A 57135-nucleotide genomic window follows, 5' to 3' on the forward strand; every position below is an offset into this window, starting at 1 on the left:
GCTGGACGCTGTAATCGAATCCGTCACTGGCGCTCTCAAGGCTGGCGACTCCGTTGTTCTGGTTGGTTTCGGTACGTTCTCCGTGACTGATCGTCCAGCTCGCGTTGGTCGTAACCCACAGACCGGCAAGACGCTGCAAATCGCTGCTGCTAAAAAACCAGGCTTCAAAGCCGGCAAAGCACTGAAAGAAGCGGTTAACTAAGTTCGTTACAAGTTTTTACCCATCCGGGTCGGGGTCATCCCTGACTTGGCAGCGGAGCGGTAGAGCAGGTCGCTGAAACAGGCGCCTGTAACGCCGGGATCGAGGGTTCGAGCCCTGTCCGCTCCGCCAGTTACGAGAAGGCGCATCCTCGGATGCGCCTTTCTTCTATCCGGATTCTACCCACGCTCCACGGTTGCCTAATTTGAAGTTCAACCGTTTCTGGGGGACGCATGCTGCAGAATATCAGGGACAATTCACAAGGCTGGATTGCCAAGACCATTATCGGGGCCATCATTTTGCTGATGGCTTTGACCGGTTTCGACGCCATTTTCCAGGCCACGACTCACAAGAACGAGGCGGCCCAGGTCAATGGTGAAGAGATTAGCCAGAACGAGCTAAGCCAGGCGGTTGATATGCAACGCCGTCAGCTGATGCAACAGCTGGGCAAAGATTTCGACGCTTCGCTGCTCGATGAAAAAATGCTTCGCGAATCGGCCCTCAAGGGTTTGATTGATCGCAAGCTGCTGCTGCAGGGCGCAGAACAATCGAAGTTCGCTTTCTCCGAAGGCGCTCTGGATCAGGTGATCCTGCAAACCCCTGAATTCCAGGTGGACGGCAAGTTCAGCTCCGATCGTTTCGACCAGGTGATCCGTCAACTGGGCTATAGCCGTATGCAATTCCGCCAGATGCTGGCTCAGGAAATGCTGATCGGCCAACTGCGTGCCGGTATCGGCGGCAGCGGTTTCGTCACCGACGCTGAAGTGTTGGCCTTTGCCCGTCTGGAAAAACAGACCCGCGATTTCGCCACCCTGAGCGTCAAAGCCGACCCAGCCTCGGTCAAGCTGACTGACGATGAGGTCAAGGCTTACTACGACGAACACGCCAAAGAGTTCATGACTCCGGATCAGGTGATCGTCGATTACGTTGAGCTGAAGAAGGCTTCGTTCTTCGACCAGGTCACCGTGAAAGACGAAGACCTGCAGGCGGCGTATCAGAAAGATATCGCCAACCTGTCGGAACAGCGTCGTGCCGCGCACATCCTGATCGAAGTGAACGACAAGACCACTGAAGCTCAGGCTAAAGCGAAGATCGAAGACGTCCAGGCGCGTTTGGCCAAGGGCGAGAAATTCGAAGCGCTGGCCAAGGAGTTCTCGCAGGATCCGGGTTCGGCTAACAATGGCGGTGACCTCGGTTTCGCAGGCCCTGGCGTCTACGACCCAGCCTTCGAAAAAGCCCTGTACTCGCTGAACAAGGATCAAGTGTCCGAGCCGGTTCGCACCGATTTCGGCTACCACCTGATCAAGCTGCTGGGTGTTGAAGCGCCAGAAGTGCCAACCCTGGCCAGCCTGAAAGACAAGCTGACCCGCGATCTGAAAGCCGCGCAGGTTGAGCAGCGTTTCGTTGAGGCGACCAAGCAACTGGAAGACTCCGCGTTCGAAGCTTCCGACCTGGCCCAGCCAGCGGCGGATCTGAAACTGACCGTGCACACCTCCAAGCCGTTTGGCCGTGAAGGTGGCGAAGGTCTGGCGGCCAACCGTGCCGTGGTGACTGCTGCATTCAGCACTGAAGTGATTGATGAAGGCGCCAACAGCACCGCTATCGAGCTGGATCCGGATACCGTGGTTGTGTTGCGTGCCAAGGAACACCTGAAGCCTGCGCAATTGCCTCTGGAAAGCGTGAACGTGGCGATCCGCGCTCAGTTGACCAAAGAGCACGCCAGCGCGGCTGCCAAGACTCAGGCCGAGAAGCTGATTGCTGATCTGCGTGAAGGCAAGGCAGTTGATGCGCAGAACTGGAAAGTCACCCAAGCGGCCACTCGTGCGCAGGAAGGTGTTGATCCGGCGGTTCTGCAGGCGTTGTTCCGTATGCCGAAGCCGGCTGCCAAGGACAAGCCTACGTTTAGCAGTGTGACGCTGCCGGACGGTAGTTTGATGATTGTGCGTCTGAATGGCGTGAATGAGGCGGCTGCACCGACGGATGAAGAGAAGGCGCAGTACCGTCGCTTCCTGGCGTCGCGTGAAGGTCAGCAGGACTTTGCGGCGTATCGTAAGCAGTTGGAAGCTCAGGCTGAGATCAAGCGGTTTTGATCGTTGACTGAGTTTTAGAGAAAGCCCTGACGTGAGTTGGGGCTTTTTTTTTGGTTGGGGGGTTGGGTGTATATCCGTTTTATGTGGGGCTGCCGCTTATGGTTCCGCCCTTACGGCGGGTCACTTTTGGCAAACGCCCCAAAAGTAACCAAAAGGTCTGTGCCCTGACGTCCGGCCCTCGCTAAGGCTCGGGTTCCTTCGCTCCGGGTTCATCCGGGGGCATCGCCTACGGTTTGCTTCGCTGCACCTCCTCTCGATGCTTTCCCCGTATGAATCCCTCCACTCAGCCTCCCGACGGGCTCTAAGATCAAGATCAAAAGCAGGCGAGCTGACACTCGGCCTAATGGTTGGCGTGGGTGCGCCGCGATTTTATGTAGGAGCTGCCGAAGGCTGCGATCTTTTGATCTTGATTTTGTAGGAGCAGAGCTTGCTCGCGAAGGCGGCCGACCAGACAACTATTATCTAAGGGCATTAACCCAGTCCCACTGTGGGAGCTAGCCTGCTAGCGAAGGCGACCTATCAGCCAACCAAAGTCTAAATGCCTCAATCACCGTTACTTTGTTCGCGGAAACCCATGGGTTCTCGCTGTAACCGTCGCATACAGACTCAAAACCAACAACACGCCCACAATCCACGGAAATACCCCAACCCCCAAATTATCCAGCAACAACCCTCCCGCCAATCCACCCCCCGCAATCCCGACATTCCACAACGTCACCAACATCGATTGCGCAGTATCCGCAGCATCCTTCGCCGTTTTCGCCGAGGCTGTTTGCAGCAGCGAAGGCATCGCACCAAATGCGAGGCCCCAAACTGCCGTAGCGATATAGATCACGCCGGCGGACTCGCGCCACAAACCCAACGCAATCGCCGACAGCATGAACAGTGCTGCGCTGATCAGTACCAATTCGCGTAGCCAGCGATCAATCAGGCTGCCGACGATCCACAAGCTCAGCACCGACGCCAGGCCGAACACCAGCAGCACGCGGTCAACGGAGGCATCGAGTCCGGACGGTTTCAGGAACGGGGCGATGTAGGTGTAGAGCAGATTGTGTGCGACGACGTAGGTCAAGGTCACGAACAGCACCGGTCGTACGCCCGGGAGGGTAAATACCTTACGCAATGGCAGACGTTTTCCTTCTGGTTCTCCGGCGAAGTCGGGGACTTGCCAGCGTACCCAGATCACTAGCAGCACGGTCAGGGCGGTCATGATGGCGAAGCTCAGGCGCCAGCCGATCAAGGTGCCGAGCAGGGTGCCGGCCGGGATGCCTAGGGACAGCGCGATGGGAGCGCCAAGCATGGCGACGGTGATGGCGCGGCCTTGCAGGTGGGGGGCGACCATGCGGCTGGCGTAGCCGGCGAGTAGTGCCCAGAGCAGGCCGGCGAATATGCCGGCAATCAGGCGTGCGATCAGGGTTAGCCAGTACAGCTCCGAAAGGGCGGTGATGCTGTTGGCGATGGCGAAGCCGCCGATGGCGGACAGTAGAAGAGGGCGTCGGCGCCAGCTGCGGGTGGCGAGGGTTAGTGGAATGGCGGCGAGTATTGAGCCGATGGCGTACATCGTCACCAATTGCCCGATCAGTGCCTGGGAGACGTTCAAGCCGCTGCTCATTTGCGGCAGCAGGCCGGCGGGCAGGGCTTCGGTCATGACGGTGATAAACCCGGCGGTGGCCAGGGCCAGCAGGGCGCCGAGGGGTAAGCGTTCGCGTTGTTGGAGCGAAGCTTCAAGTGTGCGGCAGGTGAGTTGTGCGTCGTTCATGAGCATTCATCCGTGGGCAAAGGTCAACGAGTGCACAGGGTAGGGCGCTGCGACTTGGCGAAAAACAGGTTAAGGTTCCGAACATATCGGACACGGATGTCTTGAATCGGGAGGGTGTATGGATCGCCTTGGCAATATTGCGGTGTTTATTCAGGTCGCGGAGACGCGAAGTTTTACTGAGGCGGGGCGGTTGACGGGTGTGTCTTCGTCGGCGGTTGGTAAAAGCATTGCGCGTCTGGAGGCGCGGCTGGGGGTGCGCTTGTTTCATCGCACCACGCGCAGTATCACGCTGACCAGCGAGGGAGCATTGTTCCTACAGCGTTGCCGTAAAATTCTGGCGGATGTTGAGGCTGCAGAGTTCGAACTGTGTGATGCCGCTGCGCAACCGCAGGGAAAATTGCGTATCAGCGTGCCGCAGGTGTTGGGTTTGGTGATGCCGGTGATGACTGAGTTCATGACGCTGTACCCGCAGATTGAACTGGATCTGGATTTGACCGATCGGATGGTCGACGTGGTTGAAGAGGGTTTCGATGCCGTGATCCGTACCGGCAAACCGCGTGACTCGCGGTTGATGGCGCGGCCGTTGGGCGAATTTCGGATGGTGTTGGTCGCCAGTCCCGCTTATCTGCAGCAGCGGGGTACGCCGCAACGGCCCGCCGAGCTGGCCGATCACGCCTGTTTGCGTCACATCTTTCACACCACTGGCAAACTCGAGCCGTGGCCGCTACGGCGTGAGGAGGGTGCGGATGAGCCGAAATTGCCGACCCGGCTGGTGAGTACGTCTATTGAGGCGGTGAGCCACGCGGCGCTGGCGGGGATGGGCATTGCCTGTCTGCCGGATTTCATGACCCGCGACGCGGAATCACAACGTTTGCTGCATCGGGTGCTGGATACGCATCTGCAACATGTCGGGCAGTTCTGGGTGTTGTGGCCGTCGAGTCGCCACGCCACCGCGAAGTTGCGGGTTTTCATCGATCATTTGGCGTTGCGACTTTTTCCGGTAAATGAAGGTCGGATAGAGTTGTAACTGTTTCAAGACACTAATCCATACGGCGCGGGTCAGCGTTCTGTTGCACAATACGCCCCGGACTGTTTTCCCCCAGGATGTTTAATGTTGATTTCCACTCCCTTGCGTGTTGTCGGTTTGGCGTTGTTGGTGGCTGCTGTCGCCGGCTGTTCGAAAGACAAGCCGATGTATGAGCATGAGAATTTCGACGATTCCGGCATGTTTTCGCGTAATTACCCGGTCGCCGACACCGCCAGTTGCGAAGCCGCACGGCGTGCGTTGCTCAGCCAGGGTTACATCATCACCAGCAGCGACCCGAAACTGGTCAGTGGCCACAAGAGCTTCCAGCAGACCGGCGATACGCACTTGGAGATCAGCTTCAACGTGGTCTGCGCCGAAGACAGCAGCGGCAAGCATCACGCGACAATGTTCGCCAACGCCCTGCAGGATCGCTATGCGCTGAAGAAGACCAACAACTCGGCCAGCCTCGGTGTTGGCGTGTTGGGCTCGGTGTCGATGCCGATCGGCTCGTCGGACGACTCGATGGTGAAAGTCGCCAGCGAGACAGTGATTTCGCAGAAGTTCTATGAGCGCTTCTTCACGTTGGTTGAGCAGTTCCTGCCGGCGGATGCGAAGAAAGCGGCGCACATCGAAGAGAAGCCGAAGGCTGATCTGGGCGTACCTGAGCCGAAACCTGTGGCTGCGCCATTGGCACCGGTGCCGGCGGCAGAAACCGCTCCAGCCCCGACGCCTGCCCCGGCTGCGACGCCTGCACCTGCTGCAGAACCGGCGCCGGCGCCAGCCGAAGTTGCCCCGGTCAGCTCTGAACCTGTTGCCCCACCTGCGGAGTCCGCGCCAATCACCCCGGCTCCAGTCGCAGAACCCGCGCCAACACCGGAAGTGATCACGCCACCGGCCAATCCAACAGACATCCCGCCACCGTCCGAACCAATCCCGGCGATGCCAGCCTCCGGCCAGTAATCCAGCGTCGAGCCATATCCCCTGTGGGAGCGGGCTTGCTCGCGAACGCGGTGTATCAGTCGATAGCTTTATCAACTGACACGGCCCTTTCGCGAGCAAGCCCGCTCCCACAGTGGTTTTTGGTGTGGCCAAAGGTTGCGTAATATTCCGCTGACCGCCGGCATCCGAACCAATCCCGGCGATGCCAGCCTCCGGCCCGTAATCCAAAGCCGAGCCATATCCCCTGTGGGAGCGGGCTTGCTCGCGAAGGCGGCGTATCAGTCGATATATTCATTACTGACACGGCCCCTTCGCGAGCAAGCCCGCTCCCACAGGGGTTTTTGGTGTGGCATAAGAATTCGTTACATTCCGCTGACAATAATCCCGCGATAAATTCCTGACCTGCTGCTACGTTTTATCCATGAAGGACGCGTTTCATTTTTCCTTCACACGGGCACTTTATGCTCGGGGCATGGGTCGATTGATCAGGCCATTTTTCAGAGAGCAGTAGGGGGATTACGCAATGGATGACTATCAAGAAGAGCTGCTCGAATTTCACGCCTACGAACTGGATCAGCCTGAACCTGCTGAAGACGCTACCGAGCTGTAAGCGTCACGCGGTTTTACGGTGACTGCGGCGGAATTCGCCCGGTGTCTGGCCGCTCCAGCGTTTGAATGCACGCTGAAAAGCCTCGGCTGAGGCAAACCCCAGCAGGTAGGCGATCTCACCGAACGCCAGTTCCGTGTCGCGGATGTAGGTCATTGCCAGATCACGGCGAGTGTCGTTGAGGATCGCGCGAAACTGCGTGCCTTCCTCGGTCAGTTTGCGCCGCAATGTCCAGGTCGGCAGTTTCAGGCGCGCCGCCACTTCTTCCAGATCCGGTTCCCGGCCACCATTTAACAGCGGCCCCAACAACTGCGTGATGCGTTCACGCAGGCTGCGGGTGCGGGTCAGTTGTTCCAGTTCTCGCTCACACAATTGCAGCAAGTGCCGCCAGGTGCTCGGGCAGTGTTCGGGGTTACGTTGGGCGAGGCTGGTCAGGCTCAGGCGCAATTGATTGCGCTCGGTACCGAACTGGATCGGGCATTCACCCAGCACGCTGTAAGCGTCGCGGTAATCCGGCGCGTCGAACTCGATCTCGATGCGCTCGGCGCGCAGCGGTTCACGGCTGACACTGGCGAGCTGATGTAGCCATCCAGCGATAATCGAATCCACCACAAAACGGTTGTAGGCGTTGTACGGGCTGATCGAATAGAAACGCAGCCACGCGCCATTCGCGTCTTCGTGAAAACTCGATTGGCCACGATAGTTGGAGCCGTACAGCGGTTCGAAACGAATCAGGCAACGCGCCGCTTCACGCACGGTCGGCGCTTGTGCGGCGGTGACGCCAGCCAATCCGGCCTGACTCAGGCGACTGAGCTGGCCCATACGCAAACCCAGCGCCGCATCACCGGTCAGTTGAATCGCCGCATGGCCCAAACGCATGTAGCGCGGAATCGATAACCGCGCGCCAGCCTCGGCCAATCGCGCAGCATCCAGACCGTATTGCTCGAGCAAGGGCAGCGGATCGGCGTCATGACTGCGCACGGCATCGGCGAGGCTGTGCACGAAACCCACCGATAAATCGCCCAGACGCATCGGCTGCGGTTTCATGGCTTACAACCAGACGTTCAGCAAACGTGCGCCACGGGCCTCGCCGTCGGCGAACTGTTGGCCGTTGCTGCTGAGGAAGCTCTGCCCCGAACTCAACTTGTCCCAGAACTGCCCGCGCAGGAATACGCTCATGCCGGCCAGCGCGTTGTTGGCGGGCGGTTGCGCGGTGAGGGTCAGGCGATGCCAGGCCTGACCTTCGCTGACTTCGCCGGGTTTGAGGCTGACCGAACTCGGTGTACTCGAACCCTTGTAGCCGCCCCACGGTTGATCCCACACGTTGTGCCCGACGACAAACGCCGGCACCGCCACCAGTTGCGCGCCTTGCGCGTCGAGCTTGCGGTAGTTGTCCGGATACCAGCTGTCGCTGCCGATCAGGATGCCGAGGCGCCCGGCCGGGGTGTCGACGACGTTGATGGCGTGTTGATCTTCGCCTTCAAGCACGTCGCGTTGATCGAAGATCGGGTGCATCTGCCGTTGTGGCTGGCCGAGCGGCACGCCGTCACGGCCAAACACCACGCTGCTGTTGAACAGGGCGCCGCTGCCGGATTTGAGTTGACCGTCACGAATACTCGGCTCGGGCAGCACGATGGAACCGGCCACCAGCGTCACATGAAATTCCTTGGCCAGACCGCCGAACAGCGCCTGGTAATCCTTGGCCATCGACTTGGACTTCATGCGCAGATGCGCGTCGTTCAGTCGGTTGCTGCCCTTGGCTGTCAGCCACGCACGGGCAAACAACAACGGATTGCTCGCCGCCAGCCAGTTCATCGCTTCGGTGAGCGTGGGCGCCTGATACAGCTCGTCTTTTTCGCCGCTGATCATCAGCCAGGTGCCGACGTGCTCGGGCAATACGACGATTGTCTTGTCATTCAACAAGCCTTGATCCTGCGCTTGCTGCAGATACGCCGCGAGCTTGCGGTGCAGGCGCTCGGGGCTTTGATAGTCGGTGGGGTAGAGTTCGGGCTGGATGCCCAAGAGATTGCCACGGTCGGCGGGTGTGCCTTGATCGACCGCGAGTTTGATTCGCAGATCCGACAGGTAATGTCCCGCCGGGCGGTCTGCCGCCCACATGGCGTAGGAAGCAAGGACGGCCACGAGGGCCATGGAAAATGTCAGGTACAGAAGTTTGCGCATGAATTCCAACAGAACCGGGTGCATGGTGTGACGCGGGTCGATGATACCTCAATAGTGCCGGGCGAGGGCGCAGGCACTGGGCCACGCCAGTGCCGAACGTTCATTGCAGAGCGCCGACGGCGTGGTGCGAACAGGCCGCCAGGTCTTCCAGAAACGCTTCGAGAATGGGCGGCGGCGCGATGCCGCGCCGGGTGATCACGTCGAACGGCGAGACCAGTTGCAGGCTGTCCGGGGCCAATTGGTGCATCTCGCCGGTCTTGACCCATTGTCGGGCAAAATGGGCCGGCAGGAAGCCCAAGTAGGCACCGGAGATCAGCAGGATCGCCAGCGCCTCGATGTTATCCACCGTGGCTGCCGCTTTGCTCACGCCCAGATGCTCAAGATCGTATTGCTGCATGTAACCGCGCACGACAATGCGACTCTCGGTAATCGCCTCGAGCAGTTCAGCCCCTTCGGCCTGGCTGCCATACAGCGGATGGCGGCGCCCGCAATACAAGCCCAGCGCTTCCTGATACAGCGGCGTGTGCAGCAGGCCCGGCACATGGATCGGGAAATGGCCGATGGCCAAATGCAGTCTGCCGTCGAGCACGCGTTCTTCGAGTTCGGCGGGGGTGCCGACGTACACATTGAGATGCACGTCATGGCCGCGAGAAACGAAACGCTGAGTCGTACGTGGCAGCGGCGAGTCGGGGTCGGTGATGGTGGTGTCGATGATGCCGAGGTTGAGCTTGCCGCTGATGTGCTGCTTGAGCACGTCAGCGTCCATGCAGAAATTCTCCACTGCCGACAACAGGCGCTGGGTCGCTTCGTGGATCGCCACGCCTTGCTCGGTCAGGCGAAAACCGCCGCGCCCGCGCTGACAGAGCTTTACGCCGAGGCGGGTTTCCAGGTGCGACATCTGTTCGCTGATGGTCGACTGGCCGGCATTCAATGCTGCCTGTGCTGCGGAAAAGCCGCCGCAACGAACAATCGTGGCAAACACCCTGAGCAACTTCAAATCGACATCGTGCAGCTGAATCACCTGGAACCTCCCGCGTGTGGATGCATCGGCAATGCCGATATGAGTATCTGATGTTTGGCATTTTTTCTACGAAAACCTGCGCCCATAGTCACTGCAACGACGGTCGCCTTGCAGTCCGCCGAGCCGATAACAACAAGTGGAGAGGCTTGAAATGTCCAATAACGGTTATGAATCCGGGCGCCTGAACTTGCCTTTCGTGGGGCATTGCACCTTCGGCAAATCACCGGTGTGCACCGACTGGGACGCGCTCGATGCCGATGTCGCAGTACTCGGCGTGCCCAACGATATGGGCACGCAATGGCGCTCCGGCGCACGTTTCGGGCCGCGGGGTATTCGCGAGGCATCGACGCTGTTCTCCTTCGGTCACGCCGGTGCCTACGATCACGAAGATGACGTGATGTACCTGACCGCCGCCGATGTGCGCATGGTCGACGTCGGTGATGCCGACATCGTCCACACCGATATGGTCACCAGCAATCTCAACACCGAATACGCGGTGCGCAAGATCCTCGATGCCGGTGTCATGCCGGTGGTGCTTGGTGGCGATCACTCGGTGCACGCGCCGGTGATCAAGGCATTCGAGGGACGCGGGCCGATTCACATCATTCACTTCGATGCGCACCTGGACTTCGTCGATGAGCGCCACGGCGTTCGTTACGGCCATGGCAACCCGCTGCGCCGCGCCTCGGAAATGAACCACATTGTCGGTATGACCCAAATGGGCATCCGCAACGTGTCCTCGTCCAATCGTGATGACTACGAAGCGGCCCATGCGGCGGGTTCGAAGATCCTATCGGTGCGCGACGTACGCCGCCTCGGGGTGGAAGGCGTGTTGGCGCTGATCCCGCAGAACATCAACTACTACATCACCATCGACATCGACGGTTTCGACCCGTCCATCGCCCCCGGCACCGGCACGCCGAGCCACGGCGGTTTCCTCTATTACGAAGTGCTGGAAATCATTCAGGCGCTGGCCAAACGCAGCCAGGGCAACATCGTCGGCATGGATCTGGTGGAAGTGGCGCCGGTGTATGACCCGACCGGCATGACCTCGATTCTGGCCGCGCAACTGTTGCTGAACAGCATCGGTTTCATCTTCCACGAACGGGCCAAAGTGCGCGCCGCCGACAACGTCGCTACACCCGCCTGAGCCGTCCGGCAGAGAGAATAAACATGGACACGATCGTCAAGCAGTACCTGCAGAAATTCGGTGTATCCGAAGCAACGCAAACCTTCCTTGGCAAGGCGCAGAAGTTGTTTATCGGTGGCGCGTTTGTCGATGCCAGCGACGGGCAAACCGCTGATGTCATCGAACCGTCGACCGCCGGCCTGATCACGCGGATTCCGATGGGCACCGTCGAAGATCTCGATCGCGCAGTGCAAGCGGCGCGCGCGCAGTTCGACGGCGGTGCGTGGCGCCAGGCAAAACCGGCAGAACGCGAACGCTTGATCCAGCGTCTGGCAGATCTGATTGAGCAGAACGCCGACGAACTGGCAGAAATCGAATCGATCGACATGGGCAAGTCCGTGGCCTTCGCCAAGGACGTCGATATTCAGGGCACCGTCGACACCCTGCGCTACTTCGCCGGGTGGGCGACCAAACTTCACGGGCGTACGGTCGAGCCTTCGCTGCCCGGCAACTATCTGGCGTATACGCGCAAAGAAGCCGTGGGCGTGGTCGGCGCAATCGTGCCGTGGAATTTCCCGCTGCAAACCATGGCCTGGAAACTCGGCGCGGCGCTGGCCACCGGTTGCACGGTGGTGGTCAAACCGGCCGAATTGACGTCGCTGTCGGCGTTGCGTTTTGCCGAACTGGTGAAGGAAGCCGGGATCCCCGACGGCGTCATTAACATCGTCTGCGGGCGCGGCACCGTGGTCGGCGCGGCGATGGCCACACACCCGGGCATCGACAAATTGACCTTCACCGGCTCGACGCCGGTCGGCCGTACGGTCGGGCGCGCCGCCGTCGACGAAATGAAGCGACTGACGCTGGAACTCGGCGGAAAATCTCCAGTAATCGTCTTCGCCGATGCGGACATTCCGGCGGCGGCACAAGCGGTCGCCAATGGCGTGTTTTTCAACTCGGGACAGGTCTGCGATGCCGGCACCCGCGCTTATGTGCATCGCAGCGTCTACGAACAATTCCTCGGTGAACTGATTGCCTACACGCGCACATTGAAGATCGCCCCGGGGCTGGATCCCGACTGTTTTATCGGCCCGTTGGTCTCGGCCGTGCAACAGCAGCGCGTGCGCGATTACATCGAGACCGGCAAGCAGGAGGGCGCCGAACTGGTCTATGGCGGCCAACCGATTGAAGGCCCTGGCTTCTTTGTAGAACCGACGATTTTTGCCCATTGCCGCAACGACATGCGCATTGTTCAGGAGGAGATTTTCGGCCCGGTGCTGGTGACCGCGCCGTTCGACGATGACGAAGAAGCGCTGGCGCTGGCCAATGACTCGGCGTTCGGCCTCGCGGCGGCGCTGTATTCCAATGATCTGGGCAAGGTGCACAGCCTGATTCCGCGTTTGCGGGCCGGTTCGGTTTACGTCAACGCCCACGGCACTCTCGACCCGTCGATGCCGTTCGGTGGCTATAAACAGTCCGGTTTCGGCAAGGATCTCGGCGCCGAGCAACTCGACTATCTGCTCGAAACCAAAGCGGTCTGGATCACGCTGCCCTGACCCGGCAGGCCTCAAGGAGAAAGCACTGAATAACCCCTCTCCACGGGGGAGGGGCAACCCGAAAGGATGCCGTTACTTCGTCATGATCTTCCAACAATAAGAGCCCATCATGAACATAGAAGCCAAAGCCGCTCCTGGTGTGTCACTCCTCGGCGACAAACCTGTCGTCGAGGGTCATTCGATCGATTTCATTCCGGAAAACGAACGCACCGACAAGTTATCCAGTCAGGGGCCGTTCTGGTTTCTGGGCAACTTCACTTTCTTCACCATGACCATCGGTTTCGTTGGCCCGAGTGTCGGGCTGACCGCGCTCTGGACGACGCTCGCCGGCACGCTGGGCATCATGTTCGGCACACTGTTCATGGCGTTTCATGGCTCGCAAGGCCCGCACCTTGGGTTGCCGCAAATGATCCAGTCGCGGGCGCAGTTCGGTTATCGCGGGGTGATTCTGGTGCTGCTGGCGACGCTGTTTGTGTTCGCCGGTTTCAACATCGTCAATCTGGTGTTGATGATGCAGGGCATGCACACGCTGTTCGGTTTCGAGCCATGGGTGGTTGCCGTGGCAGTGACGATCCCGGCGGCGATTCTGGCGATCCTCGGCCATGACTGGATGCACCGCAGTTTCAAATGGGCGTTGTGCCTGTCGATTCCGTTGTACGGTCTGGTGACGTTGGCCGTGCTGATGGGCTGGGTGCCGGATGCGCCGCTGCCCGTGCTCGCCGCCGGGGACATCGCGCCACCGCCACTGGGGTTTAACTGGACCGGTTTCATCGCGCAGTTTGCCGCCGCCGCCAGCTACAACATCGCCTACGCGCCTTATGTCTCGGACTATTCACGGTATCTGCCGAAGAACACCTCCAGCGGCAAGCTGATTGCCGTGGTGTTTGTCGGCGCCTCGTTGTCCGGCGCGTGGATGATTTCCGTGGGCGGCTGGCTCGCCGATCACCTGCATTCCACCGACGTGCTGGTAGCGCTCGGACAGGTCGGCAATGTGATGTCGCCACTGGTTGGCACGGCTGTGGTGGTGATCACGATTCTGGCGATCCTGCCGGTGATTGCGATGAACATCTACAGCGCCAAACTGACCACGCTGACGTGCGTCGACTCGATCAAAAAAATCCAACCCACACGCAAGGCACGGGTGCTGGCGATCACCTTCGTGATCCTCCTGCAATTGGGCGTGGCGCTGAGTATTCAAAGCACGGGCAAAGGTTTGTCGGTGCTGGGGATTTACCTGGTGGTGATGCTGTACTTCCTGGTGCCCTGGACGTCGGTCAACCTCACTGACTACTTCTTCGTGCGCAAGGGCCGCTACGCGATCCCGCACTTCTTCATGCCCAAGGGCAACATCTACGGCAGCTGGGGCCTGCGTGGCATTGCCGCGTACGCCATCGGGTTTGTCGCGATGATCCCGTTTTTCTACATCTACGACGGCGTTGAACAGCGCGAGGTGTATGTCGGCCCGCTTGCCAGAGCGCTGGGCAGCATCGACATCGCCTGGCTGGTCGGGCTGATCGTGTCGGGACTGGCGTATTACTGGTTCAGCCGCTCGATCGACCTGGCGAGTGAAGAAACCGTGATCCGCCAGATCGAAAAAACCTCTCCGCAATACACCACCGGCGACTCGCTGACGCGACGCGTGTCGCCTGCAATCAAGCCATCGACGGCCGGGAGATAAGCATGGCTACGCAAAAATACGACTACATCATCATCGGTGCCGGCTCCGCCGGTTGTGTGTTGGCCAACCGCTTGAGCGAAGACCCGGACACCTCGGTGCTGGTGCTGGAATTCGGTGGCAGCGATCGCAGTGTGGTGATCCAGATGCCGAGCGCTTTTTCGATTCCGATGAACACCAAAAAATACAACTGGCGCTATGAAACCGAACCGGAGCCATTCCTCAACGGACGGCGCATCCATTGCCCGCGTGGCAAGGTGCTGGGTGGTTCTTCATCGATCAACGGGCTGGTCTACATTCGCGGTCACGCCTGCGATTTTGACGAGTGGGAATCCCTCGGTGCGCAAGGCTGGGGCTACCGCAATTGCCTGCCGTATTTCAAACGTGCCGAGCACTATGAAGCAGGCGGCGACAACTATCGCGGGCAGACCGGGCCGCTGCACACCACCAACGGCAACCACATGAAAAATCCGCTGTACGGCGCGTGGGTGCAGGCCGGCGCCGAGGCGGGTTACATCAAGACCGACGACTGCAACGGCTACATGCAGGAAGGTTTCGGCGCGATGCACATGACCGTGAAAAACGGTGTGCGCTGTTCAACGGCCAACGCCTATTTGCGCCCGGCGATGGAGCGCCCGAACCTCACCGTGATCACCCACGCGATGACCCGGCAGATCCTCCTCGACGGCAAACGTGCGGTCGGCGTCAGCTATGACCACAACGGCCAGACGCACGAGGTCTATTGCCGGCGCGAAGTAGTGGTTTCGTCCGGGCCAATCGGCTCGCCGCACCTGCTGCAACGCTCCGGCATCGGCCCGGCCGACGTGCTGCGCAAGGCCGGCATCGAAGTGCGCCACGATCTGCCCGGTGTCGGTGAAAACCTGCAGGATCACGCCGAGGTGTACATCCAGTTCAGTTGCAAGGAACCGGTGACCCTCAACAGCAAAATGGATCCGCTGAGCAAATTGCTCATCGGTTTGCGCTGGCTGCTGTTCAAGGATGGCCTCGGCGCGACCAACCATTTCGAGGCTGGCGGGTTTATCCGTTCGGACAAGGGTTTGCGCTGGCCGGACATTCAGTTTCACTTCCTGCCGGCGGCCATGCGTTACGACGGCAACAAGCCAATCAAGGGCCACGGCTTCATGGTGCTCACCGGGCCGAACAAACCCAAGAGCCGCGGCTATGTGCGCGCACGCTCGGCGGATCCGTACGAGCATCCGCAGATCCAGTTCAATTACCTGCAACGCGAAGAAGACCGCGAAGGTTTCCGCCGCTGTATCCGCCTGACCCGGGAGATCATCGGCCAGAAAGCCATGGATCGTTTCCGCGACAGCGAAATCGCTCCCGGCGTTTTGGTTAACAGCGACGAAGACCTCGATGCCTTCGTTCGCGAAAACCTCGAAAGCACTTATCACCCGTGCGGCTCCTGTCGAATGGGCGAGGACGCGCTGGCGGTGGTGGATTCCGAACTGCGCGTGCACGGCCTCGATGGCCTGCGCGTGATCGATTCGTCGGTGTTCCCGAGCGAACCGAACGGCAACCTCAATGCTCCTACCATCATGCTCGCCGAACGCGCCAGTGATCTGCTGCGCGGGCGGGCGATGTTGCCGCCGTCAGAGGCGCCGGTGGGGCTGGTGCAGGATTGGGAGAACAGCCAGCGCACATCGTTGCCAGGGCGCAATGTCCGGGTTTAGCTGTTCGAGTGATCCAGCGCCGACGCAGGTGGTGTGCATTTAGATCATTAAGTTGTCAGTTACGGTCATTGAGTGATCACGGTGCGGCTCTTAGTCTGTCGAACATGACTGACGGGGGACGCAGAGCTCCCGCAACTTTTCCGTGATTGCTCGTTGTGGAGTTACCGATGACCGCCGCTCATTACCCGCACCTGTTGGCCCCGCTGGATCTGGGATTCACCACGCTGCGCAACCGTACCCTGATGGGTTCGATGCACACCGGCCTGGAAGAAAAACCGGGCGGTTTCGAGCGCATGGCGGCGTACTTCGCTGAGCGTGCGCGCGGCGGTGTTGGCCTGATGGTGACTGGCGGGATCGGCCCGAATGACGAGGGCTGCGTGTACTCTGGTGCGGCCAAGCTGACCACCGAAGAAGAAGCGCTCAAGCACCGTATCGTCACCCGCGCGGTGCACGATGCGGGCGGCAAGATCTGCATGCAGATTCTCCACGCCGGTCGTTATGCCTACAGCCCGAAACAAGTGGCACCGAGCGCGATTCAGGCGCCGATCAACCCGTTCAAACCGAAAGAGCTGGACGAGGAAGGCATCGAGAAGCAGATCAGTGATTTCGTCACTTGCTCGGTGCTGGCGCAAACCGCCGAGTACGACGGCGTCGAAATCATGGGCTCGGAAGGTTATTTCATTAACCAGTTCCTCGCCGCGCACACCAACCACCGCACCGACCGTTGGGGCGGCAGCTACGAAAACCGTATGCGCCTGCCAGTGGAAATCGTCCGCCGTGTGCGTGAAGCGGTGGGCCCGAACTTCATCATCATTTTCCGTCTGTCGATGCTCGACCTGGTCGAGGGCGGCAGCACCTGGGATGAGATCGTCACCCTGGCCAAAGCCATTGAGCAGGCCGGCGCGACCATCATCAACACCGGCATCGGCTGGCACGAAGCGCGGATTCCGACCATCGCCACCAAAGTGCCGCGTGCCGCGTTCAGCAAGGTCACTGCCAAGCTGCGTGGTTCGGTGAGCATTCCGTTGATCACCACCAACCGCATCAACACCCCGGAAATCGCCGAGCAGATTCTCGCTGAAGGCGATGCCGACATGGTCTCGATGGCGCGGCCGTTCCTCGCTGATCCGGACTTCGTCAACAAGGCTGCTGAAGGCCGCGCCGACGAAATCAACACCTGCATCGGTTGCAACCAGGCGTGCCTCGATCACACCTTCGGCGGCAAGCTGACCAGTTGCCTGGTCAACCCGCGTGCCTGTCACGAGACCGAACTCAACTATCTGCCGGTGCAGCAGATCAAGAAGATTGCCGTAGTCGGCGCCGGCCCTGCCGGTTTGTCTGCCGCCACCGTGGCCGCCGAGCGTGGCCATCAGGTGACCTTGTTCGATTCGGCCAGCGAAATCGGTGGCCAGTTCAACATCGCCAAGCGTGTGCCGGGCAAAGAAGAGTTCTTCGAAACCCTGCGTTACTTCAAGCGCAAGCTGCAGACCACCAATGTCGAGGTGTGCCTGAATACCCGCGTCGACGTGACGAAACTGGTCGAGGGTGGTTATGACGAAATCATCCTCGCCACCGGCATCGCCCCGCGTCTGCCGGCGATTCCGGGTGTCGAGAATGCGAAGGTGTTGAGCTACATCGACGTGATCCTTGAGCGCAAACCGGTTGGCAAGCGTGTCGCGGTGATCGGCGCTGGCGGCATCGGTTTTGACGTCTCGGAATTCCTCGTTCACGAAGGCGTTGCGACCAGTCAGGATCGCGCCGCGTTCTGGGAAGAGTGGGGCATCGACACGAAACTGGAAGCACGCGGTGGCGTCGCCGGGATCAAAGCGACGCCGCATGCACCGGCGCGTGAAGTGTTCCTGTTGCAGCGCAAGAAAACCAAGGTCGGCGACGGTCTGGGTAAAACCACTGGCTGGATTCACCGTACCGGTTTGAAGAACAAGCAAGTGCAGATGCTCAACAGCGTGGAATACCTGAGCATTGATGATGACGGTCTGCACATTCGCATCGGCGAAACCGGCGAGCCGCAACTGCTGGCGGTGGACAACATCGTGATTTGCGCGGGGCAGGATCCATTGCGTGAGCTGCACGATGGCCTGGTCGCGGCGGGGCAGAATGTGCACCTGATCGGCGGCGCGGATGTCGCGGCAGAGCTGGATGCCAAACGCGCTATCAACCAAGGCTCGCGCCTCGCCGCTGAACTCTAAACTCCACCGCATGACCTGTGGGAGCGGGCTTGCTCGCGAAAGCGGTGTGTCAGGCACTACAAATGTTGACTGACACGACGCCTTCGCGAGCAAGCCCGCTCCCACAGGGGATCGTGAACACTGACAGATTTTCTGCGCGTCGCTGTTAAGATGCCGGCTCTTTGAACAGAGCCGGCATTTTATGCTTTTGCCTCCCTCCGATTGGCTACCCCAAGCCCCCCTCGAACCTCTTCATCTGGACTGGCTGACCGCCGCCGGCATCGAAGTGGCGATCCTGCGTCTCGACCAGATCGACCCGCTGATCAGCGGTAATAAGTGGTTCAAACTCAGCGAACACCTCAAAGCCGCTGACCGTGTGGGCGCCGAAGGCATCATCAGCCTTGGCGGTGCGCACTCCAATCATTTGCATGCGTTGGCAGCAGCGGGGAAACGGCTGGGGTTCAAAACCGTGGGGCTGTTGCGCGGGCATGCCCAGGAAACGCCGACGGTGAAGGATCTGCAGGCGTTCGGCATGCACCTGCATTGGTTGGGGTTTGCCGGTTACCGGGCACGGCATGAGCCGGGGTTCTGGTTGCCGTGGCAGGCGCAGTATCCAGAGTTGCACGCGGTGCCGGAGGGTGGCGGGGGACTATCGGGTGCGCTCGGTTGCGTGACGCTTAAGGAGCAGGTCGACGCGCAATTGCATTCATTGGGCTGGAGTGATTACCACGGCTGGTGGCTGGCGTGCGGCACCGGGACGACGCTGGCGGGGCTGGTGCTGGCCGAGGCTGGGGCGCATACGGTTTATGGTGCGTTGGCGGTGCCGGAAGATCACGGTGTGGCGCCGCAGGTTGAGTCGATTCTGCGAGAAGCGGGGCAAGTATATGCGGGGTATGAATTGATTGATGCCAGCCGAGGTGGTTTTGCCAAGGTTGATCCGGGGTTGCTCGCGTTTATTGAACAGACCGAACAGGCTAGCGGTGTGCCCTTGGAACCGCTGTATACCGGCAAAGCGCTGCTGGCCCTTAAGGAACAAATTGGGTCAGGTAAATTTTCCAGCGGCACACGACTGATCTTCATCCACACTGGCGGCCTACAAGGCAGACGCGGTTTCCAGCCCCGATAGGTGAGATTTTTGTGGCGAGGGGATTTATCCCCGTTGGGCTGCGAAGCAGCCCCCAATTCAGCCACCGCAGTTCAGCCTGACTCACCGCATATTGAGGTTTTGGGGCCGCTTCGCAGCCCAACGGGGATAAATCCCCTCGCCACAATGGTTTTCATTCCCCCAGATAGATCCCATTGCCAGCCACAATGGTTTGCATTGCCCCAGATAGATCCCATTGCCAGCCACAATGGTTTGCATTGCCCCAGATAGATCCATTGCTAGCCACAATGGTTTGCATTGCCCCAGATAGATTCCATTGCCAGCCACAATGGTTTGCATTGCCCCAGCTAGATTCCATTGCTTGCCACAATGGTTTGCATTGCCCCAGATAGATCCATTGCTAGCCACAATGGTTTGCATTGCCCCAGATAGATTCCATTGCTTGCCACAATGGTTTGCATTGCCCCAGATAGATTCCATTGCTTGCCACAATGGTTTGCATTGACCCAGATAGATCCCATTGCCAGCCACAATGAATGCATTGCCACAATGAAGCCTCAGTGGGTTTACCCGCGCTTCGGCATCATCCGCAGCAACGTGTTATCCCTCACCACATAATGGTGATAGATCCCCGCCAGCGCATGCAGGCCGATCAGCCAGTAACCGATCGTGGCGATCAGCACGTGCCAGCCTTCCACCTGTTTGGCGAAGGCTTTGTCCTCACCCACCAGCAGCGGCAGATCAAAACCATAGAACATCACCTGATGCCCCTCGGCGCTGGTGATCAGCCAGCCCAGAATCGGCATGCTGATCATGAACAGGTACAACGCCCAGTGCATCAGCCGCGCCAGTACGGTTTGCCATTGTGGCGAAGCGGGGAAGATTTTCGGTGCCGGGCCGAGGCTGCGCGCGAGCAGGCGAAACCACACCAGCACGAACACGGTCAGGCCGAGCATGTAATGCACTTCGCGGATCAGCGTGCGGCCGCCGCTGCCTTTGGGGAAGAAGCCGCGCAATTCCATGCTGGCATACACCAGCACCAACAACACCAGCATCAGCCAGTGCAGCAGAACCGACACGGTGCTGTAGCGAGATTCGGAACTTGTCCACGGCATACGGTGTTTCCTCACAGATCAGGGTCAACACTGCCGTTCTAGCGCGACGGCATGCTTTAACTGTAATCCGCTTTGGCGGATTTGCCTGAGGCTGATCGGACTTTCAATGCTCTGTGTCACGGGTTTCATGAAAAAAACGCCAGCGTCGGGCAGACGCTGGCGTTTTTGTTTACTGCGGGCCGGGCAATCAGCTCGATTGCGGCATCTCACCCTTGGCCAGACGCTTGTTGATGTCGGCAATCACTTCCGGCAAATCAGTGATGGTGTCGATCATATAGTGCGGACGCGAGCTCTCGAACAGCGCGTGGATGCGCTTGCGTTCGCTGGCCAGTTCATCGCTGCCCAAGGCGCGGAAACCTTCGTAATCCAGGCCCAGCGCGTTGCCCGAGCAGATCAGCGCGACCGTCCACATCCCGGCGCGACGGCCTTCGAGGATGCCCGGCACGGTGTCGTCGATCTTCACGCAGGCGCCGACGTCGTCGATGCCCAAGGCAATCACGTTGGCCAGTGCCTGGGCCGGCCATGGGCGACCGTTCGGCACTTCGTCGGTGGCAACCACGTGGTCGGCGACGTAGCCGTTGGTGGCGGCCAGCTCGACGACTTTGTCCATGACCTGCTTCGGATAGCCGGAGCAGGAACCGATCTTGATCCCTTGCTGACGCAGATTGGCGATGGTTTCCAGCGCGCCGGGAATCAGCGCCGAGTGCTCGGCGATCTTCTCGATCTGCAGCGGCATGAAGCGGTTGTAGATCGCGGTGACGTCATCATCGGTCGGCGTGCGGCCGAACACTTTGCGATAACGCTCGGCGACTTGCGGCTGATCACAGAGGGTGCGGATGTGATCCCACTTGCCCATGCCCATCGGGCCACGGGCTTCTTCGATGGAGACCTGCACATCGAATTCGGCGAAGGCTTCGACGAAAATCTGCGTCGGCGCGAACGAACCGAAATCGACCACGGTACCGGCCCAGTCGAGGATCGCGGCTTGCAGCTTGCTTGGATTGACGTAGTTCATGGCAATTAAATTCCTGATTTGAATGCAGTTCAAATGTGGGAGCGAGCCTGCTCGCGAAGGCGTCGTGTCAGTCGACATCGGTGTTGAATGTTCGACCGCTTTCGCGAGCAGGCTCGCTCCCACAGGGGATGGGTGGTGGGGTCAGATGTCGAGGACTTCCATCTCACGCAGCACTTCACCAACAGCCGCCACGGCCTGGCGCATTTCGTCGGGGCTGACATGACCGATGCAGCCGACACGGAAGGTCTCAACCTGAGTGAGCTTGCCCGGATAAAGGATGTAACCCTTGGCTTTGACCCGTTCGTAGAAATCCTTGAACTGATAACGCGGATCGCTCGGTGCATGGAACGTGGCAATAATCGGCGCCTGAATCGCTGCCGGCAGAAAGCTGCGCAAGCCAAGCTTGCCCATCTCTTCCATCAGCGCCTGGCAGTTGGCGGCATAACGCGCATGCCGTGCCGGCAAACCACCTTCTTCGTTGTATTGCAGCAGCGCTTCGTGCAGCGCCGCGACCACGTGGGTCGGCGGGGTGAAGCGCCATTGACCGGTTTTCTGCATATAAGCGTGTTGATCAAACAGATCCATCGCCAGCGAGTGCGAATTGCCAGCCGCCGCGGCCAGCGCTTCCTTGCGAGCGAAGACAAAACCCATCCCCGGCACGCCTTCCAGACACTTGCCGGACGCGGCGATCAGTGCGTCGAACGGCACTTTTTGCGCGTCTACCGGCAGGGCGCCAAAGGAGCTCATGGCGTCGATGATCAGGCGTTTGCCGTGCTGTTCGACGACTTGGGCGATCTCTGGCAGCGGATTGAGAATCCCGGTGCTGGTTTCACAATGAATCAGCGCGACGTGAGTGATATCACTGTCGGCGCGCAGCAAGCGGTCGACGTCGGCGGCGGTGGTCGGTTCGTCTTCAGCGGTTTCGAAGGTGCTGAACGAGCGGCCGAGCACTTCGCAGATTTTCGCCAGTCGTTTGCCGTAAGCGCCGTTGATCAGCACCAGGACTTTGCCGTCGCGCGGCACCAGGGTGCCGATGGCCGCTTCGACGGCGAAGGTGCCGCTGCCCTGCAACGGCACGCAATGGTGAGTGGCGGCGCCGTTGAGGATCGCCAGCAATTGTTCGCAGAGGCTGGCGGTCAGTTGGTTGAAGCGGTCATCCCATGACCCCCAGTCGACCATCATCGCCTGGCGGGTGCGGGCCGAAGTGGTCAACGGGCCGGGAGTGAGCAGGATGGGTTCGGCAATACTCATTCGTGTGTCCTCGGATAGCGCTGTGGGATGAAGCTACGGGGCATACGTTGCAATTCGGCGTTGCATCAATCAAATTGTTTGTTGTTATGCCAGCCATCAGTGAGAGTTATCCATGAACCTGTTCCAACTGCGCGCCTTCGATGCCGTGGCCCGCGAAGGCAGCTTCACCCGTGCCGCTGCGCGGTTGTTCATCAGTCAGCCGGCGGTCACCGGGCACATCAAGGCGCTGGAGGAGCACTACCAGATCACCCTGTTGCGGCGCACTGCGCGACGGGTGGAGTTGACGGAGGAGGGCACCAAACTGGCGGCGATCACCCGCGCGATGTTCGGTTTGGCGGAAGAGGCGCAGACCATGCTCGAAGCCAATCGGCAATTGCTCACCGGGCGCCTCGAAGTGGCGGCGGACGGCCCGCACATGGTCATGCCGATGTTGGCGAGCCTGCGCGCGCGTTATCCGGGGATCACGGTGAATCTGCGTTTGGGCAATGCTCAGGAAACCCTCGCGGCGCTGTTATCCGAGCACGCGGACGTCGCCGTGCTGACCGAAGTCGAGCCGCGCAAAGGCCTGCACCTGCAAGCGCTGAGCGAGTCGCGGATTTGCGCACTGGTGCCCGCCGCGCATCCGTGGGCCACCCGCCAAGGCGAGGTGAAACTCAAGGAGCTGGATCAAGTGATCATGGTGTTGCGTGAACCGAGTTCGATCACCCGGCGAACGTTTGACGAGGCCTGTGCGCAGGCCGCAATCCATCCGCGTGTGCTGCTGGAGCTGGACAGCCGCGAGGCGGTGACGGAAGCGGTGGCCGCCGAGTTGGGCGTCGGCGTGGTGTCATCGGTAGAGGTCAGCCATGACCCGCGCGTGGTGGCGATTCCGATTGTCGGCGACGGCTTGGTCAACCGGCACATGATCGGTTGCATGGAGCGGCGGCGGGAATTGCGCTTGATTCAGGCGTTTTTCGGTTTGGCACCGGCCTGAATCAGGCAATCGCCAACTGCGCTTGCGCCGGCAGGATCGCTGTAGTTTTGCGCGTGACCTCGATTCTAGGGTAATCCGCCTGCTTCAACTGCATGCCTTCGAGCAGATCCAGCGCGGCAGCCGGATCGTTCAACGGCAGTGTCTGCAACAGCTTCACATCGAGATTCCACCACTGACTCTTGAGCAACCGTTCGATGGTCTGCGGGTCATGCCGGTACTTGATGATCTTCGCCGGAGTGCCAGCAACGATCGCGTAGGGCGGCACATCCTGAGTCACCAGCGCACGCGTCGCGATAATCGCGCCAGTGCCGATCTGCACCCCTTCAAGAATCATCGCGCTGTGCCCGACCCAGACGTCGTGGCCGATGGTGACGTCGGCCACCACCGGGTCGAAGGTCAGGGCGGTGTCGGTGTACTGAAAGGGATGAGAACTGAGCCAGTCAGTGGGATGCGAGCTCTTTTGCTGGCCGATAAAGCAGCGGGTGCTGATCGAGCAGAAGCGGCCAATCGAGGAGACGGCAGACAGCACGCAATCGCTGCGAATGTAGGTGTGCGCACCGATGGTCAGGTGTTTCGACTCGATGGCCACATAGCCGATGGACACGTGCTCCTCGAGCGTCAGCCTGGATCGCTTGTGCAACGAGGAAATGCCACCGGCGACTTTGCAATCGTGCTGGCGAATCCATTTCTTCCAGAAATGATCTCGAACGGAATTGATTAGTTTTTTCACGATGCGTTCTTCGATTCCGTGATCGCAACTCTGCGAAAGGGGTCGGGAAATAATTTGTCACAGGAGCTCAGGCGCCAGTGTAGCCGACGATCTCGATCCGACTGAATACGAAAATTCCGACGTTACGCCAGACTCTCGCGCACCATTTCCAGAAACGTCGCCACCACGCGCCGCGAACTCTGTTCGCGCAGGCACACCAGCGTTTCCGTCAGGCGCCGCGTGCAGTCGATAATCGGCAACGCGCACACCCGCGAATCCGCACCAAACTCCGCCGCCGACACCACGCCGACGCCAATCCCCACCACCACGGCCTCACGCGCCGCTTCCCGGCCTTCGACCTGAATCGCCGGACGAATGCGAAACCCGGCCCGGGCCATTTCTTCTTCCAGGGTTTGCCGGGTTACCGAACCGTGTTCACGCAACACCAACGGCGTGTCATCGAGATCCGCCAGGCAGATCGATTCGCGCTCGGCCCACGGGTGATTACGCGACACAAACGCGACCATCGGATCGTTACGCAACGGAACACAGAGCAGGCGTTCATCGCTGACATCACGCCCGAGCAGGGCCAGATCGGCCTGATAGTTGAACAGACGAAACAGCGATTCGTCGGTGTTGCCGGTCTCGATCTTCACGCTGATCCCCGGATAGCGCTCGCAGAACCGCGCGATCTGCGGCAGTACATGCACCGGCGCATCCACCGCCAGAATCAGGCTGCCGGTCTGCAAGGCCTGGGATTCCTGAAGTAATTCCTGCGCTTCGGCTTCGATCACGAACAGCCGCTGGGTGATCGCCAGCAAGCGTTCGCCCAGATCGGTCAGGCGCACGGAACGTTTATTGCGGTGAAAAAGCAAAACGCCAAAGCGTTCTTCCAGTTTGCGCACCTGGTCGGAAATCGCCGGTTGCGTGAGGTAGAGCCGCTCGGCGGCTTTGGTGAAGCTGCCATGCACCGCGACGGCGTGGAAGGCTTTGAGTTGGGCGTGGGAGACTGCCATGGCGACTCCTGGTGCGAGATCAGTTCAGTAACAAGCTGAGCTTATGAGTGAAATACGATAAATCGATTTTATTTATTAAACAGTAATTGCTTTGATCGGCTCACGCCATCGCTGACTGCTCGGTCGAGCAGCGGCGTTGGCCATGAGCCTGTGCGTGCAACAGCAGGCCTCATCTGACCGGTACCGCCAGAGGGAAGGGTGGTATCGCAGTGCTCAACAATAAAAACACAGGCGTTTTGCTTAACGATTCTGCCGGCACACTCACACCCTGAGGTCAGAACCACAATGAACAAGCACATCGGCACCATCGCACGTTGGCGCGTGCAGATTTTCGCGATTACCTGGCTTGCGTACGCCGCTTTCTACTTCACCCGCAAAGCCTTTTCGGTGGCCAAACTGGGCATCGCCGAAGACCCGACCTTCATGCTCGACAAAATGGCCATGGCCAACCTCGACGCCATCTATCTGGCGGCGTATGCCGTGGGCCAATTCACCTGGGGCATGCTCGCCGACCGCTTTGGCCCAAGGGTCGTGGTGCTCGGCGGCTTGCTGATTTCCGCCGCAGCCGCGTTGGTGATGGGCAGTTACGCCACACTTCCGATTTTCGCCACTTGCATGCTGATACAAGGCCTGGCGCAGTCCACCGGATGGTCGGGGTTGTGTAAAAACCTTGGCAGTTTCTTTCCTGCGAAGGAACGCGGGCGGGTGCTTGGCTTGTGGAGTTCCTGCTACGCGTTTGGCGGTCTGGTTGCGTCGCCGTTCGCCGGTTGGTGGGCGTATACGTTGATCGGCAGTTGGCACGCGGCGTTTATTTCCAGCGCGGTGGTGGTGGCAGTGGTCGCGGTACTGTTCTTTATCTTCCAGCGCAATAAACCGGAAGACGTCGGCCTGCCGGAAGTCGATCCGGAACCGGTACTGACCGCTGAGGAAACCGAGGCCAACAGCAAACTCAGCGTGTGGGAGCCGCTCAAGGAAATCCTGCGCAACCGCACGGTGTTGGTGCTCGGTCTGGCGTATTTCATGTTGAAACCGGCGCGTTACGCGATTCTGTTATGGGGCCCGGTGATCGTGTTTGAACAGATGCCGAGTGTCGGCAAGGTCGGCGCGGCGATTATTCCGACCTCGTTCGAACTGGCTGGATTGCTTGGGCCGATCCTCATCGGTCTGGCCTCGGACAAACTGTTCGGTGCGCGGCGCATGCCGGCCTGCGTCATCAGTTTGCTGGCGCTGACCGTGACGCTGGCGCTGTTTATGGCCGCGCTGCAAACCGGCAGTGTGTTGCTGGTGGTCGCGCTGCTGTTTGTCATGGGCCTGACCCTGTATGGCCCGGACTCGATGATCAGCGGTGCAGCCGCCATCGATTTCGGTAAAGCCAAGGCGGGCGCCACGGCGGCCGGTTTCGTCAACGGTTGCGGCTCGGTCGGCGCGGTACTCGGTGGTTTGCTGCCGGGTTACTTCGACTCGGTGACGGTGTTCATCGTCTTCGCCGGTTGCGCATTGTTTTCGGCACTGGTGCTGATCCCGCACTGGAACAGCCGCCCGGTCGGCGTCATGGAACCACGCGCCTCGATCCCCAATTGCCCGCTGACCATCAAACCTCTGCGTACCTGAAAACCCGCTGCCGCGTGGCCTGCTGCGATGTTCGCGGCAGGCTGCGCCGTGGCCCACTGACTGGAGAAATCCCATGAGACCGTTTTGGCTGGAGCAGGCCTTGCAGGCTGATACGTCCGAGACTTGCCCGCCGCTGCAAGGCGAAGTGCGCACCGACGTGTGCATCGTCGGCGGCGGTTACACCGGGTTGTGGACGGCGATCATGCTCAAGCAACAGAACCCTGAACTCGATGTGCGGCTGATCGAAGCCGACATCTGCGGCGCTGGCGCCAGTGGCCGTAACGGCGGTTGTGCGCTGTCATGGTCGGCGAAATATTTCACCCTGGAACGCCTGTTTGGCGTCGAGGAGGCGGTGCGTCTGGTCAAGGAATCCGAGCGCAGCATTAATGCGATCGGCGAGTTCTGTGAGCAGTACGGCGTCGATGCCGATTACCGCCTCGACGGCACGCTGTACACCGCGACCAACCGTGCGCAGGTCGGCTCGACCGATGCAGTGATCGCGGCGCTGGAGCGTAACGGCATCAACTCGTTCACCCAGCGGCCGGTCGCTGATGTGCAGCGCATGGCAGGTTCCAGCAAACATCTTGAAGGCTGGTTTTCGCCAGCAGCGGCCAGTGTGCAACCGGGCAAACTGGTGCGCGGATTGCGCCGCGTGGCGTTGCAACTGGGCGTGACGATCCATGAAAACACAGCAATGACCGGGCTGGAGGAAGGGCGCCCGGCGCGCATTCAGACGCCCAACGGCAACATCATCGCCGACCGCGTGGTGTTGGCGATGAACGCGTGGATGGCCCGGGCCTTTCCGCAGTTCGAACGCAGCGTGGCGATTGTTTCCAGCGACATGCTGATCACCGAACCGCGCCCGGATCTCTTGCAGGAAATCGGTTTGACCAGCGGCGTCACCGTGCTCGATTCGCGGATTTTCGTGCACTACTACCACAACACCCCGGACGGCCGGATCATGCTCGGCAAGGGCGGCAACACCTTTGCCTTTGGCGGGCGGATGCTGCCGGTGTTCGATCAGCCGTCGCCGTATGCCGGGTTGCTCAAGCGCAGTCTGGATGACTTCTTCCCGGCGTTCAGCGATGTGAAAGTCGATGCGACGTGGAACGGGCCGTCGGATCGCTCGGTGACCGGTTTGCCGTTTTTTGGTCAGATGAGCAGCAGCGGTAATGTGTTTTATGGATTTGGCTATTCCGGCAGCGGGGTTGGGCCTTGTCATATGGGCGGGCAGATTCTGGCGTCGCTGGTGCAGGGGCTGGATAACGCCTGGACGCGTTCGCCGATTGTGAACGGGCCGCTGGGGTATTTCCCGCCGGAGCCGATTCGTTATCTGGGCTCGTTGATGGTACGCAACGCCATCCGCCGCAAGGAACGCGCCGAAGATCACGGCCACCGGCCACGGCATCTGGACGTGCGCCTGGCGAAATTCGCCGCTGCTGCGGGTAAGGCGGATAAGGGTTGATGCACAGCTTTTTTGGCAATCCTGTTGTCGGGAATTTTGTGGTGATGGGAATTTTTTTTGTTGTGATGGGATTTTTGTGGCGAGGGGATTTATCCCCGTTGGGCTGCGAAGCGGCCCCCTCTTTGGAGTATTACTGAGACACCGCGTGCTCAGGTTTTAGGGTCGCTTCGCAACCCAACGGGGATAAATCCCCTCGCCACAGGGTTTTGGGTTGTCCGTAGGGATCAGGAGCGGTTGGTTAGCCAGTCTAGTAAGAGGCTGCTGTCGCGTGCAGGCGGTGCTTCAACCGGCGCGGATTCGCGCTGCGCTCCCAAACACAAAATCGGTCGATCCGGATCGCTGTCGAGAAAACTCACCCACACCTCACTGCCCGCGCGGGGTAATTCATGCGCGGCAATGCGGCCATTGGCGTTGGTCAACGCGATCGGCAGCCAAATCCCCTCAGAATCAGGCGATGTTGGCCTCGGCCACAAGCTCACCTTGATTCGCCCCTTGTCATCCAGTTTCGATGGCTGCCCCTTCGTGCCCAGCACTCGCGCCAAGTGAATCCCCGGAATGCTCGGCCGTGATTGTTTCAGCGCCGGGCGAAAATCCGTCGACCATGGCAAAGCCGTGAACTCGCAGTGATAGCGATACACACTCGGCGCCCGATCAAGGATGCAAGGTTGCTGACCCTGATGGCGCACCGACGTGATCAACCATTGTTCATTGAAGGCATTGATCGGATGTTCGGTCACTTGCAGCAGGTCGGCGCTGTGCAATCCGGGGCTGTCGCAGCGACCGTGAATCGAGCGGTACTGGCAGCGCTGGCGCTCCAGATGGCGGCGGCTGCGTTGTTCGGCATGACGTTGTTCAAGGGACAACATCTGCGGTGCGAGGACAGGCACGGTTTGATTGGCCGAGTCCTCGCCCGACGCCTGTTGCCCCCGGTTGTGCACCCGGTGCAGCGCTCGAACCGGCGCGGCGTCATGTTGCTGAAACAGCGCGCAGACCCGTGGCGAAGGCGTGTCATCGTCGAGACTGAAGGGCAACAGTGTGGGTTCTTGCGGCAGGCTCAGGCTGTCATCGGCAAACACCACCACATGCCCGTCGGGTCGATGCTCGAAGTGATAATGGATGCCTTCCTCTTCACACAGACGTTGCAGCAGCGCCAGGTCGCTTTCCTCGTACTGAATGCAAAAGTCCCGCACGGGGTAGTGGCCGACGGTCATTTCGATACGAAAACTGTCCATTGGCAGCCCATGCTCGGTGAGCAATTGTGCAAGGATCGCCGGCACACTCAACTGCACAAACACCCGGCGTTTAAGCGATTGCGCCAGACGTTGCAGATAAGGCACCAGCACCAATCGATAACCGATCCGGTGCGTGCCGCGATGTTCGCAACGGACACTGTGAATCAGGCCATGCACACCGTGCTGCTCGCTCAGGCGTAAATACACCGGTTGCTCCAGCAAGCTGTCGGGCAGGACGGCGGGCGCCAGGCCAATGACATCGACCTCGAAGCGAAAGGGCTGATTGAGCGCTTCATCACCGGTGAAACGCACCACCGGCAGGCACAATCCGCCATCGATCAGGGTCAGGGTGAAGGGACTTTCCATGTCATTGAGCATTCGTACAGGTTCTGTCGGTCAATACGGACGGCAGAGGGTACGAAACCGCAGCGCGGAATAGTCACCGCAGGGCAGCTTTTCAGAATCGCCCTACACGTTGTGGTGAAGATGTCGATTCGCCAATCAATATTTTTGGTCGATTGCCGACTTTAGGCCGTATAAACTTGGCGCCACGCGTCGGCCAATAGATGTCTCGGCGCCACAGATCAAGAGAGTGAGTAATGGGCGCACAGTGGAAGGTTAAACACAAAGAAGCGGCAGCCAACGCCAGGGGCAAAATCTTCGGCAAACTGGTGAAAGAAATCACCATTGCTGCGCGTAACGGTGCCGATACCACCACCAACGCACACTTGCGTCTGGTGGTTGAACAGGCCAAGAAAGCCTCGATGCCGAAAGAAACCCTCGATCGCGCGATCAAGAAAGGCGCCGGTCTGCTCGGTGAAGCGGTGCAATACCATCGCGTGACCTACGAAGGTTTCGCCCCGCACCAGGTGCCGCTGATCGTCGAGTGCGTGACCGACAACGTTAACCGCACCGTCGCCGAAATCCGCGTCGCGTTCCGTAAGGGCCAATTGGGCGCTTCCGGTTCGGTCGCGTGGGATTTCAATCACGTTGGCATGATCGAAGCGTCGCCGGACACCCCGGACGCCGATCCGGAAATGGCCGCGATCGAAGCCGGTGCTCAGGATTTCGAGCCGGGCGAAGACGGCGCAACACTGTTCCTGACCGACCCGACTGACCTTGATGCTGTGCAGAAAGCGTTGCCGGAGCAAGGCTTCACCGTGTTGTCGGCCAAGCTTGGCTACCAGCCGAAAAACCCGGTGACCGGGTTGAGCGATGAGCAGATGGCTGAAGTTGAGGCGTTCCTTGAAGGCCTCGATAACCATGATGACGTGCAGGATATGTTTGTGGGTCTGGCTGGCTGATTTTCGTCGCCACTGATGGCCTCATCGCGAGCAGGCTCACTCCTACATTGGAACGCATTTCACTTGTAGGAGTGAGCCTGCTCGCGATTGACCGCGCAGCGGTCACAAATTTTCAAGATCCCGCAAAACTTCACTGAACCCCGGCCGCGCCAGCACATCCGCCTGGCAGCAACGCCGCTCCAGTGCTTGCAGTTGCACGAGGCGCTCTTCACTCAACCCCGAATCGATACGCGCCAGCAATTCCCCCAACAAAACCCCGAACGCCCGCACTTCAATGCGTTGCAGCGCCTGCGTCTGCGCGTTATCCGTCGTGGCATGGAACGACGCCCCGCCAAAATCCCCCAATAAACAATCGCCTCGGTCGTTCAACATAATGTTGTGCCCATAGAGATCGCCGTGGGTGATGCCTTGCTGATGCAGGTGCTCCGCCGCCGAAGCAACGCCCTTGGCAATGCGCAGCGCAACGTCTGCCGTGAAGCGCAGGTCATCGGCGTAAACATCCCGCGAACACGTCGCCAGGCTTGGCAACCCGGCGAGGTTGCGAAAGCTCGGATCGATCAATTGCATGACCAAGCCTTGCTGACCGTCGGGGTGGCCGTCGATTCGCCCTTCAACGCGTATCAAATTCGGGTGCAAGCCGGCGGTGATGCACGCGTTCATCTCGTGCAGCGGCGAGCCATCGCTGGTCATCTCACCTTTGTACAACTTCACCGCGACCGGCTCTTCGCTGTGATCGGCACGTTGCCAGATCGCCCGATGAATAACCCCGGAGGCACCTTCGCCCAGCTTCTGCTCCAGACGCAACGCTGACCAGTCAATCAGTGGCGTGGCTTCAAGGGCGGCAGCGGCTTCGGTTTCCAGCGGATTACCGGCGTAGGCGAGCCACGTCAGGCTCGGCAAACTCAGCAGCCATTGCGGCAGCTCGGTGAACTGGTTGACGGAGATGCGCAACAGCTCCAACCGGTGGCATTGGCTCAGCGACGGCGGCAGCGCTTGTAGACGATTGCCAGACAGCATGAGTTTCTGCAGATAGGGGCGTTCGCCCAGTTCGCTCGGCAAGGTTTCGATGCAGTTATCGGTCAGGATCAGCCAGCGCAACAGCGGCGGCAGCGCGACACCGGGAACGTTGACGATGCGGTTGGCCTTGAAACCGATCATCGTCAACGCCGCGCATTGGCCGAGGCAGGCGGGCAGTTCGGTGAACGGGTTGTCGGAGCAGAACAGCACGCGCAGGCGGGTCAGACGGTGCAGATCATCCGGCAGACTGCTCAGATTATTGCCGCTGAGGTTGAGGATTTCGAGGGTGTCGGCCAGCTCGAAAATCTCGCGCGGAAACTCGGTCAGCCCGCACGACAGATCCAGCCGCGTGATGCCCGACAACTCGCCGGCGCGCAATTGAGCAAGGGTATGCATGGAGGTGTTCACTTTAGAAAGAGGACAAGCGCAAGGCGCCGAAATGACCGACATGATAACGGCACCGCAATCCCCTGTGGGAGCGGGCTTGCTCGCGAAGGCGTCGTGTCAGTCAACATCAATAGTGAATGGCTGACTGCATTCGTGAGCAAGCCCACTCCCACAATGGTTTGGCGGTGATTACGGATTCTGCGTCTGGCAATAATCCCCTGTGGGAGCGGGCTTGCTCGCGAAGGCGTCGTGTCAGTCGACATCAATAGTGGATTGTTAACTGCATCGCGAGCAAGCCCACTCCCACAATGGTTTGGCGGTGATTACGGATTCTGCGTCTGGCAATAATCCCGTGTGGGAGCGAGCTTGCTCGCGAAGGCGTTGTGTCAGTCGAAATCAGTGGTGAATAGTTGATTGCCATCGCGAGCAAGCCCGCTCCCACAGGGGGATTTGCGATGTCAGCTAGGCTCGTGGATAACTTGCAATTGCCCCAACCGGCTACGCGTACGCCCCAGATCAATCGCATCGCCGCCCAGGCTTTCGCACAGCGACGACCGGCCAATCAACGTCAGGTGTTTATCCTGGTCGTAAAGCACGTCGATCAAATTAATGAAGCGCTGTTGCGCCGCAATCGAGCAGTCGCCCAGCAGTGGCAAATCATCAATCACCCAGTGGTCGAAACGCCGACACAACTCCAGATAATCCATCACCGCCGTCGGCTGCTCGCACAGGTCATCGAAGGTAAAAGCCACGCTTCTGTCGTCACACCGTCGCGCCCGAAAATGCCGGGTACCGACGGCCAGCGACAATGGCGGGGCATCTTGTGCCGGCAGGTTCAGGGCCATGCGCTGATCGGCCGTACCCGGCCAGACATAATGCCCATGGGTAAATACTTGATGCTCATGATTGCGCGCCAGACTGCGATAATCATGCGGGCCGCCGACTTCCATGACCTGCATGCGCATATTGATCAACTCGATCACCGGTTTGAACCGCGCGTGATAGAGCGGGTTGGGCAGCAAACCTTCAGGCGGATAGTTAGAGGTCACCAGCAGCAGAATCCCGCGCTGGAACAGCGCTTTGAACAGCCGGGTGATGAGCATCGCGTCGCCAATGTCATGCACGTGAAACTCGTCGAAACACAACACCCGACAATCTTGCAGCAACTCATCAAGGGTGGTGGCGAGGGCATCGTCCTGCTCGCGATGGCTGAACATGCCTTGATGCAATTGCGCGAAGAACTGATGGAAGTGCAGCCGCCGCTTCTGCGTAATCGGCAGCGCCTGAAAGAAACCGTCGAGCAGCCAGCTCTTGCCGCGCCCGACCGCGCCGTACAGGTAAAGGCTCGGCGGAGTTTGTGCGGTGGCGCCGAACAGCAGACTGGCCTGTTGCGCCATGCAATCGATGACGCGCTGCTGACTGTGGCTGAGGGTGTAACCCTGCTGGTGCGCCTTGTTGCGGAAATAATCGCGGATCGACTGTGCGCTCGCCTCGTGCCCGGCGCTGGCGCCAATGCCTTTGCCGAACAAGCGGCGCAGCACCGGCCAGCGTTGGCTCAGGTGTGATCGTTTCGGCGGTCGGGCGGGCACTCTGCGGTCACTCCGTATCGGTCATGCCGCCTCCCCGGAGTGCGGCGCGACATTGTAACCAGGCGACGTCAACGGCTTCTACCTCGGGCTGTCGAGGCCGTTCGGTGACAGAACATTTTCCGCGTGTTGCCAACCTTTCGAAACATAACCCGACCGCTCCATGGATCCAATTGACTGGCGCAATCGCCGTGCGTTGCTAACCTGAAACACAGTCACGACAGCGCAAGCCAGTGCTGACAAGGAATGGCGCAGTGAAACAACGAGTGGTCATGGGCCTGCTGGGTGTGCTTGCTGCACCTGCATACGCGGCGGATCTACAGGTCGAAGTGCGAGTCGACGTGCAGCGCGGCTGCCAGTTGATCGGCCAGCAACGCGAGGCCGGGATTGTGCAGCTCGGCGTGCTCGACTTTGGTAGCACCGCGCGCCTCGACGACCCTGACGGGCCATTGAGTGCGGCGCTGACCAATCAACGCTTGCCACGGCTGGAATGCAACCCGGACACGCCTTATCAGATGCGCGTTGACGGCGGTTTGCACGGCGGTATCGGTGAGGTGCGATACATGGCCGGGACGGAGGGCAGCAAGCCGATTCCTTACCGCTTGTATCAGGATGCGGCGCGGCGAGTGCCGCTGGTGGTGGACGTACCGGTCAGCGGGCGGGTGCCGGACACTGGCACGGTGGAGTTGCCGTTGTATGCGCGGATCGAGCGGCTGGCGGAAGTGCCGAAGGTCAGCCGCTATTCGGATTTAGTGAAAGTCACGGTCACCTGGTGATCGCAACGGACAGCAACAACGCAGTGCTCAATGATGAGCGCAATGGATGAAGTCGCTGAAGGAGTAGGGACGGGCGCAATGGCAGGTAAACACTGGATGGTCATGGCAGCAGGTACGCTGGCGCTGCTCGCGGACGATGCGCAAGCAGCGGTCAGCGGGCAGATCCACGCGCGGCTGATCCTGATCGCCGGCTGCGAAGTCACCAATACCTCCAATCCTGCCAGTCCGGTCAGCGATCTCGGCACGCTGGATTTCGGTCAGCAGGGGCCGACCTGGAACGCGCCGATCAAAGCAGCCCTCGACGGCGACACCAGCGGCAAACTCAATGTCGCCTGCAACCCTTCGGTCACCGGTTTCACCGTCACCATCGACGGCGGCACCCATGGCGACGGCAACACCCGGCGCCTGAGCAACGGTCGCCAGACCCTCCCTTATCAGCTGTTTCTCGACCCCTCGGGCGCGCAGAGCTACAGCATCGGCCAACAACACAATTTCGCTGTCACCAGCGCTGCGCAAATACCCATTCCGGTATTTGGCTCGGTGGTGGCGAATACCCGCGCGGTTCCGGCAGGGGTCTACACCGACACCCTGACGGTGACGCTCGACTGGTAACCCCGTAGAGGACGGACACCATGCGTACGTTTGCATCAAGGATAGGTTTGCCGCTGCTCGGTCTGGCGCTGGTTTCCAGTGCCAATGCCGCCACCACGGTCACTGGCCAGATCACCTCCAGCCTGATCCTGATCAGCAGCTGTCAGGTCAACGGCGCCGGTGGCTCCACCGGTCTCAACTTCGGTGCCTTGAACTTCGGCACCGCCAACAGCCTGTTCACCACGGCCACCGGGCAAGTGCTGGGCGGTGGCGGCGGGGCGCTGTCGATTCTGTGCTCCAGCGGCACCACGCCGACGGTAAAAGTGCGCGCCGGTGCCCATGACGGCATGTCGCCGGGCGGCACCCGTGCGTTGTACGACGGCGTGGCGAATTACGTGCCCTACGACTTTTACACCGATGCCGGGCACTCGCAGCTGTTGGCGATCGACGGGACGATCAATCTTGCCGCCAGTACCGGTGTCGCGCAGACCGTGAATATCTACGGTCAGGCCGTGGGCAAGGCCGGTTTGCCGGCCGGCACCTACACCGACACCGTCGCTGTTGAACTGACGTTCTGATGCCATGTTTCGCCATGGCGGCATCGCGTTGCTCCTGCTCTGTGCGGGCAGTGCACCGCTGCCGCTGACGGCGGCGACCAGCCAGAGCTTTCAGGTCAGCGCCACGGTCACGGCGGGGTGCCTGGTGGTGGGCGGGGTGTCGAACTATGGCGGGCTGAATTTCGGTTCGCGCTCGGCCCTGGCTACCGGCACGGTGCAGGTCGCACTGAGTGGCGGCGTGCAGTTGCAATGCACGCCGGGGGTGACGTTGAACATGAGCGTCGACGGCGGCCAGTACAACAGCAGTGGCCGGCACCTGCAGGTCAACAGCGGCAGCGCGCGAGTGGCGTACACGCTGTTCCGCGATGCGGCGTACAGCCAGAGTCTGGGCATCGGCCAGAGCGTGGCAGTGGCGTACAGCGATGCAAACAACATCCGCCTGCCGATTTACGGTCAGGTGCAATTGCCGGGCAATCAGCCTGGGGGGACGTACAGCGATGTGTTGCAGGTGCAACTGTCGTGGTGAGGCGAGGTTTGATGTGCCGACAAGGAGCAGGTTTATGGGGGCAGTTACGTTCATGCGGCGCGCGGTGTTGGCGCTGTTCACGCTCGGGGCAGGTTATGCGCACGCCGCCAGTTCGGTGTTGATCTGGCCGATCGATCCGGTGCTGGAGGCTGATCAACAGGCCAGCGCGTTGTGGCTGGAAAATCGCGGCACTGAAACCGCCAACCTGCAGATCCGCGTGTTCGGCTGGAGCCAGAACGGTTACGAGGAGCAATACCAGAACCAGCGCGATGTGATCGGCAGCCCGCCGGTGGCGAAGATCGAGCCGGGTCAGAAACAACTGGTGCGTCTGACCCGCACCAAGGACGTGCCGCCCGGGCAGGAACTGGCCTACCGAATCATCATCGACGAAATCCCGTCCGCACAACCGCCCAGTGCTGAAGGTGGCAAAACAGCGGCGGCGATTCGTTTTCAGATGCGCTATTCGGTACCGCTGTTCGCTTACGGCGTCGGTCTGTGGAGCAAAGAAGACAGCACCCGCCAGCGTGATCCCAAGGGCATTGGTTTACCGCAACTGAGTTGGCGCACGGTGGCGGTGGATGGCCGGCCGTATGTCGAAGTGCGCAATCAAGGTGCGGTGCATGCGCGGTTGACGGATGTCGCGATCAAACAGGGTGGGCAGAACAAACCGCTGGCGGAAGGCTTGCTCGGCTACGTGCTACCGGGCGCGGTGATGCGCTGGCCGGCACCGGGAGGTCTGGCGGGGGATTCGGCGTTGCAGGTGCGGGTGAATGGCGGGGCGCAGGTACAGAGCATTACCCCGGCGAAGTGAATCTGACCCGGTGTCATGCCGGGAACTCTGTGGCTATGGGATTTACCTGTGGCACTTGAACCCTGTGGTGAGGGGATTTAGCGAAACGTCGCACCGCCCCGATGGGCTGCGAAGCGGCCCCGTTTTTCCCGGTTGCATCGAGTTGCCAGGATTGACGACTGCTGCGCAGCCGGTCGGGGATAAATCCCCTCACCACAAAGGTTGGGTCAAGCCAGAAATAGATGTGTCAGGCCCATCGCAGTATCAGGAGGATTCAGTCCATTGACGGACGTAAAGCGCGTATGAGCCGAGGATGGGCTCGCCGTATTCAGCGTCCGTTGTGGCATCTCACCGGCGCGTGCTGCCTGGTGTTCGTTCAACCGTCCGGGGCCGGCGAACTGCCGCCACCGCCCAGCGGCATGGAGGCCGTCAGCGATGCACAGTTGTTTCTCGAACTGGTGGTCAACCAGATGAATACCGGGCAAGTGGTGGCAGTGCAGCAGCGCGGCGGGCGCCTGTTCTTACCCGCCACGGCGCTGCGTGAAACCGGTATGAAACTGCCTGAAAACATCAGCACTGAAGTCGACCTCGACAGCCTGCCCGGTCTGCACAGCGAATACGACAGCGTCGGTCAACGCTTGCTGCTCAACGTGCCGCCGGAATGGCTGCCAGAACAGTTCATCGGTAATCGCCAAGCCTATCCGCGCACTCCGGCGCTGAGCAGTTTCGGCGCGTTGTTCAACTATGACCTCTACCTCAACGACACCGACGATGCCGGCACCTATTTAGCGGCGTGGAACGAAGTGCGCCTGTTCGACAGTTGGGGCACGTTGTCCAACACCGGGCAATATCGACGCACGTTGTCCGGTGATTCAGTCAGCACGCTGGACAACGGTTACCTGCGTTACGACACCACCTGGCGTTATTCCGATGACGAGCGAATGCTCACTTACGAGGCCGGCGACGTGATCAGCGGCGCCTTGCCTTGGAGCAGTTCGGTGCGTCTCGGTGGCGTGCAGTTCTCGCGGGACTTCGCCGTGCGCCCGGATCTGGTCAGCTATCCGTTGCCGCAATTTGCTGGCGAAGCGGCGGTGCCGTCCTCGGTCGATCTATTTATCAACGGCTACAAATCCAGCAGTGCCGAACTGCAACCGGGGCCGTACACGCTGACCAACATTCCGTTCATCAACGGCGCGGGCGAAGCCGTGGTGGTGACCACGGATGCGTTGGGTCGACAGGTGTCGACCACGGTGCCGTTCTATGTCACCAGCAGCTTGTTGCAAAAAGGCTTGAGCGATTTTTCCGTGGCCGCCGGTTCCCTGCGTCGCGATTACGCTTTGAAGGATTTCAACTACGGCCCCGGCGTAACCTCCGGCAGCCTGCGCTACGGCGTCAGCGACAGTTTTACCCTGGAAAGCCACGCTGAAGCCTCCGACTCGCTGACCCTCGGTGGCCTCGGCGGCAATCTGCGGCTGGGCAATTTCGGCGTGCTCAACAGCGCCATGAGCCAAAGCCGTTTCGATGGCGAGGGCGGTCAGCAATTGAGCCTCGGCTATCAGTACAGCAATCAGCGTTTCAGCTTTTCCTATCAGCGCCTGCAACGCCACGATCAATACGCTGACCTGACCGTGGTCGACACGCCCTACATCAGTCTCAGTCGGCGCAGTGAACAGGCGACCCTCAGCGTTAACCTCGACCGTTGGGGCAGCCTCGGCGCTGGCTATTTCGATGTGCGCGCGGCGGACGATTCCCGTACACAATTGCTCAACCTGAGCTGGAGCAAACCGCTGTGGCGCAACAGCAGTTTCTACCTGTCAGCCAACCGCGAAATCGGCGACAGCAACTGGGCGGTGCAGGCGCAAGTGGTGATTCCGTTCGATTTACGCGGCAGCCTGGCGATCAGCACCGAGCGCAGCAAAACCGGGCAGAGCCAGCAGCGGGTCAACTACAGCCGCGCGGTGCCGACCGAGGGCGGCGTAGGTTTCAATCTGGGTTACGCCAAGGGCGATGGCCCGGACTATCGACAGGCCGACGTGACTTGGCGTCTACAATCGGTGCAGTTGCAGGCCGGGGTCTACGGTTCGTCCGACGCCGAAACCCGTTGGGCCGATGCCAGTGGTTCGCTGGTGTGGATGGACAAACAAGTGTTCGCCGCCAACCGCATCGACGATGCTTTTGTTGTGGTCAGTACTGATGGCTTTTCCAACATTCCGGTGCGCTACGAGAATCAGCAGGTCGGCGAAACCGACAAGAACGGCCATTTGCTGGTGCCGTGGAGCAGCGCCTATTACCGCGGCAAATACGAGATCGATCCGCTCAACCTGCCGCCAAATGTGCGCAGCCCCAACGTCGAACAGCGTATTGCCGTGCGGCGTGGCAGTGGTTATCTGCTGGAGTTTCCGCTGACGCGGGTGATTGCCGCGAGCATCGTGCTGGTCGACGCACAGAAACGCGAACTGCCGTTGGGCGCGGGTGTGCTGCACGAGCAGAGTGGTGCGCGGACGGTGGTGGGCTGGGATGGCCTGGTCTATCTGGAAAATCTCGAAGCGCAGAATTCCCTGCAAGTGACGTTGGCCGATGGCAGCACCTGTCGAGTGCAATTCCCGGTCGATATGCAGCAGAACCAAGTGCCGCTGATCGGCCCGCTGGTGTGCCAATGACGGTTGCACGGATGTTTTTGTGGCTCGCGCTGATGCTGCCGGGGGCGGCGCAGGCGTTGTGCTCGGTGGTGGGGACGACCCCAGCGTCATTCGGTTCGATCAGTTCGATCGCCGTGCGCACCACCTCTCAACCCAGTTCGACATTGAATGGCGGGTTGAGCTGCACCGGATCGCTGCTGTCCTTGCTGACCAGCAACGACCACTTCTGGGGCACCGTGTCCTCGACCCAAAGCGGTCTGGTCGGGCCGACCGGCGACGTCATCAGTTACACGATTTACGCCAACAACAGCACCAGCTACCCGCTGACCCGTGGCACCGCTTACGACTTCGCCCGCAACGGCATCATTGATGCCTTGGGCCTGCTCAACGGCACGACGCCGAAAACCGTGCCGCTGTATTTGGGCACAACCATTGGCAGCAACGTCGCCGCCGGGGTCTACACCGAGACGCTGAGCATTTTCTGGAACTGGAATTACTGTTCGGGGATCGGCATTGGTGCGATCTGCATCGGCCGCGATATCAACAACGCTACGACCACGTTGACGGTGAACCTGACTGTATCCAATGACTGCACAATCACCGCGCCGAACATCGCCTTCGGTAGCGCGCCAGTGATTAGTGCGTTCACCCCGGTGAGCGGGCAGACCATTAATCTGGCGTGCACCAAGGGCAGCGCTTACACCGTGGGCTTGAGCGACGGGCAGAATGCAGTAAGCGTGGGCGGGCGGCGGCGGATGATTTCCGGCAGCAATTATCTGGCCTACGACATTTTCAAAAGCGCCGGGACAACGCGCTGGGGCAGTGTCGGCACGGCACGTCGGTCGAGCACCGATGCCGAGGTCAACCCCGGCAACGGACTGGGCACAGGCAGCCAGATCTTCAACTACAACGCAAAAATCTACACCGACCAGACCACGCCGCCGGCGGGCACGTATCTGGATAACGTAGTGCTCGACGTCGGTTTCTGAAGCAGCGTACCTCTGTAGGAGCTGTCGAGTGAAACGAGGCTGCGATCTTTTGCCCCTGACTTTTTGAAAGCAAGATCAAAAGATCGCAGCGTGCCGCAGCTCCTACATGACATCAGAATGGCAGTGATGGCTTGAGTTCGATCGGGCTCACCACCGCATAGTTGTACCCGCCACCGGACCAGTACTCAGCCTGCAAATCCCCGTCACTGCGGCTACCGCGCGGCAAAAAGGTGTTCTTCGGCCCCGGCGGGCGCACGTAGAAACTCACTTTGTGCCCGCTGCCATCCTCATACAGCACCATCGCCGCCGGGCCTTCGTCGGTGCTCAGCAGGCGCCCGCTGACCGGTTCAAACCCGGCCGCTTTCAGATTTGGCAAACGGCTGGCCTGATTGAAATATCGATCGAGCCAGCGCTGCATGTCGCCGTCACTGTCGACCTTGTAATCCGCCGGCAACATGCCTTTTTGCGCAATCAATCGATAGGCCTGAAGGGCGTCGGTCATCGGCAACATGGAAGAACGCACAAGGGTCATTTCCCGTGCCTGCCAACCACTGAAACCACCGATGCTGACCGCGATCAGCAACATCGCCGCACTGGCCAGATGGCGCCGAGACTGGCGTTGGCGGCGCTGACGAATCAGTGCCGGGTCAAGCTCCGGATTGGCCGGTTGCTGCAATGCGCCGCTGAGGGCCGCGCGCAGTTGCTGGGCGTCCTGTTGCCAGGCGCGCACCTGCGCGGCTTCATCCGGGTGAGCGGCCAGCCAGGTTTCCAGCACACGCCGGTCGGCGTCGCTGAGCTGGTGGTCGATGTAGGCGTGCAAATCACGCTCGCTGGGAGGCAGGCTGATCATTTGAGTATCCGCAAAGAAGGGCTGCTGATTTCGCCGTCGCTGAGTTGGCGCAAGGCCTGGCGGGCGCGGGACAGGCGCGACATCACGGTGCCGATCGGGGCGCCAAGAATCTCGGCGACCTCTTTATAAGTCAGGCCCTCGACCGAGACCATCAGCAGCAGGGCGCGCTGTTCGGTGGGCAGTCGGTCGAAGGCTTGCAGGGTCGATTGGGCGATTACCGTGCGTTCGACCGAGGGTTCGGCGTCGTCACGTCCGGTGAAAAATTCGAGCATTCGCGCATAGCGCCGGGAGCGGCGGTGGGCGTCGAGAAATTGCCGATAGAGGATCGCAAACAGCCAGGCACGCAGGTCGCCGTCGGCGCGTTTATCGCCCCAGCTCGACAGGGCGCGCTCCAGGCTCGCCTGCACCAGATCGTCTGCGCTGCTGCTGTTGCGCGTCAACGACACGGCAAAGCGGCGCAATCTGGGAATGATTTCTCTCAACTGTTCGTCGAATTCGCTCATGAAGTTCTGCTAGTCACTACGCTGTGGACTAGGGAGACGTCCGCCGTGGCAGGTTATTCCACGTTCGGAAAAATAAATACCGGGCTGTGGAATAAACCCCGACGGGGCGCGTCTTGCTGATTCTTCCTACTCGTGGCCGATGGCCCTGGAGTCGTTCATGGTTGATCGCTCATCCCCCAACGCTGCCCCGCCCGAAAGGCCGCAGCGCCCGCCCTTGAGTGCCGCGAGCCTGATCTTGCGTCTGGGCGGCATCGCCGTGGTGGTCGCCGCCGTAGCCGGGGCGTTTGCCTACGTGCATGGCAACTTTGACCCACAACGTCTGACGCCGAAAGCGCTGGTCGATGTGCTGGAAAAGAACAACGGCGTGCATCCGGGATTTCGCCGTAATCATGCCAAAGGCGTCTGCGTGATCGGCCATTTCGAGAGCAGCGGCGAGGCGCGGGTGTTCTCCACCGCCCAGGTGTTCAATGATCCGAGTACCCCGGTGGTCGGGCGTTTCGCACTGCCGGCGGGCAACCCTTATGCGCCGGACAGCAGCGTGCCGATTCGCAGTCTGGCGCTGCGTTTCACTCAGGCCAACGGGCAGCAGTGGCGCACCGGGATGAACAGCATGCCGGTGTTCCCGGTCGGCACGCCCGAGGCGTTCTATCAGTTGCAACAGGCGCAGTCGCCGGATCCCGCGACGGGCAAACCGGATCCGAGCAAGGTGCCAGCGTTTTTCGCCTCGCACCCGGAAGCGGTGCCGTTTTTGACGTGGGTGAAAACCGCCAAGCCGTCGGCCAGTTACGCCACGGAAACCTATAACAGCGTCAACGCGTTTTATCTGGTCGACGCCAGCGGCAAAAAGCACGCCGTGCGCTGGAGCATGACGCCGTTGGCGCAGGATGCAGCGGGGGCGACGGCACCTGAGGGCGGCGATTTTCTTGAGAAGGATCTGGTGCAGAAACTGGCCGCCGCGCCGCTGCGGTTTCAGTTGAATATCACCTTGGCCAATCCTGAGGATCCGGTCAACGACGCCAGTAAAACCTGGCCGGCGGGGCGCAAAGTGGTCAACGCCGGCACCTTGGTGCTGGAGAAAACCCAGCCACAACTCAGTGGCGAGTGCCGCGACATCAACTACGACCCGCTGGTGTTGCCGGCCGGGATTCAAGGCACCGCCGATCCGTTGCTCGCCGCGCGCTCCGCCGGTTACGCCGATTCTTACCTGCGTCGCACCAGCGAAGTCAGCCAGTTGCCCGCCGCCAAACAGGAGGCTCGCCCATGAGAACTCAACCGACGCATTTCGTATTGTTGGCGCGACTGCTGCACTGGCTGATGGCGCTGATGATCATCGCCATGCTGTTTATTGGCGCGGGCATGGTGACGTCTGTTTCAGAGCGGCATGAATGGCTGATCCATCTGCACAAGCCGTTGGGCATTGCGATTCTGGTATTGGTTGTCGTGCGTCTGCTGGTGCGTTTGACCACGCGCCAACCCCCTTTGCCAGCGGATCTGCCGGACTTTCAGGTGTTGGCGGCCAAGGCTTCGCATCTGTTGTTGTACGCGTTGATGCTGGTGTTACCGCTGCTCGGTTGGGCGATGATCAGCGCTTCTGGCGAACCGGTGATGCTCAGCACCACGCTGCAGTTGCCGTCGATTGTGCCGGCCGATGCGCAGTTGTTTGCGTTGCTGCGCAAGGCCCATGGTTATCTGGCGTACCTGCTGTTTCTGACGGTGCTGCTGCACCTGGCGGCGGCGTTGTTTCATGGCTGGGTGCGCCGCGATGAAGTACTCGACAGCATGTTGCGCGGTCGCGATCGTCATTGATCGAGTCAGGGGGCGGGCCGGCGCGTAAAGCTACGGCCTGAAGCAAAAGATCGCAGTCAGGCTGCGATCTTTTGGTTAAGCGGAGGAGGGGATCAGCGCAGGGTGTCGACCATGTCGGCGATGGTGGTCAGCACGTCTTTGCCCAATTGTTTCGAGCGCTTGCCCGACCAGCCGGTTTCTTTGTCGGGATGGTCGTCGTGATCCTTGAACGGCATTTCCAGGGTCAGCGACAGGCAGTCGTATTTCTGGCCGACGCTGTTGCAAGCCAGGGTCATGTTGGCCTGGCCCGGTTCGTCGCGAACATAGCCGTACTTGGTCTGGAAGTCTTTGGTGGTGTGCTTGAGGTGACTGCGGAAGTGTTCTTCAAGCTTCTCGATGCGCGGCGTGTAACCCGGATTGCCTTCGCAACCGGCGGTGAACACGTGAGGGATTTCCTCGTCACCGTGTGCGTCAAGGAACAGATCGACGCCGTACTTTTCCATTTGCTGCTGTACGAAAAGTACCTCGGGGCTGACTTCCTGACTGGCGTTCTGCCAGGCGCGGTTCAAATCCTGGCCCATGGCGTTGGTGCGCAGGTGGCCGTGGAAAGCGCCGTCCGGGTTCATGTTCGGCACCAGATACAGATCGGCACTGGCCAGCAGCTTGTTCAGCACCGGATCTTCGTGACGTTCCAGACGTTCGATGATGCCTTCCATGAACCATTCGGCCATGTGCTCGCCGGGGTGTTGCTGGGCGATGATCCAGACTTTGCGCTGGCCTTCAGCGCCGCTGCCTTTGCGCAGCAACTGGATGTCGCGGCCTTCGACGCTTTTGCCCGTGGCGAGCAGTTCAGTGCCGGCCTTGTTCAGCGCCTGCTCGATCAGCCAGTCGTGACGGCCACGGCTGTACGGTTCGAAGTAGGCGAACCAGGCGTGGGTCTGCGTGGCTTCGAGGCAGAAGCGCAAGCAATCGCCTTCGAAAATGGTTGGTACGCGGAACCAGTTGACGTGATCGTAGGAGGCCACGGCTTGATAGCCATCCCAGGCTTTGTTGTACGAGGACTGGCTGGCGTTGTTCAGGCGGAACCAGTGTTCCTGACCGACGTGCAAGCCGCTGGCCTTGAAGTGGAACCACTGAAAATGGGCGCTGCGCGTGTCCGGGCGGATAGCCAGAACCGGGCTGAGCGGATTGCTGATGTCGATGACTTGGATGTTGCCGCTGTCGAAATTGGCGCTGATGTCGAACGAAGATTTGGCCACGGTCATATCGGTTCCTGATCAGGATTGTTATGGCCGATACTTTACACAAGATTGGGCTGAAACCGAGGGGAATTGCGGGGTTGTGGCGGGGGCGTCCTCCATGACGCGGAGGCAGCTTAGAGATTATGCGATTGATTCTCAAGTGCTATTTGTCGTTAGTTTGCCCCAATGCGGCCGGGCTTGGCTTGCCAATCGATATTCTTTTGATATTATCCGCGCCATCGAATTTGCAGCACCTAAAGACTTCATTAGCCTGAAGCCACAAGCCCGAAAAACGGGTAAAAAAAAGACCCGGAAAAAATCCGGGTCAAAAACCGTGATTAGCCTGATGAGGAGATAGTCCAGAAGACCGACCTAAGGTCTCTGGTCCATCGACTGATCTCGCGACCAGCTGCATGCAATAATAATCATTATCATTTGCAAGTCAAATGTTTTTATCTGCGCGATTGGAAAATTCTTTCCCATCCGTTCGAACCCCCGTTCCTCAGACTTCATCGCCATCCAGCGAGTGGTCGACCATCGCCCGCGCCATATCCACCATGTGCACCACTGAAAATGCCAGATCGCGACTCGCGCCTTGCAGGTTTTCGGCTGCCTTGAACGCGGTGGCGGCGGCGCAACGTAATAAATCCGAAGCGTGTACCAGGGCCTCTTCGCCGCTGACATGCCGGTTGACGTCGAAAAAACGCTCATCGACCTCGGGTGTCGACACAGTTGGTTTCAAGTAATAGTCGAGCGCTCGTTGCGCTGCGGCGTTGCCTTGGGGCGAGGTGAACGTGGTGTCCATTTGCAGGTCGGGCAAGTCTTTGCTGCTGATGTTCATGATGAAGGGCCACTCCTTGTTTGATTAACTGTCCGTGCGATCAGCATAGTACGATGCGTAGTTGTGACCAGAATTTAAATACGACAATTTGTGTTTTGCTGGCCGAAGGCGTCACGCGTAAGGTGCCGCACATGGATAAATGGATTGAGTTGGTCAAGGCCAAAATGAGTGAACTCAAAATCACTCAAACAGAGCTCGGAGAGCGTGTTGGCATGTCCCAGGGCGGCATCGGCCATTGGCTGAACAAACGTCGTGAACCGGGCGTCGCGGAGATGAACCGCGTGCTGCAAGCGCTGGGCATGGATTTTCTCGAAGTGGCGATGGTCATTCGCGAGCCGCAGCCTGCGGCGGACGACGACATGCCGCTGACGCAGAAATACAACCCTTACTTTCGCTACCCGGTGAGCGACTGGAGCGCGCCACTGCAGGCGCGTGAAAGCGCGCCGCAGCCCTACGGCAAACACGAGGACAGGCAACGCTTCGAGCTGACGGATTATCACGCTCGCGGCGCCGCGTTCTGGCTGAGGGTGTCAGGCGATTCGATGACCGCGCCCAAAGGCACGAGCATCCCCGAAGGCATGCTGATTCTGGTCGATCCGGAGGCAGAGGCAGTCCCCGGCAAACTGGTGATCGCCCAGTGGTCGGACAGCCATGAGGCGATTTTTCGCAAGCTCGACGAAGAGGGCGGCCAGCGTTACCTGATACCGCTCAATCCGACGTGGCCGAAAGCCTTGTTCACCGAGGAGTGTCGAATCCTCGGCGTGGTGGTGCAGGCAACGGCGCGCTTCTAGTCAGACCGATCCTCGCTTGGCGTAGGATCGGTCTATTTATTCACACTGCTTCCAGTTCAACCAAAGCGCTGCCTTCGCCGACCATTTCACCTTCCTGGCAATACAGCGCTTTGATCACCCCGGCATGCGGCGCACGGATGCTGTGCTCCATCTTCATCGCTTCCAGCACCACCAGTTGCGCACCGGCTTCAACCGATTGCCCGGCCTCGACCAAGACCCGCACGATGCTGCCGTTCATCGGTGCCGTCAGACCGCCCTGATGACTGTTACTGGCTTCCACCGCACTGATCGGGTCGTAAGCTTCGACGCGACGCAACTCGCCTTCCCATTGCAGATACAGCGCATCGCCCTGACGAATAGCCCGCAAGGTACGACGCACGCCTTCGTGTTCAACAACCAGCGAATCGCCCAGCAGTTTTGCATCGCCGCCAGCCCCCAGCGTCAACGCCCGATCCTGCCCCTCGCAACTCAAATGCAGGGTAATTTCCCGAGGCAAACCCGCGCGCAATCCGCTGTTCCGCGACCACGGTGAGGCAGCATCATCCGCCCGCACAACGTTCGGCAAACTCTGCGCAAACGCCTGCGCCGCCGCCTGCCAGAACCCGTCACTCAATTCGCTCGGCGCTGGCAGCAATTGCTCCTGATAGCGCGGAATAAACCCGGTATCCAGTTCCGCCGCCGCAAATGCCGGATGCGCGATGATCCGTCGCAGAAAGTTGATGTTGGTCTTCAACCCGCCAATCGCAAATTCATCGAGCATGCTCAACAAACGCAGGCGTGCCTGTTCACGATCCTCGCCCCAGGCAATCAGCTTGCCGAGCATCGGGTCGTAGAACGGCGAAATCTCATCACCTTCCTCAACCCCGCTGTCCACTCGACGCCCAGGCCCTTCGGCAGACTCTCGATACAAATCCAGACGCCCGGTGGCCGGTAGGAAATCATTCGAAGGGTCTTCGGCATACAAGCGCACTTCGATCGCGTGGCCATTGAGTGGCACCTGCTCTTGGGTGATCGGCAGCGCTTCACCCCGCGCCACGCGAATCTGCCAGGCGACCAGATCCAGACCAGTGATCGCCTCGGTCACCGGGTGTTCAACTTGAAGGCGCGTGTTCATCTCCATAAAGAAGAATTCGCCACGCGCATCAAGCAGAAACTCCACCGTGCCGGCGCCGACATAACCGATCGCCTGCGCCGAACGCACAGCCGCTTCACCCATCGCCCGCCGCAGTTCAGCGGACAGGCCCGGTGCTGGCGCCTCTTCGACGACTTTCTGATGCCGCCGCTGAATCGAGCAATCACGCTCATTCAGGTACAGGCAATTGCCATGCTGATCGGCGAACACCTGAATTTCGACGTGACGCGGTTTCAGCAGATATTTCTCCACCAGCATCCGCGAATCGCCGAATGACGACTGCGCTTCACGCTGAGCGGAGGCGAGTGCTTCGGCGAGCTGGCCGACCTCTTCAACGACTTTCATGCCTTTGCCGCCGCCGCCCGCCGTGGCTTTGAGCAGCACCGGATAACCGATGCGTTCGCAGGCAGCACGGAAGGTCTCGAGATCCTGCGCTTCGCCGTGATAACCCGGCACCAGAGGCACGCCGGCAGTTTCCATCAACGCCTTGGCCGCCGATTTGCTGCCCATCGCGTCGATGGCCGAGGCCGGTGGGCCGAGGAAAATCAGCCCTGCCGCTTCAATCGCACGGGCGAACCCGGCGTTCTCCGACAGAAAGCCATACCCCGGATGAATCGCCTGCGCGCCGCTGGCCTTGGCCGCCGCGATCAGTTTGTCGATTTGCAAATAACTGTCAGCCGCTTTGCTGCCGCCGAGATCGACGCGGATATCCGCTTCACGGCTGTGCCGCGCCTCGCGGTCGGTGGCGCTGTGCACGGCGACCGTGGTCAGGCCCAGCGCTTTGGCGGTGCGCATCACGCGGCAAGCGATTTCGCCACGGTTGGCCACCAGCAGGGTGGTGAGAACGGGTGCGCTCATCAACGCGGCTCCTTGGTGGTGGTTTCGGCTTGCCAGCTCGGCGGACGTTTTTGCAGAAAGGCCCGCAGACCTTCCTGACCTTCCGGACTGACGCGGATGCGGGCGATGGCATTTTCGGTGTAGCGGCGCAGCGCCGGGGTCAGCGCGCCGTTGCCGACTTCACGCAACAAATCCTTGCTGGCGCGCATGGCGGCGGGGCTGTTGAGCAGCAGATTATTGATCCACTGTTCGACCTGTTGCTCCAGTTCAGCGGCCGGATAGCTGTCGGACAACAAACCGATTTCCCGTGCCCGTTGACCGCCAAACCGTTCAGCGGTCAGCGCATAACGGCGCGCCGCGCGCTCGCCAATGGCTTGTACGACGAACGGGCTGATCACCGCTGGCGCCAGACCGATGCGCACTTCCGACAGGCAGAATTGCGCGTCGTCGGCACCGATCGCCATGTCGCAGCAACTGATCAAACCCAGCGCGCCCCCGAATGCCGCGCCTTGCACCACGGCCACGGTGGGGATTTTCAGCTTGGCGAGGTTGTACATCAGCTCGGCGAGCTCGCGGGCGTCGTCGAGGTTGGTGTGGTAATCGAGCTCGGCCGATTGCTGCATCCACGCCAGATCGGCGCCGGCGCTGAAGTGCTTGCCACGCCCGCGCACCAGCAGGAAACGCAGGCTGGCGTCACTGGCAACTTTGTCGAGGGCGAGGATCAGTTCGCGGATCATCTCGGCGTTGAACGCGTTGTTTTTCTCTGGGCGGTTGAGCCACAGCGTCGCGAAACCGCGCGGGTCGTTTTGCAGTTCGAGGGTGTTGAAGTCGCTCATATTCATCCGTCTCCACGGTTCTTGTAGGAGCAAGGCTTGCCCGCGAAAGTAGTCATTCCACCATTGATGTGACTGACACATCGCCTTCGCGGGCAAGCCTTGCTCCTACAGGATCGAATCACATCCGGAACACGCCGAAGCGGCTCGGTTCGATTGGCGCGTTCAGCGACGCGGACAAGGCCAGGGCCAGCACATCGCGGGTCTGCGCCGGGTCGATGACGCCGTCGTCCCACAGCCGTGCGCTGGAATAGTAGGGGTGACCCTGCTCTTCATACTGGTCGAGGATCGGTTGCTTGATCTCGGCTTCCTGCTCGGCACTGAAGCTTTGGCCACTGCGTTCAGCCTGCTCGCGTTTGACCTGCACCAGCACGCCGGCCGCCTGTTCGGCGCCCATCACGCCGATCCGCGCATTCGGCCACATCCACAGAAAACGCGGATCGTAAGCGCGTCCGCACATGCCGTAGTTACCGGCGCCGAAACTGCCGCCGATGATCACGGTGAATTTCGGCACCTTGGCGCAAGCCACGGCCGTCACCAGTTTCGCGCCGTGCTTGGCGATGCCACCGGCCTCGTATTTCTGACCGACCATGAAGCCGGTGATGTTTTGCAGGAACAGCAGCGGAATGCCGCGCTGGCAGGCCAGTTCGATGAAGTGCGCGCCTTTCTGCGCGGCTTCGGCGAAGAGGATGCCGTTGTTCGCCAGAATCGCGATCGGGTAACCGTGCAGATGCGCAAAACCGCAAACCAGCGTGGTGCCGAACAGCGCTTTGAACTCATCGAACACCGAACCGTCGACCAGTCGTGCAATCACTTCGCGCACGTCGAACGGCTGCTTGGCGTCCGCCGAGACCACGCCGTACAACTCATCGTTCGCGTACAGCGGCGCAATCGGTGCACGCTGTTGCACTTCGCCGAGCTTGCGCCAGTTGAGGTTGGCCACGCTGCGGCGGGCGAGGGCGAGGGCGTGTTCGTCACTCTCGGCGTAGTGGTCGGCAACCCCGGAAATCTTGCAGTGCACGTCGGCCCCGCCGAGGTCTTCGGCGCTGACTACTTCACCGGTCGCGGCTTTCACCAACGGCGGGCCGGCGAGGAAAATCGTCGCCTGATTGCGCACCATGATCGCTTCGTCGGCCATCGCCGGCACGTAAGCGCCGCCCGCAGTGCACGAGCCCATGACCACGGCGATTTGCGGAATGCCCATCGCGCTCATGTTGGCCTGGTTGAAGAAGATCCGCCCGAAGTGCTCGCGATCCGGGAACACTTCGTCCTGACGCGGCAGGTTGGCGCCGCCGGAGTCGACCAGATAGATGCACGGCAGACGATTCTGCTGCGCGATGGTTTGTGCGCGCAGATGTTTTTTCACAGTCAGCGGGTAGTACGAGCCACCCTTAACCGTCGCGTCGTTGGCGACGATCATGCATTCGACGCCTTCGACCCGGCCGATCCCGGCAATCACACCGGCCGCCGGCACGTCTTCGCCATACACAGCGTGGGCGGCCAGTTGGCTGATCTCCAGAAACGGTGAACCCGGATCGAGCAAACGGTTGATGCGTTCACGCGGCAGCAATTTGCCCCGTGAAGTGTGGCGTTCCTGAGCTTTCGCGCCACCACCCTGCGCCACTTGGGCGAGCAGGGTGTGCAGGGCGTCGACCTGTTTGAGCATCGCCGCGCTGTTGGCGGTGAACTCCGCTGAACGAGGATTGAGCTGTGTATGCAGAATCATGGCTTACTCCGTAAGCAGCTACGAGTTGCAAGCTTGGAGCGGCAAGTTAAAGCTGTTCTCTTGCAGCTTGAAACTTGCAGCTCGCAGCTGACGAAATTTATTTCGTTTCGTTGAAGAGTTCGCGACCGATCAGCATGCGACGGATCTCACTGGTGCCAGCGCCGATTTCGTACAGCTTGGCGTCGCGCAGCAGGCGGCCCGCCGGGAATTCGTTGATGTAACCGTTACCACCGAGAATCTGGATCGCGTCGAGGGCCATTTGTGTAGCGCGCTCAGCGGTATAAAGGATTACGCCGGCGGCGTCTTTACGCGTGGTTTCGCCACGCTCGCAGGCTTGGGCAACGGCATACAGATAAGCTCGGCTGGCGTTGAGTTGGGTGTACATGTCGGCGACTTTGCCCTGGATCAGCTGGAACTCGCCGATGCTTTGGCCGAACTGTTTACGGTCGTGAATGTACGGCACGATCAGGTCCATGCACGACTGCATGATCCCGGTCGGGCCGCCAGAGAGTACGACGCGCTCGTAATCGAGGCCGCTCATCAACACTTTCACACCACCGTTGAGCACGCCGAGGATGTTTTCTTCCGGCACTTCGACGTCATCGAAGAACAGCTCGCAAGTGTTGGAGCCGCGCATGCCGAGCTTGTCGAACTTGTTGCTGCGGCTGAAGCCTTTCCAGTCGCGCTCGACGATGAATGCGGTGATGCCGTGCGGGCCTTTTTCCAGATCGGTTTTGGCGTAGATCACGTAAGTGTTGGCGTCGGGGCCGTTGGTGATCCAGGTTTTGCTGCCGTTGAGGACGTAACGGTCGCCGCGTTTGTCGGCGCGCAATTTCATCGAGACCACGTCGGAACCGGCATTCGGTTCGCTCATCGCCAATGCGCCGACGTGCTCGCCGCTGATCAGTTTCGGCAGGTACTTGGTTTTCTGTTCGTGGTTACCGTTGCGATTGATCTGGTTGACGCAGAGGTTCGAATGCGCGCCGTAGGACAGCGCCACCGAAGCCGAGCCACGACTGATTTCTTCCATCGCCACGACGTGTGCCAGGTAACCGAGGCCAGCACCGCCGTACTCTTCCGGCACGGTAATGCCGAGCAGGCCCATGTCGCCGAATTTGCGCCACATGTCGGCGGGGAACAGGTTGTCGCTGTCGATCTGCGCCGCACGCGGAGCGATCTCCTTGGCGACAAAGGACTGAACCTGATCGCGCAGCATGTCGATGGTTTCACCGAGGGCAAAATTCAGGGATGGATAGCTCATGGGTCACCTTTTGGCTTTTTTGTAGGGTGGGGAGGGCGGTCACTCGGCTCTCACCTTTACGTTAACGTAAGCCTGTGACGAATGGCTGTCAATCACCCTTTACGTTAACGTCAACTTGAGCGAGAGTAGGGGCAGTTCAAGATTGAAAAAGGATCGCTTTTTTGTGGGAGCGGGCTTTTGTGGTGAGGGGATTTATCCCCGTTCGGCTGCAAAGCAGTCGTGAAATCTGTAAATCTGATTTGTCAGGAGATATGCAGGGGCGGCTTCGCCACCCATCGGGGATAAATCCCCTCGCCACATAGGCCAACCACAAAGCTCTCCACAAAAAGTGCAATCCGGTAAACCCACTAATAAAGACAATAGGGGTCGTCATGGATCAACCCAGTGCAAACCCGCGGCGCAGCTACACCCGTGGCTCACAGAACAAAGCCTTGCTGGCGATGACCATCGGGCAGAAGTTCGATCACACCGTCGCGCAATATCCCGACGGCGAAGCGCTCGTCGTGCGCCATCAGCAGTTGCGTTATTCCTGGCGACAACTGGCCGATGCCGTCGATCTGCACGCCAGAGCGCTGCTCGCCCTGGGTTTACAGGCCGGCGATCGCCTCGGCATCTGGGCACCGAACTGCTCTGAGTGGTGCATCACCCAATTCGCCACGGCGAAAATCGGTGTAATCCTGGTCAACGTCAACCCGGCCTACCGCAGTTCCGAACTGGAATACGTGCTCAAACAATCCGGCTGCCAATGGCTGGTCTGCGCCGGGGCGTTCAAGTCGTCGAACTACCACGGCATGTTGCAAGGATTGGTGCCAGAACTGGCCGAACAATCCATCGGCCAACTGTGCAGCGAGCGCCTGCCGGAATTGCGCGGCGTGATCAGCCTCGACGCGCAGCCGCCATCAGGTTTCCTGCCGTGGTCACAATTGACCGACATGGCGGCCAGCGTCACCCCGCAACAACTCAGTGAGCGCAGCAACAGCCTGCACTTCGATCAACCGGTAAACATTCAATACACCTCCGGCACCACCGGTTTCCCCAAAGGCGCGACCCTCAGCCACTACAACATCCTCAACAACGGTTACATGGTCGGCGAAAGCATCGGCCTGACCCCGCACGATCGCCTGGTGATCCCGGTGCCGCTGTACCACTGCTTCGGCATGGTCATGGGCAACCTCGGCTGCGTCACACACGGCAGCACGATGATTTACCCCAACGACGCCTTCGATCCGTTGCTGACCCTGCAGACCGTCGCCGAAGAAAAAGCCACCGGCCTCTACGGCGTGCCGACCATGTTTATCGCCATGCTTGATCAGCCGCAACGCGCCGAATTCGATCTGTCGAGCCTGCGCACCGGGATCATGGCCGGCGCCACCTGCCCGATTGAAGTGATGCGCCGGGTCATCAGCGAGATGCACATGAGCGAAGTGCAGATCGCCTACGGCATGACCGAAACCAGCCCGGTGTCACTGCAAACCGGCCCGAACGATGAGCTGGAGCTGCGCGTGACCACGGTCGGCCGCACCCAGCCGCAACTGGAAAGCAAGATCATCGACGAGGCCGGCAACCTCGTGCCGCGCGGCACCATCGGCGAACTGTGCACCCGTGGTTACAGCGTGATGCTCGGCTATTGGCAAAACCCGCAAGCCACCGCTGAAGCTATCGATGAAGCAGGATGGATGCACACCGGCGACCTGGCGAGCATGAACGAGGAGGGTTACGTCAACATCGCCGGGCGTAACAAGGACATGATCATTCGCGGCGGCGAGAACGTTTATCCGCGTGAGCTGGAAGAGTTTTTCTTCACTCATCCGGCGGTGGCGGACGTGCAGGTGATCGGCATTCCGTGCTCGCGTTACGGCGAGGAGATTGTCGCCTGGATCAAATTCCATCCCGGCCACAACGCCTCCGAGCTGGAGTTGCAAACCTGGTGCAAAGAGCGCATCGCGCACTTCAAGACGCCACGGCACTTCAAGTTCGTCGAAGAGTTTCCGATGACGGTGACGGGGAAAATTCAGAAATTCCGCATGCGTGAAATCAGCATCGAAGAACTTCGCGAAAAGCACGCCTGACACAAAAGTTAACGTGATTACAATCTAATGTGGGAGCGAGCCTGCTCGCGAATGCAGTGTGTCATTCAGCGCAAATGTGCCTGATATACCGCTTTCGCGAGCAGGCTCGCTCCCACAGGGGAATGGGCGGTGTTGGAAAGAGGAATCACAGAAAGCACAAAGGGGAGCCGAAGCTCCCCTTTAATTTTGTCGTCGCGTGCTCTTTTTTATTATTGAGGGTCGGTCTGTTGTTGTTTTTGGCAACCGTGGCCCTTTACCGCTGTTTTTGGCGACCCCCATCCGGGGTCAAGAGCAAACGTATTTTTTTGAGCGCTGATCTGCTTTCTCGTTAAACGATCCAACCGATTCGGGAGCTACCTGAAGGTAGTTTTATTGTTCTCTGCCCGGTTGCGGGTCACTCCTGAGAGCACCCTGAAAAGCACACCTTCTCCAAAAAAATCTGTTAGCTGCGTCTCTGCCGTGTTGTTTTTGTTATGTCAGAGTCGGTACGTCTTATTTTTATTGGTTTGCTGCTTTTTATTCTTGTTATGCCATAGAAATAGCATTACGCGTGCCAACTTTTAAAAAGCCTTGTAAATCAATGGCTTGTGATTTTGTAGGATTTTTCGATCAGGCCAATCCAGACAATTTGTTTCCGTGTTACTCGCTTAAGCCCACATTCCGGACACAGCGGTAACACCATCTCCCCTCACTGTGCGCTGCGCGCCTTCGCCACGCGCGAACCGCTCGGGCGACCGAGCACCGCGCTGATCCGCTGACCCGCGGCAATCAAGGCGTCCAGGTCGATTCCGGTCTTGATACCGAGGCCGTTGAGCAGGTACACCACATCTTCAGTCGCAACGTTACCGCTCGCACCTTTGGCGTACGGACAGCCGCCGAGGCCCGCGATAGAGCTGTCGAACACCGAAATGCCTTCGAGCAGACTGGCGTAGATGTTGGCCATCGCCTGACCGTAGGTGTCGTGGAAATGTCCGGCGAGTTTGTCCCGTGGCACCTGCGCCGAAACCACTTCAAACAAACGGCGAGTCGCGCCAGCAGTGCCGGTGCCGATGGTGTCGCCCAGCGAAACTTCGTAGCAGCCCATCGCGTACAGCTCGCGCGCGACCATCGCCACTTGCTCCGGTGCGACCGTGCCTTCATACGGGCAACCGAGCACACAGGACACGTAACCGCGCACGGTTACGCCGTGTTGCTTCGCCGCTTCCATGATCGGGGCGAAGCGCGCCAGGCTTTCGCTGATCGAGCAGTTGATGTTGCGCTGCGAGAAGGCTTCGGACGCGGCGGCGAACACCGCGACTTCCTTGACCCCGGCAGCGATCGCATCCTCAAAACCGCGCAGGTTCGGTGCCAGTGCGCCATAAGTCACGCCGGGTTTGCGCTGGATCTGCGCGAACACGTCGGCGGAACCGGCCATTTGCGGCACCCATTTGGGCGAAACGAAACTGCCGACTTCTATATAGCCAAGGCCCGCGGCGCTGAGCGCATCGACCAGTTGCACCTTGTCGGCGACACTGATGGGCTGGGCTTCGTTCTGCAGGCCATCGCGCGGGCCGACTTCGATCAGGCGTACTTGGGAGGGGAGGGACATGGGCTGACCTGCTCAAATTTCTAAGTGAAATGAGGAACCTTTGTGGGAGCGGGCTTGCTCGCGAATGCGCTGTATCAGAAACATATTTGTCGACTGGTAAATCGCATTCGCGAGCAAGCCCGCTCCCACAAGGGATGGTGTTCGATCCGTTAGATCGCCTGCTGGCTCTTGAGGGTTTGCTCCAGCGCCTGCACGCAGCGCTCTTCAGCGGTATCAAGCTCCAGTTTCATCTGTTCGATATCCAGCAACTGTTGCTCCAGTTGCTCGCGGCGCTCGGTGATTTTCGCCAGCATGCTGTTGAGCTGTTTGGTGTTACCGCTGGACGGGTCGTAGAGTTCGATCAGTTCGCGGCATTCGGCCAAGGAGAAGCCGATGCGCTTGCCACGCAGGATCAGCTTCAGGCTGACCTTGTCGCGCGGCGAGTAGATGCGTTCCTGGCCACGGCGCTCAGGGCTGAGCAGGCCTTGCTCTTCATAAAAGCGGATCGCCCGGGTGGTGATGTCCAGCTCGCGGGCGAGGTCGGAAATGCTGTAGGTCTGGCTGCTCATGGAAGCGCTCGGAAAAAGGTCTTGGCGCTAAGCTAATGGCAGGTTGACGTTTACGTCAAGCGGGATGATTTGTGTTGTATTTGATGGCCCCTTCGCGAGCAGGCTCGCTCCCACAGGATCCGTGGCGTTCACAAATTCACTGTGGGAGCGAGCCTGCTCGCGAAGAACGATGACGCGGTAAAAATCCCTACAGTTTGTCGAGCTTCTTCTCCTGCGCCGTCACCTGCTGGCACAACTCAATCATCTGCTCGCGCATCCAGCGATTCGCCGGATCCTGGTCGGTGCTTTCATGCCAATACAGATGCGTCTCCACTGGCGGCACATCATTCACCGGCAGATTAAACGCCTGCAGTTCATGCCGACGGGCAAAGCGTTCCGGCACGGTCATGACCATATCCGTCTGCTGCATCACCTGT

At 60.0% G+C, this 57135-nt stretch carries 50 protein-coding genes (1 of these 50 only partly in view); 26 read left to right on the forward strand and 24 right to left on the reverse strand.

Annotated features, from left to right (window positions below):
- Together ACIP1X_RS10815 and ACIP1X_RS10820 are read left to right on the forward strand one after the other, a co-directional pair.
- The coding region (locus ACIP1X_RS10815) for an HU family DNA-binding protein (protein ID WP_400751837.1) at window positions 1-202 on the forward strand (202 nt) is incomplete at its 5' end.
- A 230-nt stretch (window positions 203-432) separates the two neighbouring features.
- Window positions 433-2289: a SurA N-terminal domain-containing protein gene (locus ACIP1X_RS10820; protein WP_282357040.1), complete on the forward strand. Its 1857-nt coding sequence runs from the start codon at window positions 433-435 to the stop codon at window positions 2287-2289.
- 553 nt (window positions 2290-2842) lie between these two features.
- Here the strand turns inward: ACIP1X_RS10820 and ACIP1X_RS10825 are convergent.
- Complete coding sequence (locus ACIP1X_RS10825; RefSeq protein ID WP_400751840.1) at window positions 2843-4048, reverse strand: MFS transporter; 1206 nt, start codon at window positions 4046-4048, stop codon at window positions 2843-2845.
- Between the two features lie 118 nt (window positions 4049-4166).
- Here ACIP1X_RS10825 and ACIP1X_RS10830 point away from each other — a divergent pair, with 118 nt between their 5' ends.
- Window positions 4167-5075, forward strand: coding sequence for a LysR family transcriptional regulator (locus ACIP1X_RS10830; RefSeq protein WP_400751843.1), 909 nt, complete (start codon window positions 4167-4169; stop codon window positions 5073-5075).
- Window positions 5076-5159: 84 nt separating this feature from the next.
- Entirely contained in the window at window positions 5160-6035 is an 876-nt protein-coding gene (locus tag ACIP1X_RS10835) for a DUF2242 domain-containing protein (RefSeq protein ID WP_212551246.1), read from the forward strand.
- A 592-nt stretch (window positions 6036-6627) separates the two neighbouring features.
- Here the strand turns inward: ACIP1X_RS10835 and ACIP1X_RS10840 are convergent.
- The 3 genes from ACIP1X_RS10840 to ACIP1X_RS10850 all read right to left on the reverse strand — a co-directional run bounded on the left by ACIP1X_RS10840 (window position 6628) and on the right by ACIP1X_RS10850 (window position 9823).
- Window positions 6628-7668 carry an AraC family transcriptional regulator gene (locus tag ACIP1X_RS10840; protein WP_400751846.1) on the reverse strand — a complete coding sequence of 347 codons (1041 nt, stop codon included), beginning with the start codon at window positions 7666-7668 and terminating at the stop codon, window positions 6628-6630.
- 3 nt (window positions 7669-7671) lie between these two features.
- Entirely contained in the window at window positions 7672-8802 is a 1131-nt protein-coding gene (locus ACIP1X_RS10845; RefSeq protein ID WP_053121783.1) for a carbon-nitrogen hydrolase family protein, read from the reverse strand.
- A 100-nt stretch (window positions 8803-8902) separates the two neighbouring features.
- Window positions 8903-9823, reverse strand: a complete 921-nt coding sequence (locus tag ACIP1X_RS10850) for a LysR family transcriptional regulator (RefSeq protein ID WP_053121776.1) — start codon at window positions 9821-9823, stop codon at window positions 8903-8905.
- Window positions 9824-9974: 151 nt separating this feature from the next.
- On the opposite strand from ACIP1X_RS10850, the gene speB reads away from it, so the two are divergent.
- The 6 genes from speB to ACIP1X_RS10880 all read left to right on the forward strand — a co-directional run bounded on the left by speB (window position 9975) and on the right by ACIP1X_RS10880 (window position 19186).
- Window positions 9975-10973, forward strand: a complete 999-nt coding sequence (speB, locus tag ACIP1X_RS10855; RefSeq protein WP_159815338.1) for an agmatinase — start codon at window positions 9975-9977, stop codon at window positions 10971-10973.
- A gap of 23 nt (window positions 10974-10996) precedes the next feature.
- Complete coding sequence (locus tag ACIP1X_RS10860) at window positions 10997-12505, forward strand: aldehyde dehydrogenase family protein (RefSeq protein WP_400751850.1); 1509 nt, start codon at window positions 10997-10999, stop codon at window positions 12503-12505.
- A gap of 109 nt (window positions 12506-12614) precedes the next feature.
- A complete protein-coding gene (locus tag ACIP1X_RS10865; protein WP_400751852.1) occupies window positions 12615-14183 on the forward strand; it encodes a purine-cytosine permease family protein in 1569 nt (522 codons plus the stop codon).
- Window positions 14184-14185: 2 nt separating this feature from the next.
- Complete coding sequence (gene betA, locus ACIP1X_RS10870) at window positions 14186-15874, forward strand: choline dehydrogenase (RefSeq protein ID WP_212545719.1); 1689 nt, start codon at window positions 14186-14188, stop codon at window positions 15872-15874.
- A gap of 167 nt (window positions 15875-16041) precedes the next feature.
- Window positions 16042-18081, forward strand: a complete 2040-nt coding sequence (locus ACIP1X_RS10875) for an FAD-dependent oxidoreductase (protein ID WP_400751855.1) — start codon at window positions 16042-16044, stop codon at window positions 18079-18081.
- 181 nt (window positions 18082-18262) lie between these two features.
- Window positions 18263-19186, forward strand: a complete 924-nt coding sequence (locus ACIP1X_RS10880; protein WP_400751857.1) for a 1-aminocyclopropane-1-carboxylate deaminase/D-cysteine desulfhydrase — start codon at window positions 18263-18265, stop codon at window positions 19184-19186.
- Window positions 19187-19267: 81 nt separating this feature from the next.
- On the opposite strand, the gene ACIP1X_RS10885 is transcribed toward ACIP1X_RS10880, so the two are convergent.
- The 4 genes from ACIP1X_RS10885 to ACIP1X_RS10900 form a co-directional block, all read right to left on the reverse strand.
- Window positions 19268-19645 carry a hypothetical protein gene (locus ACIP1X_RS10885; protein WP_400751860.1) on the reverse strand — a complete coding sequence of 126 codons (378 nt, stop codon included), beginning with the start codon at window positions 19643-19645 and terminating at the stop codon, window positions 19268-19270.
- Between the two features lie 86 nt (window positions 19646-19731).
- Window positions 19732-20280: a cytochrome b gene (locus ACIP1X_RS10890; RefSeq protein WP_053121761.1), complete on the reverse strand. Its 549-nt coding sequence runs from the start codon at window positions 20278-20280 to the stop codon at window positions 19732-19734.
- Between the two features lie 187 nt (window positions 20281-20467).
- The gene (gene phnX, locus ACIP1X_RS10895; protein ID WP_053121759.1) at window positions 20468-21295 is read right to left on the reverse strand and encodes a phosphonoacetaldehyde hydrolase; all 828 of its coding nucleotides are present in this window, start codon (window positions 21293-21295) and stop codon (window positions 20468-20470) included.
- A 141-nt stretch (window positions 21296-21436) separates the two neighbouring features.
- Window positions 21437-22546, reverse strand: coding sequence for a 2-aminoethylphosphonate--pyruvate transaminase (locus tag ACIP1X_RS10900; protein WP_400751863.1), 1110 nt, complete (start codon window positions 22544-22546; stop codon window positions 21437-21439).
- A gap of 112 nt (window positions 22547-22658) precedes the next feature.
- On the opposite strand from ACIP1X_RS10900, the gene ACIP1X_RS10905 reads away from it, so the two are divergent.
- The gene (locus ACIP1X_RS10905) at window positions 22659-23519 is read left to right on the forward strand and encodes a LysR substrate-binding domain-containing protein (RefSeq protein ID WP_053121755.1); all 861 of its coding nucleotides are present in this window, start codon (window positions 22659-22661) and stop codon (window positions 23517-23519) included.
- A 1-nt stretch (window position 23520) separates the two neighbouring features.
- On the opposite strand, the gene ACIP1X_RS10910 is transcribed toward ACIP1X_RS10905, so the two are convergent.
- Complete coding sequence (locus ACIP1X_RS10910) at window positions 23521-24249, reverse strand: CatB-related O-acetyltransferase (protein WP_400751867.1); 729 nt, start codon at window positions 24247-24249, stop codon at window positions 23521-23523.
- Between the two features lie 122 nt (window positions 24250-24371).
- On the reverse strand, window positions 24372-25244 hold the full coding sequence (locus tag ACIP1X_RS10915; protein ID WP_053121752.1) for a LysR family transcriptional regulator: 873 nt from the start codon (window positions 25242-25244) through the stop codon (window positions 24372-24374).
- A 285-nt stretch (window positions 25245-25529) separates the two neighbouring features.
- On the opposite strand from ACIP1X_RS10915, the gene ACIP1X_RS10920 reads away from it, so the two are divergent.
- Both ACIP1X_RS10920 and ACIP1X_RS10925 read left to right on the forward strand, forming a co-directional pair.
- A complete protein-coding gene (locus ACIP1X_RS10920) occupies window positions 25530-26855 on the forward strand; it encodes an MFS transporter (protein ID WP_212545724.1) in 1326 nt (441 codons plus the stop codon).
- A 73-nt stretch (window positions 26856-26928) separates the two neighbouring features.
- On the forward strand, window positions 26929-28320 hold the full coding sequence (locus ACIP1X_RS10925) for an FAD-dependent oxidoreductase (RefSeq protein WP_400751870.1): 1392 nt from the start codon (window positions 26929-26931) through the stop codon (window positions 28318-28320).
- A 224-nt stretch (window positions 28321-28544) separates the two neighbouring features.
- On the opposite strand, the gene ACIP1X_RS10930 is transcribed toward ACIP1X_RS10925, so the two are convergent.
- On the reverse strand, window positions 28545-29930 hold the full coding sequence (locus ACIP1X_RS10930) for a type VI secretion system Vgr family protein (protein WP_400751873.1): 1386 nt from the start codon (window positions 29928-29930) through the stop codon (window positions 28545-28547).
- A gap of 221 nt (window positions 29931-30151) precedes the next feature.
- Between ACIP1X_RS10930 and ACIP1X_RS10935 the strand changes: the two genes are divergently transcribed.
- Window positions 30152-30856: a YebC/PmpR family DNA-binding transcriptional regulator gene (locus tag ACIP1X_RS10935; protein ID WP_053121745.1), complete on the forward strand. Its 705-nt coding sequence runs from the start codon at window positions 30152-30154 to the stop codon at window positions 30854-30856.
- A 102-nt stretch (window positions 30857-30958) separates the two neighbouring features.
- Here ACIP1X_RS10935 and ACIP1X_RS10940 read toward each other — a convergent pair whose 3' ends face one another.
- Window positions 30959-32269 carry a leucine-rich repeat-containing protein kinase family protein gene (locus ACIP1X_RS10940; RefSeq protein ID WP_400751875.1) on the reverse strand — a complete coding sequence of 437 codons (1311 nt, stop codon included), beginning with the start codon at window positions 32267-32269 and terminating at the stop codon, window positions 30959-30961.
- A gap of 449 nt (window positions 32270-32718) precedes the next feature.
- Window positions 32719-33849, reverse strand: a complete 1131-nt coding sequence (gene zapE / locus ACIP1X_RS10945; protein WP_400751878.1) for a cell division protein ZapE — start codon at window positions 33847-33849, stop codon at window positions 32719-32721.
- 269 nt (window positions 33850-34118) lie between these two features.
- On the opposite strand from zapE, the gene ACIP1X_RS10950 reads away from it, so the two are divergent.
- The 7 genes from ACIP1X_RS10950 (at window position 34119) to ACIP1X_RS10980 (ending at window position 40714) form a co-directional block, all read left to right on the forward strand.
- Window positions 34119-34622 carry a spore coat U domain-containing protein gene (locus ACIP1X_RS10950; RefSeq protein WP_400751934.1) on the forward strand — a complete coding sequence of 168 codons (504 nt, stop codon included), beginning with the start codon at window positions 34119-34121 and terminating at the stop codon, window positions 34620-34622.
- 78 nt (window positions 34623-34700) lie between these two features.
- Entirely contained in the window at window positions 34701-35234 is a 534-nt protein-coding gene (locus ACIP1X_RS10955) for a spore coat U domain-containing protein (protein WP_400751881.1), read from the forward strand.
- Window positions 35235-35254: 20 nt separating this feature from the next.
- On the forward strand, window positions 35255-35791 hold the full coding sequence (locus ACIP1X_RS10960; protein ID WP_053121735.1) for a spore coat protein U domain-containing protein: 537 nt from the start codon (window positions 35255-35257) through the stop codon (window positions 35789-35791).
- Window positions 35792-35795: 4 nt separating this feature from the next.
- A complete protein-coding gene (locus ACIP1X_RS10965) occupies window positions 35796-36296 on the forward strand; it encodes a spore coat U domain-containing protein (RefSeq protein WP_400751884.1) in 501 nt (166 codons plus the stop codon).
- A gap of 34 nt (window positions 36297-36330) precedes the next feature.
- Complete coding sequence (locus tag ACIP1X_RS10970; protein ID WP_212551229.1) at window positions 36331-37107, forward strand: molecular chaperone; 777 nt, start codon at window positions 36331-36333, stop codon at window positions 37105-37107.
- A 281-nt stretch (window positions 37108-37388) separates the two neighbouring features.
- Window positions 37389-39746, forward strand: a complete 2358-nt coding sequence (locus tag ACIP1X_RS10975; protein ID WP_400751887.1) for a fimbria/pilus outer membrane usher protein — start codon at window positions 37389-37391, stop codon at window positions 39744-39746.
- Window positions 39743-40714 (forward strand): spore coat U domain-containing protein, encoded by a 972-nt coding sequence (locus ACIP1X_RS10980; RefSeq protein WP_053121727.1) that lies wholly within the window; start codon window positions 39743-39745, stop codon window positions 40712-40714. Before ACIP1X_RS10975 ends, ACIP1X_RS10980 begins: the two co-directional genes overlap by 4 nt.
- A 112-nt stretch (window positions 40715-40826) precedes the next feature.
- Here ACIP1X_RS10980 and ACIP1X_RS10985 read toward each other — a convergent pair whose 3' ends face one another.
- Window positions 40827-41564, reverse strand: a complete 738-nt coding sequence (locus ACIP1X_RS10985; protein WP_400751890.1) for an anti-sigma factor family protein — start codon at window positions 41562-41564, stop codon at window positions 40827-40829.
- A complete protein-coding gene (locus tag ACIP1X_RS10990) occupies window positions 41561-42067 on the reverse strand; it encodes a sigma-70 family RNA polymerase sigma factor (protein WP_053121724.1) in 507 nt (168 codons plus the stop codon). The genes ACIP1X_RS10985 and ACIP1X_RS10990 overlap by 4 nt, the downstream gene beginning before the upstream one ends.
- Window positions 42068-42224: 157 nt before the next feature.
- On the opposite strand from ACIP1X_RS10990, the gene ACIP1X_RS10995 reads away from it, so the two are divergent.
- Both ACIP1X_RS10995 and ACIP1X_RS11000 read left to right on the forward strand, forming a co-directional pair.
- Complete coding sequence (locus tag ACIP1X_RS10995) at window positions 42225-43331, forward strand: catalase family peroxidase (protein WP_400751891.1); 1107 nt, start codon at window positions 42225-42227, stop codon at window positions 43329-43331.
- Window positions 43328-43873 (forward strand): cytochrome b, encoded by a 546-nt coding sequence (locus tag ACIP1X_RS11000; protein WP_053121720.1) that lies wholly within the window; start codon window positions 43328-43330, stop codon window positions 43871-43873. The genes ACIP1X_RS10995 and ACIP1X_RS11000 overlap by 4 nt, the downstream gene beginning before the upstream one ends.
- Window positions 43874-43965: 92 nt before the next feature.
- Here the strand turns inward: ACIP1X_RS11000 and ACIP1X_RS11005 are convergent, their stop codons facing one another.
- A complete protein-coding gene (locus ACIP1X_RS11005) occupies window positions 43966-45117 on the reverse strand; it encodes a M14-type cytosolic carboxypeptidase (RefSeq protein ID WP_400751894.1) in 1152 nt (383 codons plus the stop codon).
- Here ACIP1X_RS11005 and ACIP1X_RS11010 point away from each other — a divergent pair.
- The gene (locus tag ACIP1X_RS11010) at window positions 45089-45451 is read left to right on the forward strand and encodes a hypothetical protein (protein ID WP_212551224.1); all 363 of its coding nucleotides are present in this window, start codon (window positions 45089-45091) and stop codon (window positions 45449-45451) included. The two genes, ACIP1X_RS11005 and ACIP1X_RS11010, sit on opposite strands and share 29 nt — an antisense overlap.
- A gap of 144 nt (window positions 45452-45595) precedes the next feature.
- On the opposite strand, the gene ACIP1X_RS11015 is transcribed toward ACIP1X_RS11010, so the two are convergent.
- Window positions 45596-45934, reverse strand: a complete 339-nt coding sequence (locus ACIP1X_RS11015) for a DUF6124 family protein (RefSeq protein WP_053121713.1) — start codon at window positions 45932-45934, stop codon at window positions 45596-45598.
- 131 nt (window positions 45935-46065) lie between these two features.
- Here ACIP1X_RS11015 and ACIP1X_RS11020 point away from each other — a divergent pair, with 131 nt between their 5' ends.
- Window positions 46066-46725 carry a LexA family protein gene (locus tag ACIP1X_RS11020; protein WP_400751897.1) on the forward strand — a complete coding sequence of 220 codons (660 nt, stop codon included), beginning with the start codon at window positions 46066-46068 and terminating at the stop codon, window positions 46723-46725.
- Between the two features lie 40 nt (window positions 46726-46765).
- On the opposite strand, the gene ACIP1X_RS11025 is transcribed toward ACIP1X_RS11020, so the two are convergent.
- The 4 genes from ACIP1X_RS11025 to ACIP1X_RS11040 all read right to left on the reverse strand — a co-directional run bounded on the left by ACIP1X_RS11025 (window position 46766) and on the right by ACIP1X_RS11040 (window position 52514).
- Window positions 46766-48715 carry an acetyl/propionyl/methylcrotonyl-CoA carboxylase subunit alpha gene (locus tag ACIP1X_RS11025; protein WP_400751900.1) on the reverse strand — a complete coding sequence of 650 codons (1950 nt, stop codon included), beginning with the start codon at window positions 48713-48715 and terminating at the stop codon, window positions 46766-46768.
- A complete protein-coding gene (locus tag ACIP1X_RS11030) occupies window positions 48715-49530 on the reverse strand; it encodes a gamma-carboxygeranoyl-CoA hydratase (RefSeq protein ID WP_053121779.1) in 816 nt (271 codons plus the stop codon). Before ACIP1X_RS11030 ends, ACIP1X_RS11025 begins: the two co-directional genes overlap by 1 nt.
- Window positions 49531-49648: 118 nt before the next feature.
- Window positions 49649-51253, reverse strand: a complete 1605-nt coding sequence (locus ACIP1X_RS11035) for a carboxyl transferase domain-containing protein (protein WP_400751903.1) — start codon at window positions 51251-51253, stop codon at window positions 49649-49651.
- A 97-nt stretch (window positions 51254-51350) separates the two neighbouring features.
- Window positions 51351-52514, reverse strand: a complete 1164-nt coding sequence (locus ACIP1X_RS11040) for an isovaleryl-CoA dehydrogenase (protein ID WP_053121705.1) — start codon at window positions 52512-52514, stop codon at window positions 51351-51353.
- Window positions 52515-52885: 371 nt separating this feature from the next.
- On the opposite strand from ACIP1X_RS11040, the gene ACIP1X_RS11045 reads away from it, so the two are divergent.
- On the forward strand, window positions 52886-54583 hold the full coding sequence (locus tag ACIP1X_RS11045; protein WP_400751905.1) for an AMP-binding protein: 1698 nt from the start codon (window positions 52886-52888) through the stop codon (window positions 54581-54583).
- A 688-nt stretch (window positions 54584-55271) separates the two neighbouring features.
- Here ACIP1X_RS11045 and ACIP1X_RS11050 read toward each other — a convergent pair.
- The 3 genes from ACIP1X_RS11050 to ACIP1X_RS11060 all read right to left on the reverse strand — a co-directional run.
- Entirely contained in the window at window positions 55272-56171 is a 900-nt protein-coding gene (locus ACIP1X_RS11050; protein ID WP_400751908.1) for a hydroxymethylglutaryl-CoA lyase, read from the reverse strand.
- A gap of 149 nt (window positions 56172-56320) precedes the next feature.
- Window positions 56321-56719: a MerR family DNA-binding transcriptional regulator gene (locus tag ACIP1X_RS11055; protein WP_007917234.1), complete on the reverse strand. Its 399-nt coding sequence runs from the start codon at window positions 56717-56719 to the stop codon at window positions 56321-56323.
- 187 nt (window positions 56720-56906) lie between these two features.
- Window positions 56907-57135, reverse strand: the final stretch of a protein-coding gene (locus tag ACIP1X_RS11060) for a LysR family transcriptional regulator (protein ID WP_400751911.1). Its footprint extends 701 nt past the window's final position; 229 of the gene's 930 nt are visible here — the last part of the coding sequence; its start codon lies beyond the right edge, outside the window; its stop codon occupies window positions 56907-56909.

It is taken from the genome of Pseudomonas sp. NPDC088885, assembly GCF_044750025.1.
GTDB classification, from domain to species: domain Bacteria; phylum Pseudomonadota; class Gammaproteobacteria; order Pseudomonadales; family Pseudomonadaceae; genus Aquipseudomonas; species Aquipseudomonas rustica.

Excerpts from the sequence above, each read along its gene's own strand:
- ACIP1X_RS10880 (WP_400751857.1), top strand. The coding sequence starts at position 18,263 with ATGCTTTTGCCTCCCTCCGATTGGCTACCCCAAGCCCCCCTCGAACCT.
- ACIP1X_RS11010 (WP_212551224.1), top strand. The coding sequence starts at position 45,089 with ATGTCGAACGAAGATTTGGCCACGGTCATATCGGTTCCTGATCAGGAT.
- ACIP1X_RS10915 (WP_053121752.1), bottom strand. The coding sequence starts at position 25,244 with ATGGCAGTCTCCCACGCCCAACTCAAAGCCTTCCACGCCGTCGCGGTG.
- ACIP1X_RS10975 (WP_400751887.1), top strand. The coding sequence starts at position 37,389 with ATGAGCCGAGGATGGGCTCGCCGTATTCAGCGTCCGTTGTGGCATCTC.
- betA (WP_212545719.1), top strand. The coding sequence starts at position 14,186 with ATGGCTACGCAAAAATACGACTACATCATCATCGGTGCCGGCTCCGCC.
- ACIP1X_RS10830 (WP_400751843.1), top strand. The coding sequence starts at position 4,167 with ATGGATCGCCTTGGCAATATTGCGGTGTTTATTCAGGTCGCGGAGACG.
- ACIP1X_RS10930 (WP_400751873.1), bottom strand. The coding sequence starts at position 29,930 with ATGCTCAATGACATGGAAAGTCCCTTCACCCTGACCCTGATCGATGGC.
- ACIP1X_RS11005 (WP_400751894.1), bottom strand. The coding sequence starts at position 45,117 with ATGACCGTGGCCAAATCTTCGTTCGACATCAGCGCCAATTTCGACAGC.
- phnX (WP_053121759.1), bottom strand. The coding sequence starts at position 21,295 with ATGAACTACGTCAATCCAAGCAAGCTGCAAGCCGCGATCCTCGACTGG.
- ACIP1X_RS11025 (WP_400751900.1), bottom strand. The coding sequence starts at position 48,715 with ATGAGCGCACCCGTTCTCACCACCCTGCTGGTGGCCAACCGTGGCGAA.
- ACIP1X_RS10890 (WP_053121761.1), bottom strand. The coding sequence starts at position 20,280 with ATGCCGTGGACAAGTTCCGAATCTCGCTACAGCACCGTGTCGGTTCTG.
- ACIP1X_RS10820 (WP_282357040.1), top strand. The coding sequence starts at position 433 with ATGCTGCAGAATATCAGGGACAATTCACAAGGCTGGATTGCCAAGACC.
- ACIP1X_RS10925 (WP_400751870.1), top strand. The coding sequence starts at position 26,929 with ATGAGACCGTTTTGGCTGGAGCAGGCCTTGCAGGCTGATACGTCCGAG.
- ACIP1X_RS10985 (WP_400751890.1), bottom strand. The coding sequence starts at position 41,564 with ATGATCAGCCTGCCTCCCAGCGAGCGTGATTTGCACGCCTACATCGAC.
- ACIP1X_RS10835 (WP_212551246.1), top strand. The coding sequence starts at position 5,160 with ATGTTGATTTCCACTCCCTTGCGTGTTGTCGGTTTGGCGTTGTTGGTG.
- ACIP1X_RS10825 (WP_400751840.1), bottom strand. The coding sequence starts at position 4,048 with ATGAACGACGCACAACTCACCTGCCGCACACTTGAAGCTTCGCTCCAA.
- ACIP1X_RS10965 (WP_400751884.1), top strand. The coding sequence starts at position 35,796 with ATGTTTCGCCATGGCGGCATCGCGTTGCTCCTGCTCTGTGCGGGCAGT.
- ACIP1X_RS11045 (WP_400751905.1), top strand. The coding sequence starts at position 52,886 with ATGGATCAACCCAGTGCAAACCCGCGGCGCAGCTACACCCGTGGCTCA.
- ACIP1X_RS10980 (WP_053121727.1), top strand. The coding sequence starts at position 39,743 with ATGACGGTTGCACGGATGTTTTTGTGGCTCGCGCTGATGCTGCCGGGG.
- ACIP1X_RS10960 (WP_053121735.1), top strand. The coding sequence starts at position 35,255 with ATGCGTACGTTTGCATCAAGGATAGGTTTGCCGCTGCTCGGTCTGGCG.
- ACIP1X_RS10990 (WP_053121724.1), bottom strand. The coding sequence starts at position 42,067 with ATGAGCGAATTCGACGAACAGTTGAGAGAAATCATTCCCAGATTGCGC.
- ACIP1X_RS11055 (WP_007917234.1), bottom strand. The coding sequence starts at position 56,719 with ATGAGCAGCCAGACCTACAGCATTTCCGACCTCGCCCGCGAGCTGGAC.
- ACIP1X_RS10885 (WP_400751860.1), bottom strand. The coding sequence starts at position 19,645 with ATGGAATCTATCTGGGGCAATGCAAACCATTGTGGCAAGCAATGGAAT.
- ACIP1X_RS10905 (WP_053121755.1), top strand. The coding sequence starts at position 22,659 with ATGAACCTGTTCCAACTGCGCGCCTTCGATGCCGTGGCCCGCGAAGGC.
- ACIP1X_RS11030 (WP_053121779.1), bottom strand. The coding sequence starts at position 49,530 with ATGAGCGACTTCAACACCCTCGAACTGCAAAACGACCCGCGCGGTTTC.
- ACIP1X_RS10920 (WP_212545724.1), top strand. The coding sequence starts at position 25,530 with ATGAACAAGCACATCGGCACCATCGCACGTTGGCGCGTGCAGATTTTC.
- ACIP1X_RS10860 (WP_400751850.1), top strand. The coding sequence starts at position 10,997 with ATGGACACGATCGTCAAGCAGTACCTGCAGAAATTCGGTGTATCCGAA.
- ACIP1X_RS10875 (WP_400751855.1), top strand. The coding sequence starts at position 16,042 with ATGACCGCCGCTCATTACCCGCACCTGTTGGCCCCGCTGGATCTGGGA.
- ACIP1X_RS11020 (WP_400751897.1), top strand. The coding sequence starts at position 46,066 with ATGGATAAATGGATTGAGTTGGTCAAGGCCAAAATGAGTGAACTCAAA.
- ACIP1X_RS10900 (WP_400751863.1), bottom strand. The coding sequence starts at position 22,546 with ATGAGTATTGCCGAACCCATCCTGCTCACTCCCGGCCCGTTGACCACT.
- ACIP1X_RS10845 (WP_053121783.1), bottom strand. The coding sequence starts at position 8,802 with ATGCGCAAACTTCTGTACCTGACATTTTCCATGGCCCTCGTGGCCGTC.
- ACIP1X_RS11035 (WP_400751903.1), bottom strand. The coding sequence starts at position 51,253 with ATGATTCTGCATACACAGCTCAATCCTCGTTCAGCGGAGTTCACCGCC.
- ACIP1X_RS10940 (WP_400751875.1), bottom strand. The coding sequence starts at position 32,269 with ATGCATACCCTTGCTCAATTGCGCGCCGGCGAGTTGTCGGGCATCACG.
- ACIP1X_RS10955 (WP_400751881.1), top strand. The coding sequence starts at position 34,701 with ATGGCAGGTAAACACTGGATGGTCATGGCAGCAGGTACGCTGGCGCTG.
- ACIP1X_RS11040 (WP_053121705.1), bottom strand. The coding sequence starts at position 52,514 with ATGAGCTATCCATCCCTGAATTTTGCCCTCGGTGAAACCATCGACATG.
- ACIP1X_RS10935 (WP_053121745.1), top strand. The coding sequence starts at position 30,152 with ATGGGCGCACAGTGGAAGGTTAAACACAAAGAAGCGGCAGCCAACGCC.
- ACIP1X_RS11015 (WP_053121713.1), bottom strand. The coding sequence starts at position 45,934 with ATGAACATCAGCAGCAAAGACTTGCCCGACCTGCAAATGGACACCACG.
- ACIP1X_RS10950 (WP_400751934.1), top strand. The coding sequence starts at position 34,119 with ATGGGCCTGCTGGGTGTGCTTGCTGCACCTGCATACGCGGCGGATCTA.
- ACIP1X_RS11000 (WP_053121720.1), top strand. The coding sequence starts at position 43,328 with ATGAGAACTCAACCGACGCATTTCGTATTGTTGGCGCGACTGCTGCAC.
- ACIP1X_RS10995 (WP_400751891.1), top strand. The coding sequence starts at position 42,225 with ATGGTTGATCGCTCATCCCCCAACGCTGCCCCGCCCGAAAGGCCGCAG.
- ACIP1X_RS11050 (WP_400751908.1), bottom strand. The coding sequence starts at position 56,171 with ATGTCCCTCCCCTCCCAAGTACGCCTGATCGAAGTCGGCCCGCGCGAT.
- speB (WP_159815338.1), top strand. The coding sequence starts at position 9,975 with ATGTCCAATAACGGTTATGAATCCGGGCGCCTGAACTTGCCTTTCGTG.
- ACIP1X_RS10970 (WP_212551229.1), top strand. The coding sequence starts at position 36,331 with ATGGGGGCAGTTACGTTCATGCGGCGCGCGGTGTTGGCGCTGTTCACG.
- ACIP1X_RS10840 (WP_400751846.1), bottom strand. The coding sequence starts at position 7,668 with ATGAAACCGCAGCCGATGCGTCTGGGCGATTTATCGGTGGGTTTCGTG.
- ACIP1X_RS10865 (WP_400751852.1), top strand. The coding sequence starts at position 12,615 with ATGAACATAGAAGCCAAAGCCGCTCCTGGTGTGTCACTCCTCGGCGAC.